Source organism: Tellurirhabdus rosea (assembly GCF_026278345.1).
Lineage (GTDB): Bacteria > Bacteroidota > Bacteroidia > Cytophagales > Spirosomataceae > Tellurirhabdus > Tellurirhabdus rosea.
This window is the reverse complement of record NZ_CP111085.1, coordinates 2672412-2729352: the sequence shown is the minus strand read 5'-3', so window position 1 is coordinate 2729352 and position 56941 is coordinate 2672412. Positions and strand designations below refer to the sequence as shown.

The window sequence follows — 56941 nt, the reverse complement described above, 5'->3', positions numbered from 1 at the left end:
TTCACGTCCCAGAAAGCCCGGTGAAGCCGCATTACGTTGTGCTGGGTCCCCTCGACGAAGACAAACGGGCTTACATCCGGGTGGCCGACAAATCGGTGCAGGCCAGCAAGGAGGTCCGCGAAATCCTGAAAGGCGAACGCATTTCCCGAAACATCCGGTTTACGTACGGCGATAAAGAACGGACGCTGATGCAGCACCTCGACCAGCACAGCAGCATTACGGTCGACCGGTTTGCCTCGCTGGCCAATATCCCGCGCCGCATGGCCTCCCGGACGCTGGTGCTGCTGGTGCTGGCCAACGTTCTGGAAATTCACCCGAACGAGATGGTCGACTACTTCACCGCCCGCGTCGGGGTCTGAACCGGCTTTTTTTCGGACAGAGCCCATCCGGGCAAGGACCATTCGAGCCGGTTCGGTAGAACCGGAGCCGTCTGCTCTTTACGGAAAACAAACCCTATCCTTTCCTGATGATGCGCAAACTGCTCTGCCTCCTCGCTTTATTCATGGTCCTCGGCGTCAATCCGGTGGGAGCCCAGGCCCGTAAAGGACTTTATACTTTTCCCATCGGTGTTCAGGCGTACACGTACCGGAACTGGTTTCCCAAAAACGTGGTCGCGACGCTCGATACCATCCAGAAACTGGGCATCACCGAAATGGAAGGAGGCGTGCCCAAAGGCATGGCGGCGGACGAATTCAAAAAACTGCTGAAAGAGCGGAATATCCGCATTCCGGCGACCGGCGCGGGGTACGAGGAAATCACCAAAGACCCGATGGCCGTGGTGCAGAAGGCCAAAGACCTGGGCGCTTCCTACGTCATGGTCGCCTGGATTCCGCACCAGAAGGGAAATTTCGATCTGAAAACGGCGCAGAAGGCGGTCGAGGATTTTAACCGGGTCGGAAAAGTGCTGAAAGACAACGGAATCACGTTCTGCTACCACAACCACGGCTACGAATTTCAGCCCCACGAAAACGGGACGCTTTTTGACTACATGGTCAAAAATACGAATCCTGAATACGTTTCCTTCGAACTGGACATCTTCTGGGCCCAGCATGGCGGAGCCGACCCGGTTGCCCTCCTCAACAAATACGGCAGCCGCTGGAAGCTGATGCACCTGAAGGACATGAAAAAAGGCATCAAAGGCGACCTGACCGGCGGCACGGCCCCGGAAAACGACGTCGTCCTCGGCGAAGGCCAGATTGACATTCCGGCGATTCTGAAAGCCGCCAAAAAAGCGGGTATTCAGCACTACTTCATTGAAGATGAAAGCAACAAGGAAGGAACGCAGGTGCCGATGAGCATTGCCTATCTGAAAAATCTGAAAGGCTAAACCGTTGTTTCCGATACAAAGCCGACGTAAATTGTCCTGAGGTACTGTTGGTATTTCAGGACATTTGGTTTCTACCGTATCTTTGTAGAGACCGCTTCGGATAGCCAAACAATAGTCCCACCGGGCTGACGTTTGAATAAGAGTAACCGCGCTGGCGGATTTCCATTATCAGAAACAGAGGACGTATGACGACCCCGGTGGCATACCGAATGAGTGGCAGGCTGCTGGCGGCAGCTTTTGGGCTGGCGTGCTGCCTGGCCCTGCCTGCGGACGCGCAACGGCGAAAAGCGCAGACCGAAAAAGATACTGCTGTGCATGGCGTGGAAGAATCGATCTTCACCGACGGCATGAAATACATGATGATGGACGAGCCCGCCAAAGCTGTTCCGCAGTTTGAAAAGGTAATCCAGCTGTATCCCCAGAATCCGGCGGCCTACTTTGCGCTGGCAACGGCCTTTCTGAAGCAGGGAAAAACCGCCGAGGCCCTCCCCCACGCCGTCAAGGCCGTGCAGATGAGCGGCGGAGCCAATAAATTTTATGTCCTCCAGCTGGCCGAACTCTACGTCAAACAGAAACGCTATGCCGATGCCGAAAAACTCTACGAAGAATTGATCCAGCGCAGTCCGGACAACATGGAATACGGCGTCGAACTGGCGGCGATTTACCTCTTCGATGACAAGCCGGACAAAGCCCTGGCCATGTACGACCGGGTCGAGAAGGCCCTCGGCATGAACGAAGAGATCAGCCGGCAGAAGCAGCGCATCTACCTCAAGCAGAACCGCCTCGACAAAGCCATTGAAGAAGCCGAGAAACTGGTGGCCTCCGAGCCGGGCGAAACGGACTACCTGCTCGAAGGCGCCGAACTGCTCATCTCCAACGCCCGGAACGAACAGGCCATCGGCTGGCTCGAAAAAGCCCTGAAAATCAACCCCGAACTGCCCCAGGCGCACGTGATGCTGGCCGAACTGTACCGGCGCAAGGGCGACCTTCAGCGGACAAGCCAGGAGCTGAATTACGTCTTCAGCAATCCGAACCTCGAAGCAGAATCCAAAGCCCGTATTCTGTCGAGCTACGTCAACATGGCGGGCAAGGACGAGAATGCGAAGCAAAACGCCATGAAACTGGCGGGCGAATTAGCCAAAGCCCATCCGGCCGATCCCCGTTCCCAGATCATCTATGCCGACCTGCTGATGCAGCAGAACAAAAAAGCGGAGGCTCGGGACTACTACATGCGGGCCGCCCGGCAGGATAAATCCATTTTTGAAGTGTGGGGCGCCATTATTCAGCTCGATAGCGAACTCAACCAGATGGACAGTCTGCTGGCCCATTCGGAGCAGGCACTGGAGATTTTCCCGAATCAGGGACTTTTCTGGTACTCCAGCGGCAATGCCCATTTGGCCAAACGAAATTACCAGGAGGCCGTCTCGGCGCTGGAAGAAGCCCGACGGCTGCTCGGTGCTGCGGCCAGCGAACAGACCGCCTCGCTGCTGCTGGCCGTCAATGCCCAGCTGGGAGATGCATTCAATGGCCTGGGCGACCATGCCCGTTCGGACGAAGCCTACGAACTGGTGCTGAAGTCGGACCCGAATTACGAGCATGTGCTCAACAATTACAGCTATTTCCTTTCTTTGCGGAAACAAAAGCTGCCGCTGGCCCTGCAATTGTCCGAACGATTGGTGGAACGGCACCAGACAAACGCTACGTATCTGGACACCCATGCCTGGGTGCTGTACGTCATGAAGGACTATACCAAAGCCCGGACGTTTCTGGAAAAAGCCCTGCAGGACCCCAAAGGCGTGAGCGGAACCATTCTGGAACATTACGGCGATGTCCTCTTCCAGCTGGGCGAACGCGAGAAGGCAGTGGAACAGTGGAAAAAAGCAAAACAAAAAGGCGAAACCAGCGACCGGCTGGACAAAAAAATCGCTACAGGACGAATTTATGAATAGATTTTGGGCCGGGCTGCTGTGCATTATCGTATTACTCAACTCGGAAGGTTGTCGAAGACGCAAAATCATGCGCAACGCTCCTCCCTCGCCCAGCGTGGCCGATACGATGGCGGTGGCACCGCCGGTTAGCAAACCCGACACCGTAGCGGCCGCCCCGGTACCTCCGTCGGTTGACCCCCGGCAGAATGTGGATCAGATTGATTTCAGGTACCTGACGGCCAAATCCAAGGTTTCGTTTAAAAGCAAGGAACAGGATATCAACAATGCCAACGTCAACCTGCGCATCCGGAACGATAGCCTGATGTGGCTGTCCATGACGGTGGCCGGTATTGAAGGCGCCCGTGCGCTCATTACGCCGGATTCGATTGTGATTGTGGACCGGATTCACCGGGAGTACTCCGTCTTCGACTACCCAACCCTGAGCCGCCGGTTCAACTTCAACCTGACCTACGACCTGCTTCAGTCCCTGATTGTCGGAAATCTCCCGCTGCCCAGAGAACCGGCGCAGAAGATCAAGAATGAAAAAGATCTGTTGCTGCTTCGGCAGGATGAGGGCAAGGTACGGGTCGAAAACTACATTGGAGAAGCAAACCGTAAGCTCAAAAAACTGCTGGTCGTCGAGCAGCCGACAAAGAACACGCTTACGCTTGATTATGAGGATTTTACGGTATTGAATAACTTCCTCTTTCCGTATACCAGTCTGGTGAAAGTCGATTACAAATCGGGGGCGGATGGCCAATTTTACCAGACCGTACTGGAAATACGGCATAATAAAGTCGAACTTACCGACAAAAATCCGGGCTTCCCGTTCAGTATCCCGGCAAAGTACGAACGCCGTTGACAGCGACAGGCGTGGAAAATGGTTTGTGGTTAGTGCTAAAGCGTAGGATTCAGGTGCAGGTAACTTGTCAACAGTCAAAGCGATATCGTGTCTTCTGGAAAGGCTTTCTCCTGCTGCTCTGCTGCCTTGGCCTGACGGCTCTTTCGACCGTGCTGGCCCAGACGCGCAGCCGTCAGCAGCTTGAAAAGGAAAAAAAGCAGAACCTCGAAAAAATGTCGCAGATCCGGACCATCCTGCGGCAGACGACCTCCCAGAAACGGGCCACCCTCGGCCAGTTGAAAGCCCTTGACCAGGAAATAAAAACGCAGGGCAAACGCATCAACCTGCTCAAGGAAGACGTCACCCTGATGAACTCCGAAATCCGGGAATTGCGTCAGACCAGCGAAAAACTCCAGGGCGATCTTCAGGACATGAAGAAAGAATACGCGGACATGATCTACCAGGCCGACAAACGGCGTCAGCAGGTCAATCCGCTGGGCTTTCTGTTTTCGGCCAATAGCTTCAACCAGCTGGTGGCCCGGTACCGGTATTTGCAGCAGTACTCCGAAGCCCGCGAGAGCCAGGTTCGGCAGATCGAAAAAGTGCAGGGCGAACTGCTGAGCAAGCGCGAAGCCACCGAGCGCAAAAAGAAACAGCAGCAATCGACCCTGACGGCCAGTCTGGAAGAAACCAAACGGCTCGAAACGCTGAAAGGCGAGAAGAACCGGGTCGCCCAGGAACTAAGCCAGAAAGAAATTGACCTCCGGACAGAACTGGCCGCCAGCCGCCAGGCCATCAACCAACTCGAATCGGCCATTACCGACATGATTCGCCGCGAAATCCGGGAGCGGGCCGAGCGCGAACGGCTGGCCCGTCTGGCCCGCGAACGCGCCGAACGGGAACGAATCGCCCGCGAGAAAGCGCTGGCCGCCGCTGCCCGCGAAAAAGCGGCCGAAAAAGCGTCGGATGCCGCTCCAGCCGCCAAACCGGCCGAATCCGAAGCCCGACCGGCAGAACCGGCCGTGGCAGAGACCCGCAAGACGGAAGCGCCCCGTTCGGCCTCGGGGATGAACGAAGCCGAAGTAGCCCTGGCGTCGTCTTTTGCCGCTTCGCGCAACCGTCTGCCGTGGCCTGTTTCACGTGGATTTGTCTCGGACCACTATGGCCGCAAGCCCCACCCCGTGCTGAGGGGCGTTTACGTGGAGAACCAGGGCATCGACATTCAGACGGGTTCCGGCGAGACGGTGCGGTCGGTTTATGATGGCGTGGTCCAGTACACAACCTATGTGACGGGCATGAACAACATTGTAGCCATTCAGCACGGCGATTATTACACGGTCTATGCCAAATTGAGAAACGTGTCGGTACAGGTCGGGCAGAAAGTAAAAGCCCGGGAGCCGATCGGCACCGTTGCCACGGACAAGGACGGCGTTTCCGAAGTGCAGTTTCAGATTTGGAAAAACACCAGTCGCCTCAACCCGGAGCCCTGGCTCATTCCCCGCTAAGAATTTTACCGTAACTTTGTCAGACTCATTCGTTACAATCCGTAGCGAACGGGTTTTTTATTACCCATTACCGTCAACTACTCCAAGGCATGTCCGTTCATAATCCCGATATCAAGCGCGTTACTACCCACGTTATTCAGGAACTGAAAAATAAAGGCGAAAAAATTTCGGCCCTCACCGCCTACGATTTTTCTATGGCCCGGATCGTGGATGCCGCGGGTGTGGAAATCATTCTGGTGGGCGATTCGGCCTCCAACGTCATGGCCGGACACGAAACTACCCTGCCCATCACGCTGGACCAGATGATCTACCACGCCCAGTCGGTGGTGCGGGCGGTCAAACGGGCGCTGGTGGTGGTGGATTTGCCGTTTGGCTCGTACCAGGGCAACTCGTCTGAGGCGCTGCGGTCGGCGATCCGGATTATGAAAGAGTCGGGAGCCCATGCCGTAAAAATGGAAGGCGGACTCGAAATCCGGGAGTCGATCATCCGGGTGCTGAGCGCCGGTGTTCCGGTGATGGGGCATCTGGGTCTGACGCCGCAGTCGATTTATAAATTTGGGACCTATACCGTGCGGGCCAAAGAAGAAGCCGAAGCCCAGAAGCTCATTGATGATGCCCGGATGCTGGAAGAAATAGGCTGTTTCAGCGTCGTGCTGGAAAAAATCCCCGCCACCCTCACCCGGCAGGTGTCGCAGAGCCTGACCATTCCGACCATCGGCATTGGTGCCGGACCGGACGCAGATGGCCAGATTCTTGTACTGCATGATCTGCTGGGGATTACCAAAGATTTTAAACCCCGTTTCCTGCGCCGTTACGCCGATCTGCATTCGGTCATGACGGACGCCATCGGAAATTACGTGGACGATGTAAAAGGACGCTCTTTCCCGAACGAAAACGAGGCGTATTGAGGTTAAACTACTGACAATTACAGGTTTCGTTTGTTCTTAAGGGGGCGGAAGCGTGAAGAATAGTTATGATGAAGAAGAAGAATAGTAAAGGGTACGTGGTGGTGTATGAAGACAACCACCTCATTGTGGTCAATAAAGAACCCGGCGTGCTGGTCCAGGGCGACCGGACGGGCGACGTGACGCTTTCGGATTTGGTCAAGGATTATATCCGGGAGAAATACAACAAACCCGGCGACGTGTTCCTCGGCACGGTTCACCGCCTCGACCGTCCCGTAAGCGGTCTGGTGGTTTTTGCCCGGACCTCGAAGGCGCTGGAGCGGATGAACGAAATTTTCCGGAAGCGGCAGGTGCAGAAAACGTATTGGGCCGTTTCACACCGGAAACCCGAGAAGGAGCGCGGCAAGCTGGTTCATTACCTGGTGAAGGACGAGAACAGCAATACCGTCAAGGCGCACGAGTATGAAGTGCCCGGTTCGCAGAAAGCTGAGCTGAACTACCGCCTCCTGGGTAGAATCAACGACCACTACCTCATCGAGGTGGAACCCATTACGGGGCGGCCGCACCAGATCCGGGTGCAGCTGGCGAGCATGGGCTGCCCCATCCGCGGCGACGTGAAGTACGGCCACCCGCGCGCCAACCAGAACGGCAGCATCAACCTTCACGCCCGGCGGTTGTATTTTGTCCACCCGGTGAAAAAAGAACCGCTGATCTGTAAGGCAGGAGTGCCCAACGATCCGTTCTGGGAAGAGTTTCTGGAACTTGATGATGAAGAGTACAAAGACAAGAACCTGGATTTCATCTACTGAAACCAGTCCGGACATACAAAAGGAGAGGATGGCTGCATAAGCTGTCCTCTTTTCCGTTAGCGGCAGCCGCTCAGAGGAGCGACTCTTCCTGCTGGTAGGTAAATGAAGAAGGCTTGGAAGCCGAAACGTCGGTCAGGAACTGATTGATAATCCGCTCCGTCATCTGAATAGCCCCTTGAATGGCTCCGAAAATGAGACAAACCGGCAAAATCAGCGGCAGAAAAAACAGCCACTGCAGGACCATGTAAAGTTTAGCATTTCTCATCTGCGTCATTGGGTTAGAGAGCTGATACAAGGACGTGGCGCCCCCCGATTCCGTTGCTTCTGGATTACCTTTTCCTTGTATGAGTTAATTCAAATTTAAAATTAGATTTATACTAAAACAAGTAAATGAACGAAATGATTTGAAAGGTTACAAAATATAGCCCAAAAGTGGGACCTGTTCTTCTAAAAAAATGTTACTTTGTTAAGCTAATTTGAGACCCGGTTTATCGGATAAATCCAACTATGTTAAATATAATTCAACTGCTCCCGGACTCGATCGCCAACCAGATTGCGGCCGGGGAGGTTGTGCAGCGGCCGGCTTCTGTGGTTAAGGAATTGCTCGAAAACTCGGTGGATGCGCAGGCCCGGTCGGTTCAGGTGATTATCCGGGAAGCGGGTAAAACGCTGATTCAGGTCATCGACGATGGCACCGGCATGTCGGAGACCGACGCCCGCATGTGCTTCGAACGCCACGCCACTTCGAAAATCCGGACGTCGGACGACCTGTTCCGCATCCGGACGATGGGTTTCCGGGGCGAGGCGATGGCTTCGATCGGGGCCGTGGCGCAGGTGGAGATGCGGACCCGCCGTTCGACGGAGGAACTCGGGACGCTCATCCGGCTGGAAGGCTCCGAACTCAAAACACAGGAGTCGATTTCGTGCCTGCCCGGAACAAACATCCTGGTCAAGAACCTGTTTTTTAACGTACCGGCCCGGCGGAACTTTCTTAAGTCCAATTCGGTGGAAATGCGGCACATCCTCGACGAGTTTCAGCGGGTCGCGCTGGCGAATCCGGAGGTGGCCTTTTCGCTTTATCATAACGATTCGGAGGTGTACAATCTGGCCAGCGGCAAACTCAGCCGGCGGATTGTGGACCTGTTTGGGAAGCCTTACCGCGAACAACTTGCCTTCTGTGAGGAAGAAACGCCCTACGTGAAAGTCCGCGGGTATATCGGGAAGCCGGAATTTGCCCGCAAGACGAGAGGCGAGCAGTTTTTCTTCGTCAATTCGCGGTTCATCAAGCACAACTACCTGCATCACGCGGTGGTAGGGGCTTATGAAGGAACGATCGCCGACGGAACGCACCCGTTTTATGTGCTTTTCATCGACATCGATCCCTCGCATATTGACATCAACATTCACCCGACCAAAACCGAAATCAAATTTGATGACGAGCGGTCGGTGTACGCCATCGTGATGGCTGCCGTGCGGAAGGCCGTAGGAATCTACAACCTGAGTCCGTCACTCGACTTCGACTCGAACGTCAATTTCCTGCCCGTTGGCTCACCGGGGAAACGTTCGGCAGAACCCGACGAAGGCATTTCCCGCTCCGGCCCGGCTGGCGGACCGCGTCCGGTCGAGCCGTCCTGGTCGATGCCGGAGCCGACCCGCACGGAGCGTTCGGGCGCCAATCGCCCGGTGCCGGATGCGCCCCTGCCGCGGCGGCAGTCGACCCAGAACTGGCAGGCTTTGTTTACGGGCTTTGAGAGTCCAGAACCGGCGCCGGTCAAACCGGAACTCCCCGTTTTTGACGAAACCGGAACGGCACCCGCTTCCGTGACGATGGGCAGCCGGGCCAACAACCTGGCCGCCCATCCCGTATCGGGAGAGGCCATTCAGTCGATGTTGCAGGTGCACAACCGGTACATTCTCTCTACGGTGAAGTCCGGTCTGATGGTCATCGACCAGCGGGGCGCCTACGAGCGGATTCTGTACGACCAGCTGCACGCGTCGCTGACCCGCCGCGACGGAGCTTCGCAGCAGCTGCTGTTTCCGAAAACGGTGACGGTATCGCCCGCTGATTTCGGGATGGCGCTGGAACTGCAGCACGAACTGACGAGCCTCGGGTTTGTTTTTGAAGAGTTCGGGCCGAATGTGTTCATCATCCGGGGCGTTCCGGCGCTATCGGTCGAGGAGAATGAGGAAGAGCTTTTTGCCGGTCTGCTGGCGCAGTTGCGGGAAGACACCGGCCGGCTGAAACTGGAGCGGGCGGAAGTGCTGGCCCGTTCGCTGGCCCGGCGGACGGCCAGCCGTCATCTGACCCGTTTGACGACGGCCGAAATGAAGGCGCTGGTGGATCAGTTGTTTGCCTCCAGCAATCCCGGTTACACGCCGGGAGGCGAGCCGATTACCACGGTTCTGGCGTTGGATAAGATTGCAGGCTTGTTTGGTGCTTAAATTTGTTTTTTTGGGATAAAACGATAGAAATTTATGATGCTTACGCCGGTCGTCAGGACGATTCTGCTGTTGAATATCGGCCTGTTTTTTGTTTCAGCTGCGGGAATCAGCCTGATCGACACCTTTGGCCTGCACTCTTTTCTGTCTCCGCTGTTCAAGCCCCATCAGTTAGTGACGCACATGTTTCTGCATGCTGGGTTTGGGCACATATTCAGTAATATGCTCGGGCTGTTTTTCTTCGGTCCAAGGCTGGAGGAGGTTTGGGGAAGCAAGCGGTTTACGATTTTTTACTTTTTTACGGGAATCGGAGCCGGGTTACTTTTTTCGCTGGTTAACTACTACGAAATGAGTCAGGTACGCGATGCGCTGGCCATTGTGCAGGAAAATCTGGCGCCCGATGTGGTCATTAATTACCTCGACCGCTTCGCGCCGGACCTGTTTGTTCGGTACGAATCGCTGCTCACTGCCTATGAGCAAAACCCCGGTAGCGGGGAGTTGGGAAGAAATGTTTTAAATCTTGTAAACAGCAGCTATCAAGAGCAAGTTAATGTACCAATGGTAGGAGCCTCGGGGGCAATTTTCGGGATACTCATGGCGTTTGGATTATTATTTCCAAATACCGAACTTTTCCTGTTGTTTCCGCCGATTCCCATCAAGGCTAAATACCTGGTTGCGTTCTATGGTGCATATGAGATTTACTCAGGCGTATACAAAGCACACGACTCCAATGTGGCCCACTTCGCCCATATCGGAGGAATGCTCTTTGCCTACCTGCTTGTCCGGTATTGGGGTACACAACGAAATAAATTTTATTAGTGATGAGCGGCCTGTTCGATGATTTCCGGAGCGAATTCAATAAGCCCAACAACACGTTGGTGCAGCTGATATTAATCAATACGATCATTTTCCTGCTGCTCCTGGTATTGCAGGTGGTCACTACGCTGTCGCAAACATCGGGAGTTTATAACCTGGTGTTGAACCAGTTTCAACTGTCGGCTTATCTGCCGGAGTTCGTTCAGAAGCCCTGGACCCTGATTACGTACTACTTCACGCATGTGGACGTGTTTCATATCCTGTTCAACATGCTGTTTCTGTACTGGTTTGGCCGGCTGGTAGACGAATACCTCGGCAGTCGGCGGCTGGTAGCGCTGTACATGCTGGGCGGTCTGATCGGCGGGCTGGCTTACATGGGCATCTACAACCTGATGCCGTACTTCCAGGCCAAGGTGGCGGGGTCCGGTATGATCGGTGCTTCGGCCGCAACCTTCGCCGTGGCCGTCGGCGCTTCCACTCTTCTGCCCAACTACACGTTCCACCTGCTTTTCTTCGGACCGGTCCGGATCAAATACATCACGTTTTTCTACATCGTTCTGTCGCTCGCCCGGTCGATCGGGCCGAATGCCGGGGGTGAGCTTTCCCACCTGGGAGGCGCCCTGCTCGGATTCGTATTCATCAAGCTGCTGCAGAACGGAACCGATATCGGCCAGCCGCTGTACTGGATCATGGATACCTGGCAGGGACTTTTCCGGAAAAAGCCGCCCGTCCGGGTGACACAACGGCAGCGCAGCGGGGCCAGCGCCCACGCCGCCACGTATACTTCGGCAGCCGCATCGACCACTGCTTCCGTTCCGGATCAGGACGAAATTGATGCAATCTTGGACAAAATCTCGCGTTCGGGATACGAAAGCCTGACCCGTGAAGAAAAGCAGAAACTTTTCCGGGCGAGCCAGCGAAACTGATATTTCCCTTTTCTCGCAAACGAAGGCAGATTTCCACGCCGGATGGACGCAGAATAGCATTTCTGCAAGAGACTGCTGCGTAAATCTGCTCTCGTCTGCGGGATTTTTTATGCCATAAACCCCTAACTTTGTGCTTTAAAACTTCCTGAAACCGACCACATAAAACATTAATGAAGAAAGTTTGTTTTAGGAAGTACCTCATCCAAATCAACCGACTATGTTGATCACCCCTGGCAAGTTACTCGCCACGATTAACTCACCGGACGACCTGCGAAAAATTAATCGTACGGACCTGCCGCAAGTTTGCAACGAACTACGACAGTTTATCATTGACAATGTATCGGTCTACGGCGGTCATTTCGGAGCCAGTCTTGGCGTGGTGGAACTGACCGTTGCCCTGCATTATATCTTCAATACGCCCGATGACCAGCTGGTTTGGGACGTAGGCCACCAGGCTTACGGACACAAAATACTGACGGGCCGTCGCGATACTTTTCACACCAACCGGTTTTACCACGGGTTGTCCGGGTTTCCCAAACGCAAGGAAAGTCCGTATGACTCGTTCGGCGTGGGCCACTCCTCCACCTCCATTTCGGCCGCCCTTGGCATGGCCGTGGCTGCGCAGCTGGATGGTCACGAGAACCGCCACCACATCGCCGTGATCGGCGACGGAGCCATGACCGCCGGTCTGGCTTTTGAAGGCATGAACCATGCCGGAGCGACGGACACCAACCTGCTCATTGTCCTCAACGACAACTGCATGTCCATCGACCCGAACGTGGGGGCGCTGCGCGAATACCTGACCGATATTACCACGTCGCATACCTACAACAAGGTGAAGGATGAGGTCTGGAACCTGCTCGGCAAAATGAGCTCCTTCGGGAAGTCGGCGCAGGAGATCGTTTCCAAGATCGAATCCGGGCTGAAAGCGTCGCTGCTGAAGCAGAGCAACCTCTTCGAGTCGCTGCACCTGCGGTATTTTGGTCCGATCGACGGTCACGACATCGACCACCTGACCAGCGTTCTGGAAGACCTCAAACATATTCCCGGCCCGAAACTGCTCCATTGCGTGACGGTAAAAGGCAAAGGGTACGGCCCCGCCGAAAAAGACCAGACCAAATGGCACGCGCCGGGTCTGTTCGACAAAGTGACGGGCGAAATCAAAAAGAAAGTCTACGAAAAGCCGCAGCCGCCCAAATATCAGGACGTGTTTGGCCATACGCTGGTGGAACTGGCCGAGCAGAACCCGAAGATTGTCGGGGTGACGCCCGCCATGCCGTCCGGCTCGTCCATGAACATCATGATGAAAGCCATGCCGGACCGGGCTTTCGACGTAGGCATCGCCGAACAGCATGCCGTGACGTTTTCGGCGGGTATGGCAACGCAGAAGCAGGTCGTTTTCTGCAACATCTACTCAACGTTCATGCAGCGGGCTTACGACCAGGTGATTCACGACGTCTGCATTCAGGAACTGCCGGTGGTGTTCTGCCTGGACCGGGCCGGTTTTGCCGGCGCCGATGGCCCGACGCACCACGGAGCCTACGACATCGCCTTCATGCGCTGCATTCCGAACATGATTGTGGCCTCGCCCATGAACGAGCAGGAACTGCGCAACATGATGTTTACGGCCCAGTCGGAGGAGGTGCAGGCGGGTAAGCAGGCCTTTACCATTCGGTATCCCCGCGGTGAGGGGGTCATGCCGAACTGGCGCACACCGCTCGAAAAAATTGAAATTGGCAAAGGCCGCAAGGTGCGGGATGGCCGGGAGGTCGCCATTCTGACCATCGGGCCAATCGGCAACTACGCCGTTAAAGCCTGCGAACTGCTCGAAAAGGAGGGGCTTGGCCCGGCGCATTACGACATGCGGTTTGTCAAGCCGCTGGACGAAGCCATGCTGCACGAAATCTTCAGCCGGTACTCCAGCGTGGTGACGGTGGAAGATGGCTGTCTGGTGGGCGGTTTCGGCAGTGCCGTGGTGGAGTTTATGGCCGATCAGGGGTACAGCGCCCGCATGAAGCGCCTGGGTATTCCCGACGCCATCGTGGAACATGGCGAACAGATCGAACTGCACCGCGAGTGCGGTTTTGACCCCGAAGGCATCGCCCGGGCGGTCCGCGAACTGGCGTATGCCGGCGGCTCGGCCGTTATGGCATAAAATCGATTGATTGGAACGCGGTTAACGCGGATTAACCGGATTTTCGCAGATTCTTTTCGCGAATGTCCGCTTGATCCGCGTCATCCGCGTTTTTATTTTTCTCATAACAGGAATGCAGGTATTCAAATTCGGCGGTGCTTCGGTAAAAGATGCCGCCAGTGTTCGTAACGTATCGACTATCATTCGCCGGGAGCCAGCCAGAAAACTTGTCGTGGTGGTATCGGCTATGGGCAAAACAACCAATGCGCTGGAAGAACTTACCTGGGCGTACCTCCGCCGGGACGAAGAAGCGCAGCAGCGGTTCTGGCAGCAGGTCAGGAATTACCACGAAAGCATCATGCAGGAGCTGGCCGCGGGCGAGCAGGGACTGGATTTCGGCTCGGTTTACGACTCGTTTGCGGCGGTCGAGGCCATTCTGGAAGACGAACCGGACGCAAACCCCGACCTGGTGTATGACCAGCTGGTGTCGTTTGGCGAGGTAATTTCGACCCAGATTGTCAATGCCTACCTGAATGCCACCGGACTGGACTCGATCTGGGTAGACGCCCGGCGGCTGATCCGGACGGACAATTCGTTCCGGGAAGGCAATGTGCGGTGGGACCGGACCTGCACTTTCATCGAGCAGACGCTGCTCGATCTGCTGCACGGCAGTGTCGTCATCACGCAGGGCTTTGTCGGCGGCACCACCCACGGCGAAACGACCACGCTGGGCCGGGAAGGCTCTGATTACTCGGCCGCCATCTTCGCCCACTGCCTCAATGCTAAAGGCGTGACCATCTGGAAGGACGTTCCGGGCGTACTGAACGCCGATCCCAAGTGGTTTGATGAAACGGTGCTGATCGAGCAGTTAAGCTACCAGGACGCCATCGAACTGGCGTATTACGGGGCAACGGTCATTCACCCCAAAACCATCAAGCCGCTTCAGAACAAAAATATTCCGCTCTGGGTCCGTTCGTTTGTCAATCCGGACGCCAGAGGAACGGTGATCGGCCCTTTCACGGACCACCTGCGCGTGCCGTCGTTCATTTTCAAAATGGACCAGATGCTGATTTCGCTGCACCCCCGCGACTTCTCGTTTATCGCCGAAGATAACCTGAGCCGGATTTTTGGCGTTTTCGCGGACATGGGCGTACGCATCAACCTGATGCAGAACACGGCTATCAGCTTCTCGGTGTCAATCGACAATAAGCCGGATAAGGTGCCTGCCCTGCTTGAGCGTCTGAAGGAAGACTTCCGGGTGACCTACAACGAAGGTCTTGAACTGATTACGATCCGCTACTACGACGAGGCGACCATCGACCGGGTGCTGACCGGGAAACGGATGCTGCTGGAGCAGAAAAGCCGGTATACGGTGCAGTTGGTGGTGAAGAATCTGTAAACGTGAAAGAGGCTGAAGCCATTTAGACTTCAGCCTCTTTCACATTTTAGTTCTATTACGGGCTAAAGCCGCAGCGGTGGCCCGTCCGTGGATACGTTAAAATTTCGGGCAGGAGAGCGCGCGTTTGTTCTTGGGTCGGCTGGCGCGGCGGGGCGGCCAGTTCTCGAAAGTATACGAAAGCGAAATCTCGTGTGACCCGCCGCTTCCCAGCCCCAGGGACGAAATGGTAGCGTCGTAGCTGTAGCCAATCGAAAAATTATCCTGCCGGTAGCCGACCAGCACCACGGCCGCGTCGTGGTTGTTGATGTCCGGCGCGTACTTCTTCAGCGGGATTCCCCGGTACCACATTCCCAGCACCATCGGCGAATAGGTCAGGTAAGCGCCCAGGTCCAGCTGGTCGTATTTTCCCTGAAAACGGTAGTTGATGGCCGGAGAAAACGATTTTTCGCGGTCCAGCTCGTCGGCCAGACCCGTAAAGCCCAGAATCGGAATGCGTAGGCCCATGTGCAGACTGCCTTTCATGGCCAGACGGGTATTGTCGCCGGCCGTGAACGATTGGCTGGGCCGGTTGATGTGGTGCGCCGCGAAGCCAACCCAGTACCAGTCGGAGAAGAGCAGACCGCCCGTCGCAAAGTCCATGTACTGAACTTTGGGAAGCCCGTTGACCACGACGGGGTCGGTGGTAGGGCTGCCGGTAAAGCCGCCGTTGTTGTATTGATCGCCGAAGGTAAGCCCAAAGTAATTGACGGTCCGGTTGACGTACGACCCCTGAACGCCCAGCCGGAGGTACGACGCTTCGCCAACCTGAAGCTGGTAGGAGTACTGAGCGGCGATCTCCGTCGAGCGCAGCCGACCCTGTCCCTGGTTGTCGTTCATCAGCATCAGGCCGACGCCGCTGTTGTATTTTTCGAAATGGTGGTCAACGCCAACCATCGACGTTACGTAATTGGTGACGGCGGGCCACTGGTTCCGGTAATTAAGGGTAACGCGCGGAGCCAGCGCCGAACCGGCAAAAGCGGGGTTCAGATAAAGTGGGGCTGCATAAAACTGCGAGAATTGAGGGTCCTGAGCCTGAGCAACTCCCAGCATCAGCCATCCCATCAAGATCAGACCGTAACGTTTTAACATATTTATAGCTATTTTCAGTATCAGTACCGATTTTATTACCGAAACAAATTCCTCGAAAGATGCGTATCGGTAAGTAATCAGAACCCAATTAAAGGTAACAGGAGGGAAGTGTTTTGCAATCGTAATCGATAAAATTTTACGGTAACGATTTCGTTCTAAATAACGTAGCGCTCACCTTTTCTGTTATGCATGCTTGAAAATAAGATAGGTGAAGCATAACCGGTTCTTCTCAACAGCGAATGACGACCAATACTAGATTTGTGAAGTGGTTTAGGTGGGCAATGTTGCTTTGCGCGGCGCTTGTATTTGGTCGCGTTCAGGCACAGGTAGGTACAGGAATACTCGTTTCCGGTCGTCTCTGTTCTCCAGACCCAACGTGCAAGACGGATTCCACCGTATTTCGTGACACCCGCCCCGCCGACAGCCGTCAGTGGACCTTCGGAGCAGGCGGCGCCCCCGTGACAACCCAGGAAGCGGTTGTAAAAAACCTGTTTACGCAGCCCGGCCAGTATCTGGTGAGCCTGGTCCGGACCGTGAACGGCGTGGCCCAGGCGCCCGTCGATACGACTATTCAGATTGACATGCCTCCCCCGGCTTTTCAGAACTGGCGGAACGATACGATGATCTGTCAGCAGCAGAGCATTGTCCTCGATCCGTATCCGCAGGGCAAACCGGCCGGAGCCAAGTTTCTTTGGTATCCCAAAGGCGACACCACCCAAACGCTTACCGTAGACAGTTCCGGCTGTTATTCCGTGCAGGTGATTATGCCCAACGGGTGTACGTACGAAGACAAGATCAACGTAAAAGTCTGCGGTGAACAGCCGCAGTCGCAGGGCGCCAAGTGGTATTTCGGGAACAATGCCGGGCTGGATTTCTCCGGCGGTGGCTCGCCCCGTCCCATCGACGATTCGAAAATCAACACGCCGGAAGGGACCTCCTCGATCTCCAACAGCAAGGGAAAACTGCAGTTCTACACCGACGGGATCGTGATTTACGACCGGGACGGCAACCGCATGCGCTTCCTGAATCCGGCGGATTCGGGCAGTCTGGGCGGTAGTCCCAACTCGTCTCAATCGGCCCTGATTGTTCCCCAGCCCGTTTGTAAAGGTTGCGAATATCTATACCACGTCTATACCACCTCGGACATTCAGGGAACCAAGACGCTGACGTACTCCGTCGTGGACATGCGCCGAAACGGGGGCAAAGGGATGGTCGTTCAGCGGAATGTTCCGCTGGCTCCGGTCAGCTCCGAACGTCTGGCTTCCGTGCGCAACGACCGTGACACGACCTACTGGGTGCTGACGCGGGATTTTGGAAACAACACTTTCCGGGTCTACCACATGACGCCCGCTGGCCTGTCGGACCCCCGAACCTATCAGTTAGGACCCGAACAAACCGATCCGGCGCAGGGCGAAGGGTATCTGAAAATCGGCCCGGCCGACACGTCGGGCAACGGGAACCGTCCGGTAGCGATGGTTGTGCCGGGGCCGCCCAACAATTACGTTGAATTATATACGTTCAACGATTCGACGGGTACGCTCACGGCCGGTCCCCGGGTCGATCTCGGGCCGGTCCCGCCCTATGCCTACGGCGTTGAATTCTCGCCGAACGGGCAGAAGATGTACATCTCTTACCGCAAAGGAGACGGGCCGGGCGCCGATACAACGGCTTCCATGATTATCAGTTACGACATAAGTCGAAATGATGCCCAGGCCATCACCGATTCGCGCTCCGTGCTCGACAGCACCCGAACCCGGGAATACGGGGCGCTGCAAATCGGTTCGGACGGGCGAATTTACGTTGCTATTAAGGACGGCAGTTCGCTGGGCGTAATCGATAATCCAAACGATGAAGTGCTGGCCGGGGCGACCTTTACGCCCAACGGCGTCAGTCTGGGCGGGAAGACCAGCCAGTTGGGACTACCCAGTTTTGTGGCAAACTTCAATGAACCGTCCAACAGTCCGGCTTTCAGTTATGCCGATACCTGCGCCGGGGAGCCAACGACCTTCTCGACTTCTCCCCGTTGCGACCCTCTGAAAGACCAGTACGTCTGGAATTACGGCGACAACACCGCTCCCGTATCAACCACGGCCAATCAGGTGCAGCATACTTACCAGCAGCCGGGCCGCTATACGGTTAGCCTCAAAATTACCACCCTGCGTTCGGACGGCAGCGTTTGTAAAGACACGCTCATCAGCCAGCAAATCCAGATCGTGCGCAAACCGGACGAGATTGATCTTGGGGCGGATTTCGACAGTTGCCGGACCAGCGTTACGCTGGATGCAGGGGTAGACGCCACAGAATATTACTGGTACCGAAATCGAAGGTTGTTGAGGGGACAAACCGGGCGCACCCTGACCGTGTTTACTCCGGGGGCGGCAGGGTCCAACGGAGTAACTCCAGGGCAGTTTATCGTTATCGCGGCTAATGGCGGCTGTTATCAGACAGATACGATCAATGTCATTCTGCGTCGCCCGCCCGCCTTCAGTCTCGGTCCGGATACCACTTTTTGTGCCAAAAGCTCGGTAGTCCTGTCCGCTCGTGGTGCTTCCTGGGAAAGCTACCAGTGGAGTAACGGACAGACCACGCGCGACATTACGGTCAACCAGGTGGGTACCTATTCCGTATTGGTGAAAAATGCACAGGGCTGCGAAAACCGGGACACCATCCGGGTCGCTTCCCGCCCGTCGCCCGTCGTAACGGGCTTGCAGAGGACTCCGCCAAGCAGTTGCACCGTAGCCGACGGCACCATTAGCCTGACCGTAACCGGAGCCCGCCGCTTCGACTGGACAACCAGCACCGGAGCGCCCGCCGGAGCACCGTCGGATACGACGAACACCATCCGGAATCTCGCCAACGGACTTTACCGCGTCCGGATTACGGGCCAGAACAGTTGTGTGACCGATACCAGCTTCCAGTTGCAGTCCGACACCACGGGTTTTGTTAACCTCGGGCCGGATCGCGGGAGATGCATCGGGGATACCGCGCTTTTGCAATCCCTCACCCGACGACAGCAGGGCGACGTGTTCCTGTGGAGTACCGGCGCCACCACGCCTACGCTGGAGGTCCGACAGCCGGGTACGTACCGACTTACCATCGTCAACCAGATTTCGGGTTGCCGCGGCTCCGACGAAGTGACGATCTCGTTTATCTCAAGGCCGGAAGTGGAAGTAGGGCCGCCGATCGACGTCTGTACCAACCAGCGCACGTTCCGCCTCACCGGGCAGACGCCCGTCGGAGGGGTCTGGAGTGGCCGCGGCGTCGACAGTACGGGCCGATTCACGCCCGCCGACAGCCTGATCGGGACCACGCCGCTGGTACTGACGTACACGGTTAATCAGGCCGGTTGTGTCAATACCGACCGGAAGGTGATCTTCCTCCAGCGGCCGCCGACCATCAGCCTCGGCCCGGACACGACGCTCTGCCCGACGCCGGATCTGCAACTGCGGGTCAATGCCGGTAATACGGCTACCTACCAGTGGTCGAATGGCTCGACGACGGCCTCCATCCGTCCGCAGGCCTCCGGACCGTATTCCGTAACGGCGCTGGTGGGAGCCTGTTCGGTGAGCGATACCGTACAGATTACGTTCAAGCCGCTGCCGCTGTATACGCTGACAACCCCCGTTCCGCTTTGTGTGGGCGACAACCAGATTGCTACCGTCCGGGTCACGCCGACGACCAACAGCCAGCGTCTGACGTATCTGTGGCGTAATGCAAACGAAACGACGCCTTCCATCACGGTGAGCCGCATTGGTGACTATGCGGTGGCTATTACCAACGACGTCGGCTGTACGGCCCAGGATACGGCGCAGGTGCTGGACCTCTGCGAACCCCGGGTGGTGGTTCCGGATGCCTTTACACCCAACGGCGACGGCAGCAACGACTTCCTGGATATCTTCCACGCATACGTGGTCGAATTTGAGCTCAAAATCTATAATCGCTGGGGCGAAGTCATCTTTGTCTCCCGCGATCCGGAGCAGAAATGGGACGGCATGTACCGGGGCGAAAAGTACCCTCCGATGGTGTATGCCTACACGGTTTCGTACAAAAGTTTTTATTATCCGGAACGCCCGCCGGTGCTGCGCCGGGGCTCAGTTTTGCTGATTCGGTAATAGTATTTTTGCGGTTTTTTTCTTAAATTTGGGTAAATAGCCCGGCAGTGGCAGAGCCGCAAAGTGACGAAGAAAAATACAATCGGACGGACGTCGCTTTGCAGCCCTGCCACTTCGCCACGCTGCTACTCAGATAAAACCATGCGCAAAGACTATTTGAAAGGTTCGGCCGAAAGCCTGACGCCGACGGAAAAAGAAATCGAACGGGCGCTTCGGCCGCTATCGTTTGAGGACTTTACGGGCCAGGCGAAGGTGCTGGAAAATCTCCGGATTTTCGTCATGGCCGCCACCCAGCGGGGCGAAGCCCTCGACCATGTTCTGCTGCACGGCCCTCCGGGTTTGGGAAAAACGACACTCTCGCACATCATCGCCAACGAACTGAACGCCAGCATCAAGATGACCTCCGGGCCAGTGCTTGATAAGCCCAGCGATCTGGCCGGCCTGCTGACCAACCTTGGCGAAAACGACGTCCTGTTTATTGACGAAATCCACCGGTTGAATCCCGTCGTGGAAGAGTACCTGTATTCGGCGATGGAGGACTATAAAATCGACATCATGCTCGATTCGGGTCCGAATGCCCGGACGGTACAGATCAAACTGAATCCGTTCACACTCATTGGCGCTACGACGCGGGCCGGTCTGCTCACGTCGCCGCTGCGGGCCCGCTTCGGGATTAACGCCCGCCTGGAATACTACGATGCGGCCCTGCTGACGTCCATCGTCAAACGGTCGGCGGCCATTTTGAATACGCCAATTGACGAAGACGGAGCCTTCGAAATCGCCCGCCGGAGCCGGGGCACCCCGCGTATTGCCAATAACCTGCTCCGCCGGACGCGTGACTTCGCCCAGGTGAAGGGAACCGGCGTGATTACGGTCGCTATTGCTGAAATGGCGCTGAAAGCCCTGGACGTCGATCAGAACGGTCTGGATGAAATGGACAACCGCATTCTGCAGACGATCATCGGGAAGTTTAAAGGCGGCCCGGTCGGTATATCGACCATTGCGACGGCCTGCGGAGACGAAGCGGAAACGATCGAGGAAGTGTACGAGCCCTTCCTCATTCAGGAAGGGTATCTGAAGCGAACCTCCCGGGGGCGGGAGGCAACCGAAAAAGCTTACCGGCACCTGGGAATCGTACCCGCTTACCGGGACGGCGAATTGTTCTCATAAAAAAAGGAAGCCGGTCCGGCTTCCTTTTTTTTCTACGTTAGTACCTTGCTGCGATAGATGCACTCGATTATCTCAGCGATGGCCCCATCGACCAAAAAGTAGTATATGTTCTTTCCACTGCGGCGGATCTCCAGAATTCCCTTGTCCCTCATGTTGATCAGGTGATGCGAAATCAGGGACTGTTCTGCGTTCAGATTCTTGTAAATGGTTGAAACATTGAGTTCTTTGTGCTCATTGAGCATTTGAATGATTTTGATGCGCAGCGGGTGCGCCACAGCCTTCAGCACGTATGCCGCTCGTTCGATTTTTTTCTCGTCTTCGAATACCGTCTCCTGACTCATATTACCGGTAGATTTAGAGGTGTGATATGGAAAGGTATAACAAAATACCTTTTAAGGAAATTGTAATAGATTGAATGTGAGTATTTATTTATTAAAAGGACACGCTTCAATCCTATATATAAATGACAACGTATTAGCCTATCTAATTCGTATACAAATAGCTTAATAGATGAATATCATCCTAGTTGTTTGCGGAATTATTTTTAACAAAGAAGGGAAACTACTGGCCACGCAGCGAAGCGAACAAATGCCGCTGCCGCTCAAATGGGAGTTCCCGGGCGGTAAAGTCATTGAAGGTGAGGAGCCAAGCGCGGCCATCGAAAGGGAATTGAACGAAGAACTGAGCGTGTCGGTCAGGGTCGTCCGGGAGCTGCCCACCTTTGATCACCAGGAGGAAACCCGGGTTATCCGGCTGCTTCCCTTTGTCTGTTTATTGTCCGACTCCGCGACCGTTGTCCTGACCGAACATGCGCAGGACCGTTGGATAGGAAACGGGGAGCTGGAGCACCTGGATTGGGCAAAAGCGGATATACCCGTCACGCAGTACCTGAAAACGCACTGGCAGAACCTACTTGCGGCCCTTCCAGCCGATCAGGAAAACGCCCAGTAAAACCAGCGCCGTTCCGACAAACTGATGTCCGGAAATGACCTCGTCAAGCAGCGAAGTCGAAAGCACAATGGTGAAGATAGGACCGATGCTGGCGATGATGGAGGCGTTGCCCGACCCGACCCGTTTGATGCCTTCCGAAATCATAAAGGTCGGAATCACCGTGACCAGAATGGCCATCAGCAGCGACAGCCCGTAAACGGGGGCCGGAAAATGGAACAGATCCAGCCCGTTGGCGAGGGCGCAGTGAAGCACCACGGGGACGGTAGCGGCTACCATCGCGTAACAGGTGTACCGCTGGGCGCCGGTTTTGGCAATCATCGTGTCGCTGCCAACCAGATAAACGGCGTAGACCAGCCCGCTCAGAATCACCCAGAAGGCACCCAGGAACAGATCGCGCTGGTTCTCGTCGTGGAGGTGCGGCAGAAAGGCAAGCAGGATACCGGAATAGGTCAGGAGCAGGGCTATTCCCTGAAGAGCAGTGACCCGGCGTTTGTAGAGCACAACTCCCAGCAGAAGCACAAAGGTCGGGTACACAAACAGCATAATCCGTTCGAGACTGGCGGTGATGTACACCAGCCCCAGGAAGTTGAGGAAGCTGGCGATGTAATACCCGGTTATTCCCAGAACGGCCAGCCACGCCCAGTCCCGGCCGCGCAGGGCCAGCGGAGGCTGTGTCCGGGCGAGCCGAAAGGCAATCACAACGTAAAACGGCAGCGCAAAGACCATCCGCAACGTCAGCAGCGAGACCGAATCGATTCCGTACCGATAAGCCAGCTTGATGAGCACACCTTTCAGCGCAAAACAAAACGCCGCCAGAAACACCAGCAGCGCGCCGATCCAGTAATGAGTGCGGGAGGGCATAGGCAACCGTCATCCGGCCGCTGCCGTTGTCCGTCTTCCTGCGGCGGACAGACGGACGACAGCAGCGGATGGACCTTATTTTTTCCTGAAAAACAACGTCAGCGGAACACCATCAAAGTCGAAGTGGGCCCGAAGTTTGTTTTCCAGATACCGTTCATACGACTCTTTGATGTACTGCGGCAGGTTGCAGAAAAACACGAACGTCGGCGACGGCGTGGGCAGCTGCAGCATGTATTTGATCTTGATGTGCTTTCCTTTGGTGGCCGGGGGCGGGTACGCTTCGATTTCCGGCTGCATGGCATCGTTCAGTTTGGAAGTCGGAACCTTCTTGTGCTTGTTCTCGTAGACTTCCATCGCTTTTTCCATGACCTGAAAAATGCGCTGCTTCTCGGTGACGGAGGCAAAAATGATCGGCAGGTAATCGATCGGAGCCAGCCGCTGGTTGATTTCCTTTTTCCAGCGATCCGCCGTTTTGGAATCCTTCTCGACCAGGTCCCACTTGTTGACCATCAGCACCACGCCTTTCTTCGCCTTGATCGCCTGACCGATGATGCTCAGGTCCTGGCCTTCCAGCCCGCGCGAGGCGTCAAGCATCATCACGCACACGTCCGATTCCTCGATGGCCTTCAGCGAACGCATGACCGAGTAAAATTCGACATTGTCGTGCACCTTTGCCTTCCGGCGGATTCCGGCGGTGTCGGTCAGGATGTAATCCTTGCCAAACGCCTTGTAGCGCGTATCGATCGAATCGCGGGTGGTGCCGGCAATGTCGGTCACGATGCTTCGCTCTTTCCCGGTCAGCACGTTGAGGAACGACGATTTTCCGGCATTGGGCCGTCCGATGATGGCGATGCGGGGAACCCCGGCGTCGGGGTCTTCGATGCCTTCCGCCGAGAAGTGTTTCACCACCTCGTCGAGGAGGTCGCCGGTGCCGCTGCCCGTCATGGACGAAATCGGATAAATTTCGCCCATACCGAGGCTGTAAAACTCCGCCATGGCTGTCTGGCGCTTAATCTGTGACTCGACTTTGTTGGCGACCAGAAAAACCGGCTTTTTCGACCGGCGGAGGACATTGGCAAAATCCTTGTCCAGATCCGTCAGGCCCGTATCCGCATCGACCATAAATAGCAGCACGGAGGCTTCTTCGATGGCGATTTCCACCTGTTCCCGAATGGATTCCTCAAAAATGTCATCCGACCCCACGACGTATCCGCCCGTATCGATGACCGTAAAATACTTGTCCGTCCATTCGGCATGGCCGTAGTGGCGGTCGCGGGTCACACCCGGCTGGTTATCCATAATGGCCTTGCGCTCTTCAACCAGGCGGTTAAACAGCGTTGATTTGCCCACGTTCGGGCGGCCGACAATTGCAACGATATTTGCCATAATACATTCGTAAGTCGTAAGCGGCGGACCGCTTGCGACTTTATTAACTAATCTTCATACCCAAACCGGCGCAGGCTTTGTTCCTTGCTGCGCCAGTCGGGCTCAACTTTAACAAAAGTTTCCAGAAATACTTTCTTGCCGAAGAACCGTTCGAGTTCTTCGCGAGCCATGATGCCCGTTTTTTTAATCATTTTGCCGCCGTCACCGATCACGATGGCCCGCTGGGTTGCGCGTTCCACCAGAATTTCGGCCGCGACGACGATCATGTCTTCCTTTTCCTTGAAAGACGTAATCACAACTTCGCAGCTGTAGGGTACTTCTTTTTTATAGTTTAGAAAAATTTTCTCGCGGATCATCTCGGCCGCAAAAAAGCGTTCGGGCTTGTCGGTCAGTTCGTCCTTGGGGAAAAAGGGCGGGTGCTGGGGCAAGCGCGAAATAATGGCTTCAAACAGCCGGTCGATGTGCTGGCCGTGCAGGGCCGAAATGGGAAGCGTTTCGGCCGCCTGCGGAAACTGCTCCTGCCAGTAGGCAATTTTCTCCGCCACCTGCTCCTCGGTTGCCTGATCGATCTTGTTGATCAGCAGGACAACCGGGATGTGCGTCGTCCGCTGCAGCCGTTGAATAACGTCGTCTTCGTCGTGTTTTTCGAAGATGTCCGTCACAAAAAGAATCACGTCGGCATCTTCGATTGAACCGCGCACGAAGCTCATCATGGATTCGTGCAGTTTGTACTGCGGCTTGATAATGCCCGGCGTATCGGAATACACCAGCTGAAATTCCTGCCCGTTGTGTACGCCGTTCAGGATGCCCATAATGCGGTGGCGCGTCGTCTGGGCTTTCGAGGTGATGATCGACAGCCGTTCGCCGACCAGTTGGTTCATCAGCGTCGATTTTCCGACGTTCGGCTTGCCGACGATGGAAATAAATCCCGCTTTGTGGTTGTCGTTATATGTTTCCGGAGAGATTTCCATTGAATTGATAACCAGTCACTACAGAAAAAAACTCCCCTCCGGACAAAACTTTTTGTGCAGAGGGGTGTTTATTTTTTACAAAGGTAGTTTGTATTTTCGAAAAAGACTACTACTTTTGCACTCACAATATCGCGGGATGGAGCAGTTGGTAGCTCGTTGGGCTCATAACCCAAAGGTCGCTGGTTCGAGTCCAGCTCCCGCTACTCGAAAAAAGCCACTGAACTTCAGTGGCTTTTTATTTTTTTATGCATTTCGGTTCAACGTCTTTCACGGACTGTTATTCCCCCGTCTTCACCACCAAATCATACTTTTCCAACAACCCCGGCAGGCTGTGGATCGAGAATTTGGCTTTCCTGAGCCGGTTGTCGTCCGGGTCCATCCGAAGATTGTAGGAAGTGGAAAAGTCGGCCTGCGACAGGTTGTTCTCTCCAAAACGGGCCAGTTCAAGGTTGCAGTTATTGAACACCACACCGACCATATCACATTTCAGGAAATGAGCCTCCCGCAGAGAACAATCGTCGAAGCGCGTTTTTTTTAGGTTCCGGTTCAGGAAAACGGTGTAGTCGAGTTTGCATTCCCGGAAGCTCACCCGAAATCCGAAAGCGTTGACCACGCCGAAATCAACGTGGCTCAGGTTGCAGCCCGTAAAGACGGCATCGTCCAGTTTGGTGTTTTTTAGCTGGATTCGGGTCAGGTTGCATTCTTCAAAATGGCAATCGGTAAAGTTGGCCCCCGACAGACTGACTCCAGTCAATTCAAGTTTCCGGAACGTGCATTGCTCAAAATCCTGCTGCGCCCATTGGCCCGGCAGGTCGGTTCCCGGGCCGAACACCTGGTTATAGTATTCCATATCTGTGGTCTTGTTTGCTGTATTTACCCGCATGCCAGTCCCCGGTCACAAACTCATCTCCATGCGCGTGTATTCCCGTCCTGCCCGGACAAACCGGTTCGGCTCCTGCGGCTCGGCCAGCCCGAATTTTTCGTAAAATTCTTTTTTGTCCCGTCGGGCATGACACCAGAGCTGCGCAACGCCGTTCTGCCGGGCCTTGTCGATCACATAAGTCAGAAGATGAGTGCCGAAGCCCCGCCCCTGGTACTCCTGAAGGGTAGCAAATTTCCGAAACTGCATTTGCCTGCCGGACTGAAAACAGGAGACGACAGACACCAGTTTTTCGTCCAGAAAAAGCCCGTAGTGTGTGCCCGCCTCGTCATCGGCAATCCGGACAAAGGCGGGCGGCTGGTCGGGCCACATCACCTTGTGCCGAATGACCCAGGTATCCGCCGGATTGATTTCGGTGATTCGCATGCCGCAAAACTACGGGTCTGCCGGGACATTCCCTGTCTGAGTGGCCAGCAGATCATCCGCTTACTTCAGTTCCTCAATCACCAGTGCCTGCCCGCCTTTGGCTTTTAGCGCCACCGGCAGCGAATCGCCCGCCTTCAGTTCGGCCACCGTTTTGGCAATACTGCCTTTTCCATCGTCGTCGTACGCGGTGACCTGATAGCGTTTTCCCCGCTGGAGAAAAGTCGTAGGCAGGCTTCCGGTCCAGTCGGTCAGGCCCGCGGCGGTGCCCACGTACCAGGTGGAGCCGTTCCGGCGGGCGACGCTGATGACCTTACCGATTTCGCCCACCAGATAATGGCTTTCGTTCCAGACGGTCGGCACCCGCGCGAAAAACTCGATTTCCTGCTCGTTTTTGTAATCGGTCGGGTTGCCATACCACAGGACGGCCTGTAGCGGACTGAAGTAAACCACCGACAGCGCCAGTTGCTGCGCTTTGCTCACCTGAAGCTTGGTTTTGAACAGGTTTTCGGAGAAAGCTTCGTTGGCGTTCGGGTAACAGAACGTATAATCCGCCGCCCCGGCCAGGAAGCGGGTAAAGGGCAGCACGGTATTGTGAAAAGCGTCCGGGTTGTTCTCGTTGCCGCGGATGCCTTCCTGCGTCAGCAGGTTGGGGTACGTCCGCGAAAGGCCGGTCGGCTTGTAGTTGTCGTGGATGTTGAGGATAAAGCCGTGGTCGTACACCTTTTTCATGGCTCCGCGCAGCCAGGTAAGGCCCTCCTGCGTCAGCCCGTCCACAAAGCCAAATTTCAGCCCGGCCACGCCCCAGCTTTTGTAAAGCGGCAGAATCTCGTCCAGCTTGGCCCGCAGCCCGACGCGGTTGACGTACAGAATGACCCCGACGCCTTTTTCCTTTCCATATTGAATAACTTTAGGCAAATCCAGCGCCGGAATGACCTGCGTCGGGTCCGAACTGCTGCGGAACTCGGCTCCGTACCAGCCCGCGTCGAACATGATGTACTGGAGATGGTGGCTGGCGGCAAAATCAATGCAGTTGAGGCCGCCCTGCGTCGTCAGCAGCGTCGAACGGAGGAGCTTGCCGGGTTTGATCCAGTCCGGAACGGGCCCGGTCGGCGGCGGACTGAGCCGGAGCGGCAGGTCGCTGAACGGGTGCAGGCCGATGGCCGAAGTGGCTACGCTGATGGTCCGCCAGGGCGACTGAAAAGCGCAGTGGGTTCTTACCGAATCTTTGTGAAAAGCGACCGCCAGCGAGGACGGAGCCGTGCCTCGGGTCAGCACCGGTTTAGTGTACGACGAATTATCGGCTTCGCCAAGCGAGATAAACAGCCGTCCGTTGGTCAGCGTGGCCGGAAAGTCGCAGGTTTTTTTGAGGTCGGAAAGAGCGGTGGGGGTGAAGACCGATTCTTCGTTGTACTGATAAACGGTATACGGATCGGTAAACGCAAAGGTGGTAAGCTCTTCCTGGATAAGGCCGTTGTCGGCTTTAGGAATAACGTACCGGAACGCCGCGCTTCCATCGAACACCCGGGCTACCAGCCGAAACGCGACCGGGCCGGACTGGCAATCCAGCGTCAGCTCCCGGTAATGATTCCGAATCCGCTCGTTTTCGCCCAGCGGCCAGGCAAACTGCTCCCGGTGCGAACGCTGCCGCTGCTTTCTGATGAGGCAGTTTTGGCCAACGGTCACTCCGTTGAGCCGCAGGCCCAGCTTCGACCCGTCGAGAACCGGCTCTCCGTTGAAAAGCAGGCGGTAGACCAGTTCCTGCCGCTCGTTTACGGACACTTCCAGCCGGGTTTTCCCGTCCGGCGAATCGGCATAGTACGTTTTCGGTTTTGGAGCGGCCTGCAAAGCCGAAGCCAGAGCGAACAGGAAGGTCAGGCTCAGAAAAAGCCGGGTAAGCAGACCAGTTTTAGCAATCATCAGGGGAATCCGGAATGAACGGGCGTAAAAGGACACTACTTTTTTCTATAAAGTCGAAAAGTGCGCCGGAATAACCTTTCATTTGCGGATAGGAATTGTCTGCCGTCGGTTTTCAACTTTTTTCCCATGATTTTACGGTTACTTGGTCTGTTTCTGCTCTTTTCCATGGCTGTTTCCGCCCAATCTTCCAAACGCGCCCGCGACTACGCAATCCGCTTCGGCGTCATGGCGCCCGGTCCGCTCAACGCCATCACCGACGTGCCGGGCGTCCGGGTCGGCCAGGTGACGCTCATTCAGGGCCCGAACGTCCGAACGGGCGTAACGGCCATTCTGCCGCATGCGGGCAATCTGTTTCAGGAAAAATGCCCGGCGGCCATTTACATCGGCAACGGCTTCGGCAAGCTGACGGGCTACAGCCAGGTGGAAGAACTCGGAACGCTGGAAACGCCAATTGTGCTGACCAACACGCTGAGCGTCCCGACGGCCGCCGATGCCGTCATCGATTATACGCTGGCGCAGCCCGGCAACGAGCAGGTGCGGTCCCTGAACCCGGTCATCGGCGAAACCAACGACGGCTTTCTCAACGACATCCGCGGACGGCACGTCACCCGGCAGCACGTGCTGGAAGCCCTGCGGAAAGCCAGTACCGGGCCGGTCGCCGAAGGGGCCGTCGGTGCCGGGACCGGAACGGTCTGTTTCGGGTTCAAAGGCGGCATCGGTACGGCTTCGCGGAAACTGCCCGGTTCGCTGGGCGGCTACACGGTCGGCGTACTGGTGCAGACCAATTTCGGCGGGGTGCTGCAGGTCGGAAACCTGCCCGTCGGCGTGGCGCTGGGCAAATATTCTTACAGGGAAAAACTGGACGGCTCCTGCATGATGGTGGTGCTGACGGACGCGCCACTCGACGCCCGTAACCTGAAGCGGCTCGCCAAACGGGCGTTTATGGGACTGGCCCAGACCGGCGGCATCGCCTCCAACGGCAGCGGCGACTACGTCATTGCGGTTTCGACGGCCAATCGCATTCCCCACGAAACCAGCCGGACGCTCGACGAGGTAAAGCTCCTTCGCAACGACAATGTCTCGCCCCTGTTCATGGCCGCCATCGAAGCGACGGAGGAAGCCATCATCAATTCGCTGTTCGCCGCCGAAACGATGAAGGGCGATCAGGGGCACCAGGTGGAGAAACTGCCGGTGGACAAAGTGGTGGAACTGTTGAAAAAATAACGGAATCTACTGCTCCTCAACGTTTCCGGCACCCAGTTCGCCAAACAGCGTCTGCCAGTACTGCGTGACCGCCGGATTGTTTTCGCGGACGGACGCGTTGGGCTCAAACGGTAGAATAAGCGTAATGTCGGGACTGCCGATGCTGTTTTTCTTCAACTGTTCGGCGTCGGTTTTGGCCCACTCTTCGGCCTGGGCGTTGTCTTTGGGCGGCGTCTGGTGGAAGTCCCGGCGACCGGGGCCTTTGGTGCTTTCCACCATGTCGCTGAGGTAATACACTTTCAGGTTGGCTCCGCTGTCGGCGGCTTTGGCGATGACGGGCAGACTGGCCCAGATGTCGGTCTGCTGGTTCGACCGGCCGCCGTTCTGCTGCGCCAGCTGCTGAAGCACGCGCTGGCGGATGACGGCTTTTTCGCGGCCCAGCGCCAGATCGAAGGTCGTCTGGGCGGCTTCGCGGTCGGTGGCGTTGGCGTTGTCCTCCACTTCCAGCTCCGAGCGGGTCGTGACGGTCAGGGCCCGGGCTTTGGACGTGTTTTCGTGAATGAAGTACACCTCCAGCTTGTCGCCTTTTTTCTGAATATTCTGATCAATGATTTCGTTGAGCGCCTGCTGGTATTTTTGCGCGACAAAGGCCCGGTTGACGTTCACACTCACCGATTTATCCATAAAAATCAGCGTATGCGTCGGAGTCGTGTCGGTGGGCTTTTCGGCTTCTTTGGCGGAATCGGAGCAGCCGGATAGAGCAATCAGCAAAAAAGCAAGGAAGCGTTTCATGGTGCTGTAACCCGGAACCTCATTCCGGGAATGGTTTACGAATGATTAGGCATGTTGACACTTTACCTGAACTACAGGCGCAGAACCGTGTCAGCCGGAGCATTCCGGTTCCAGTAATCCGTTTGAACTGTTTTCTGTAAAACGGCGCGGGAGGTAAGTTGTTTGTCTTTGCTTTTGTACGTTTCTTCCCAGCCCAGAATCCGGTGAGGAAACTGATTTTCAAAGACGATCAGCAGCGTCCGGCCGTCGGTCTTATACTCCAGCCGGTACGCTTTCGGGCTATTTCCGGAAAAAGCCGTTCCGGTATAATCGGTCAGCGAAACATCGGCGGTGAGGGGTTCCAGCTTCCTGTGCCGCAGCCGCGCCGACTGCGTGCCCGGAACGACCGAAACAGAGCCGGTCGGCAACCGGTCGGGTGCCAGCCGGATGCGGTTCCAGATTTCGTCTTCCAGCAGGGCTTTCCCAATTTCGTAATCCTCGGCCACCTCCTGCTCAAAATACGACCGGCCGCTCACCCCATAACCGCCGCTGCGGTAATTCATCTGCAGATAACTGTGCCCGCACCATTCCTGCCCCGAGGTGCTTACTTTAAGCGTGGCGGGAAACTCGGCGTGCTGAATGGGCGTAAAAACGGACGTGTACAGCGAATAATCGTAAATGCCCGTGACAAATTTCCTGACAAAGTTCAGCTTCAGAACGGGCGTTGACCGGCTGCGGCTGGCTTCGGTCTCGGACTTCACCTGCGTATCGGTGCGAAAATCTTCGGTGACAAAGATAAGAACGGCTTCTCCGGGGTTCAGGGCACCGTACTGCGCCTGCTCCAGACGGTACCGGTTCAGTTCGGCCTTGCCCGCAAACCAGTAGCCGGCAAACGCTTTAGGCGGCTCCCCGGAGGAAGGAACGGCGGCAGCCGGCTCCTTCTGAAAAACCGTCGCTTTCATGGCAACCGCAAAAACGACGGCGAGCAGAACAACGCCGGGCAGAAAGTATCGGGTGATGGCTTCTTTCATTGAACAGAAAAGTAACCACGAAGAAAAAAGAAATAAATGAATAATTAAGAATGAACCGCGGCGGACCGCGTTGCAAAATGAATAATTAAGAATGAATAATGAAGGCTCCGCTGATTCAGGATTCTAACCTGGCGGAGCCTTCATTATTCATTCATTTCTGCCTTACGGCTTATTGCTGTCCACAACCGGACGGTTCTCCCGATTGGCTACTTCCCAGGCGGTGAAGAACACCAGTCGGGCGGATTTCTCGGCGAGGTTGAAGTTGATCTTGTCCACGTCGTCCGTCGGGCGGTGGTAGTCGGGGTGCAGACCGTTGAAATAGAAAATGATGGGGATTTTGTGCTTGGCGAAGTTGTAGTGGTCCGAGCGGTAGTAGATGCGCTCGGGATCACCCGGATCGTTGTATTTGTAATCCAGTTCCATCATCGTGTTGGCGCGGTTGGCGTTTTCGCTGATCTGGTGCAGTTCCGACGAAAGTTTATCGGAGCCAATTACGTAGATGTAGTTCTCGGATTTGCCCAGGTGCAGGTCGTCTACGCGGCCCACCATGTCGATGTTCAGGTCGGCTACCGTGTTGGCCAGCGGAATGATCGGCTGCATGTCGGCATAATACTGGGAACCAAGCAGGCCTTTTTCTTCGCCCGTCACGCAGAGAAACAGCACCGAGCGCCGGGGACCTTTGCCCTCAGCCTTGGCTTTGGCAAACGCCTGGGCCATTTCCAGGACAGACACCGTACCCGAACCGTCGTCGTTGGCCCCGTTGTTCACCTGCCCGTCCGGGCTGACACCGATATGGTCGTAGTGCGACGAAACGATCAGCACTTCGTCCTTTTTGTCCGTCCCTTCCAGAAAGCCCATGACGTTTTCGGTCTGCACGGCTTCTTCTTTCCGTTCGGCTTTCAGGCTAACTTTTCCTTTCAGCGAGCCTGCGGTTGTTTTGCCGCTGTCGGTGATTTTCTGAACGGCCTTGTTGAACTTGTCGGTTTTGGTATTCAAAAGGTTGGCGGCCAGATCGGAGGAAATCAGGAACGTTCCCACCGGGCTGAGCTGCTCGGCGCCCGGTTTCAGCGTCAGGCGGTTGAAGCGGCCCATCAGGGCGCTGCGCTCGGCCACCAGCCGTTTGTAATCGTCGCCCGACTGAGCCGATACGATGAAAATCTGGGCCGCGCCTTTGTCCTTGGCCAGCGTCACTTTTTTCCGCCAGCTATCCGGACTGTTGAAGTCGGCGGTTCCTTCCAGCGGCTCCCCTTTTTTGTTCTTCGGAGCGCCTTCCAGCACCACGACGGCTTTGCCTTTTATGTCCAGTTTGGCGTAATCGTCGTAGGCCCCGGCGCTGATGCCGTAGCCCGCAAAAACGGTTTCAAACGCCGTTTCGGTGGGAACGCTCAGCAGGCCGTTGACGATGAAGTCTTTCGGGTATGAATAAGTGGCCCCGCCCGCTTTTACGTAAAAATCGCCCCAGGTTTTCCGGTAAAGGTTAAACGGCTGGAGGTAGGACGTTTTGCCGTCGGCCGTCGGAACGATGGCTTTCAAACCAAACTCCTGAAACTGTTTGGCGAGGTATTCCGCCGCTTTTTTCTGGCCCGGCGTGCCGGTTTCGCGGCCCTGCATGTCGTCGGCGGCGATAACGCGGAGGTGCTTTTCAAGGTCGCCCGCCTGAATGGTCCGGGCGTAGTCGGTCACCGTCTGGCTGAAGGCGACCTGACCCGACAGCAGCAGGCAAAGAGCAGCAATTTGAGAACGCATAGATGAAATTTGGAAAATAATTAAAGTACAAAATAATCGATTTGCCCGAAGTATACAAACGTGCGGGGAATAAGCCCGATTTGTGACACAACCTCATAGTCGTACTACGGGCGTTCAGGAGTAACATCAGTCATTCAGGCATCCGTAACCGAAATGTGGCTGGCCTTGTGCCGCAGCGCCAGCACCGGTGCCAGCAGGAAGCCGCCCAGGCTGAAAAGCAGGGCCGTCCCGACGATAATGGCGTGCAGAAACGTGGCCGCCGTGACGCTGTCGGTCAGCGAAAACCCGTAGAAACGCAGACCAACGGACGCCAGCGCGTGGTAGGTGCCGACGCCTCCCTGTGTGGGGACGGCCAGCCCGCCCAGAGAAGTCAGCGCCAGAACGGTCAGGGCGGCCAGTGGAGTCAGGGAACGGAGCAGCGGGCTGGTCAGAAAGGCGGCGTAGGTGGTCAGAAAAGCCAGTCCGTAACCCAGCGCGCTCAGGCCCCAGAAAAGACCCGGTTGCCGGAGCTGCCGGACCGTCCGCAGGCCCTCGTTCAAGCCCCGAACGGCGTTTTGCACCCGCGACGGCTGCGCTGCCGGAGGAGGTGATGGGCGAAGAAGCCGGCGGAGCAGCTGCCATCCGCCCGCCAGCAGGAGAGCCGTCAGCGGCAGAACGTACCAGAACCGGAGCAGCCGTTCGCCGACCGTATCGGCGAAGTACGTCCAGAGGCGCGCGAATTCGAGCAGCAGCGTCAGCCCGACCAGCGCCCCCAGCATCAGCAGATCGACCACCCGCTCGGCCACCACCGACCCGAGGCTAAGCGCCAGCGGGACGCGGTCCGTGCGCCGGAGCGTTTCACAGCGGGTCAGCTCACCGGCGCCGGGAAAGGCCAGTCCGGCCAGCGTTCCGGCCAGAATGGCAACGGTCGCCCGGAAAACCGGCGGATGGTGGCCCGCACTTTGCAGCAGGAGCCGCCAGCGCAACGCCCGCAGCCCGTAGGTGAGCAGCATCGAGAGTCCGACCAGAAGCAGCCAGCCATACCGGGCCCGTCGGAATTGCTGGGACAGTTCCGCAAAGGCCACGTCTTTGAGCACGTACCAAAGCAGCCCTGCACTCAGCAGACCAATGATTATTTTTCTTGCGTAACCGGCCATTCCTGGCTAAAGTAACGAAATCGGGTAGCGGAATTGGCGGTGCACCGATTTAATTTGTGTAATTTATCTGAGGCAAGAGGCTGGACGTTACTATTCCGACGAATTTGCATCTTTAGTAGCAGCACCTTTCACCTTCCAGTTATTGATTCGTTTACCAAGGAATTCATGTCAAAAAAGAAACGAGTGGTTCCGGGGCCTTCCGCCGGAAAACCGACGGTTAAACCGGAGCCGGTCATGCAGGCGGCCACGGTCGCACCGGCCGAACGGACGGTTGCGTTGTCCGCCGGGCGGTCTTTTGAATTAATTCGCTTTGATACCCGGCTGAAATGGTTTCTGGCGGTCTGTGTGGGGTTGTTTGTGCTGTTTACGCTCGCCAAAATTCACTCGGTTTCCATTCCGGCCTGGAACCAGATCATCCCCGATGGCTCCGACCCGAAACGCGGCCTGCTTTCGGGAACGCCGCGCTCGATCCGCATGGACGATTATGCCGTGGGCACGCCCTGGATTCTTTCGCAGGTGAATAAGGGCCTGCCGCTGGAAAACGAAACACTCGGGGGCGAGAAGGCCCCGATTCTGGTGGCTCCGACCAAACACTTCAGTGTGGCATTCCGGCCCGAATACTGGGGCTTTCTTTTTCTTCCGACCGAACAGGGCTATGCCTGGGTCTATAACTTCCGGGCCTGCCTGTCCATCATCGGGGCGCTGCTGGCCCTGCTTCTGCTCACCCGGAACAACTTCTGGCTATCGGCAACGGGCAGTCTGTGGCTCTTCCTCTCGTCGGGCACCCAGTCCTGGACGTACATTCCCACCAGCCTGATCGCCAGTACCAGCCTGATCTTCGTAGCCACCGTTTACGTGCTGTTCAGCACCCGGACGAGGCCGCTGCTGATAAGTGCATTGTTGCTGATCTGGTCGCTGGGGTATTTTGCCCTTATTCTGTATCCACCCTACCAGGTGCCGCTGGCGTATGTGCTGGCGGCTCTGCTGCTGGGCTATCTGCTCAACAATATCCGGCAGCCGGAGCTGAAAACGAGTCTTCCGCTGAAAGCCGGGGCGCTGGTGCTGGCCGTGGGCGCCGTGGCGGTGGTGTTTCTCAGCTATTACGCGGACGTAAAGACAACCATCGAAGCCACGATGAATACCGTGTACCCCGGCAAACGCAACGAACTGGGTGGCACGGGCTTTATCGCCAACTGGTTTTCGGAATATTTCAGCTGGCAGTGGAGCGACAGCCGTTTTCCGAAAAACTGGCTGAACTCCTGCGAATTGGCGCATTATCTGACCTTCGCCCCCATCATCCTGCCCGGTCTGGCCGTTGCTTTTGTCCGGTCCCGGTCGGTGGACTGGGTGCTGTTGCTACTCGGCCTGTTCATTCTGGTCGGTTACGTCTGGATCGAGGTTGGTTTTCCGGGCTGGCTGGCGAAGGCGACCCTCTGGAACATGAGCCCGACGCGCCGGACCCAGATTCCCTTCGGCATCGCTAACGTTCTGCTGACGGTACTTTACCTGCATTATCTCCAGACGAAAAGCCTCAAATCGGGCACGGCAGTCACGGCGCTGAGCATCGCGGGCGTGGTGGCCTACTTCATCTACGCGGCGCAGGTCAACATCGGCGATTCCGACGGTTTTTTTCGCTGGCATCAGCTGGTGGTGCCGGTGCTATTCTTTGCGGCGCTGGGGTCGCTTCTGCTCATCAGCTGGCGACCGGCTTACCGGCAGGCCCTTTTCTGCGGCGGCATTATTCTTTTCCTGCTGCCTAATCTGAAGATGAATCCGGTCGCCAAGGGCCTGGCTCCCATTACCGACCACCAGTTGTACAAATCGATCCAGAGCCTTCACCAGCAGGAGCCGAAAGCCCGCTGGGTGGTTTTTGGCAGTCAGTACATTTCGTATCTGGCCACAGCCACGGGCGTAGACCTGCTGAGCGGCGTGAAGTTCATCCCGGCCCGGACTATTCTGAAAGTGCTCGACCCGCAGATGAAACGCGATTCGGCCTACAACCGCTACGCGCATACGGTCTACAACACCTACATCGACGGGCAGAAAGACACGGTCATCATTCAGAATACCTTTGAAGACGGCTATCAGGTGCTCATGGACCCGTGTTCGCCCCGGTTCAGGCAGCTCAACGTCAAATACATCATCTTCGACCGGCAGCCGCAGCCCATCGAGACGCGGTGCATGAAGCTGGTGAATTCGCTCGGAACCATTCAGATTTACCGGATAAACGATTAGTGTATGCTCACAAATCCGCGCATTCTGGTCATTGTGCCCTGTTTCAACGAGGAGGCCGCCATTGCGGGGGTGGTGGAGGAGATTAACCGACAGCGGACACAGCTTCCTCTGGATGTGCTGGTGGTCAACGACTGCTCGACGGACCGGTCGCCGGACGTCATCCGGCGGCTAAACTGCCTCTGGCTCGACCTGCCGGTCAATCTGGGCATCGGCGGAGCTATGCATGCGGGCTACAAATACGCCTGCCGGAACGGGTACGACATCGCTGTCCAGATGGATGGCGACGGGCAGCACCCGGCCGACGAACTGCCGCGCCTGCTTCGGCCCATTCTGGACGAAAAAGCGGATGTGGTGATCGGGTCGCGGTTTCTTGCCAAAGGAGGGTTTCGGTCTACCTGGCTGCGCCGGACCGGCATCCGTTATTTCCGCTGGCTCAACCGGAGCCTGATCGGGCAGTTGATTCACGACAGTACGTCCGGCTTCCGGGCCTTCAACCGGCGGACGATCGAGATTGTGAGCGCGTATTACCCCGACGAATACCCGGAACCGGAGTCCATCGTTCAGTTTGGGCTGCACAACCTGCGGATGGTGGAAGTGCCCGTACAGATGCGCGAACGGCAGGGCGGCACCTCGTCCATTACTTCGCTGAAGGCGGTGTATTACATGTTCAAAGTGACGCTCGCCACGGTGTTCATTTATTTACGTCTGCGAAACCAGTCTCATTATGGAAACGCTGCCTGTTAAAATTCAGATAATCAGTGTTATCGGGGCGCTGGGTTTTCTGGCGATGATCGCCCGGCTGATCGTCCGGGGCAAGTTGCGGGAGGAATACGCCATTGTCTGGATCATCTGCACCGCTATCCTGACCGTGTTTTCCATCTGGCGAAAGGGGCTGGAAGAGATTTCGTTGCTGCTGGGCGTTTTTTACCCGCCTTCGCTCATTTTTCTGGCGGCGATTTTTGCCATCATCGTCTTTCTGGTTCATCTTTCGGTCGTCAATTCCCGGATGCAGTCGGAGATTAAAGTGCTGACGCACGAAGTGGCCTTTCTGAAACAACAACTACAGAAGCGGGCGGGCGAAACGGCGGTCAGTTCCGGGGACGAACCTGTTTCGGCGGCCGTATAACCTGCGTATGCTGCCTTCCATCTCCCTCATTACGCCTTCCTACAACCAGGGGCCTTACATCCGAAAAACGGTGGAATCCGTTCTGAATCAGGCTTATCCGGCTCTGGAGTACCTGGTGGTGGACGGGCAGTCGTCGGACGGGACGTTACCGATTCTTCGCGAATACAGCCACCGGCTCCGGCTGATTTCCGAACCGGACCGGGGGCAGACCGACGCGCTCAACAAAGGGCTGCGGGCCGCTACGGGCGACATCGTGGGCTGGCTCAATTCGGACGATTACCTGTTACCGGGCGCCCTGCACGAAGTGGGCCGTTTCTTCGAACAGCACCCGGACGTGTCATGGCTGACGGGCGACTGCCTCATTGTGGACAAAGACGGTCGTTTGATCCAGCAACCTATCCGGGAATACAAGCGGATTCTCCGGAAGCTTTCTCCTTCCTTTTATCTGGGTATTACCAACGCCATTTGCCAGCCGGCCACGTTCTGGCGGCGTTCCCTGCACGACCGGCTGGGCTACTTGAACGAAAACCTGCGTTATACGATGGATTACGACTGGTGGCTCCGGCTGGCGCAGCTTCAGCCGCCAGCCGTTCTGGCCAAACCGCTGGCGGCGTTTCGCATCCACGGGGCGTCCAAAGGCGGAAGCCAGTTTACGGAGCAGTTTGACGAAGACTACCGCACGCTGATTCGGCACCGGCCTGCCGATTGGGTGCGCTTGCTTCACCGGGCGCACAACGAGGCCATTGTCGGCATTTATAAGCTTATCAAATGAATCTGAAAGCACTCATCCGCCTGCTGAAAACCTCCCCGCTGCTTGTGCCGGTGCTGGCCGGGATCGACGCGGTGCTGTGGCTGGTGGACCGGCTGGCCATCCTGACCGCGGGCCGCCCGGCCGGAAAGGCGCCGTCGCTGCTGGTCATCCGGCTCGATGTGCTGGGCGATTACCTGCTGTTCCGTCCGTATCTGCGGATGCTGAAAACACGGGCGCCTTTTGAGGGCCACCGGCTTATTCTGCTGGGTAATGAAGCGTTCCGGCCGCTGGCCGAAGCGTTCGACGCGGACGTTCTCGACGGGGCGATCTGGGTGGATATTTACAAACTGACAACCCGGCCGCTTTACCGGTTTCGTGTAGTCCGCCAACTGCGGCGACAGGGTTTTTCGGCGGTTTTTTGCCCGACGGTGAGCCGGGTGCTGGTGCTGGACGATTTTCTGGCGGCGGCCACCGGAGCGCCCGTGCGGATTGGCTGCCGGACGGACTTTGTCAACAGCAAACGCTGGGAAGCCCGGTTAGGCGACCGGCTGTACACGCGGCTGCTGCCCCGCCCGGAAGGCATTCTGTTCGAAATGGAGCGGAACCGTCGACTGATGGAAATGCTGTCGGGCCAGTCGCTGGCGCTTCCTAAGCCCGACCTTCCCGAGCGACTGGCCCGACCGCTTGCCCTGCCCGACCGCTTCGTCATCCTGTCGCTCGGCGCCGGACAGGACTTTCGGATCTGGCCCACCGAACGCTTTGCCGCCGTGGTCCGGCAGCTGCGGCGGGAGTTTCCGGGCTATCGGATTGTGCTGACGGGTACGGCGTCGGAACAGGCGTATGCCCGCCGGTTGCAGCAGGAAGTACCCGAAGAACACGACCGGATAACCGATTTGACGGGCCGGTTGAGCATCCCGGAACTCGTTTACGCGCTGAGAAAGGCCGCTTTACTCCTGACCAACGAAACCGGAATTGTCCATCTGGCCGCCGCCTGTGGAACCCCGGCGCTGGTGATATCGCAGGGAAAGTCGCTGGTGCGCTGGCATCCTTATCCTGCCGGGCTGGCCGACCGGATTACGTACCTTTACCCGACTTATATCGAGCAGAACCGCCACCGTCTTGCCGAAATTGCGCCCGAGTTCAACCCGGAATCCCGCTTCGGCATGGACGAGATTTCGGTGGAAAGGGTCTGGCAGGCCGTGTCCGGAAAGCTGCTTCAGGCGGTATAGTGGAACATCAGGTTGGTGTAGCGGTTGATGGGCCGTGCACTCAGTTCCAGCAGTTCCTCATACGTGCGGGGCACCACCGCTTTTTTCTTCTCGTCAATCTCCCGGACCTCGTAGCCCAGTTCCTGCATCATGCGCAGGTAGTCGGCGGGCGAAGCGCCGCTGTTGTAGAGCCCTCTCGGCCAGAATTCACTGATAACCAACGGGTGATCTCTTTTCAGTAGGTCGTATCCGCCTTTCAGGACAAAATATTCAAAGCCCTGCACGTCGATTTTCACCAGGTCGATTTTGTCGCTGATGGTATCATCGAGGCGAAGCGTCGGTACGTCCACGAATTCCGTAAAATCCCCGTCGTTGTAAAGCCGGTAATCGCCAACGTTGAACGGGTGCTTGTACAGCCGCATCGTGCCCGGTTTGTCCGACAAGGCGGCGTTGAACGCCTTCACGTTGGTCAGGTTGTTGAGCGCCAGGTTTTTCTGGAGAAGGGCAAAATTGCCGGGATCGGGCTCGAAGGCGTAGACCGATCCGGCGGTGGCTTTCTGGGCGACCCGGATGGAGTAATAGCCCATGTTGGCCCCAATATCGAGCATGACCGTGTCCGGCCGCACACAGGCAAGCAGCGTTTCCGTTTCGGTGGGTTCAAACCGGATGGTGCCGTCGGCGACCTGAAGCGTGTCATGCGCGTCGAGGTACATCGAAAAAGTGCCGAAACGGTAGGGTCGGCTGGTGTCAATTTTCCCTTTGAGGCCGAGACGATGGGCCAGAATGGCGAGTTTGAACATCACCCGGTCGCCGTCAACGCCGAGTTTATCCAGGAAAGACGAGACCGAAGAAACGACCAGATTCTTAAGCATGTGCGCGCGAAAACCGCTTAAAGCAAGGTTGAATCCAAAGATAACGATTAAGGTTTGAATTAGTACATACAAATATTGATAATGCCGACGTTGATTTGTGTCAAGTTTCTGAGAAAAATGCACTTTTTGCTGTAATTTCGGGTTTTAAAATCAGCTAAATGACTGGCAAAGCCTTATGAAGATAGTCCTCCATCAACAGGAGTCCTTTGAACAGCGTCATCACGGAAAAGACCAGGCTGAACTGGCCGGTTTGCTCGACAGTGTCGGCGTATCCTCCATCAACGAACTGATTGACCAGACCGTACCGGCCGCCATCCGGCTGGCCCAGCCGCTGAACCTGCCTGCTCCCCGCTCCGAAAATCAGTTTCTGGCCGATTTCCGGAAGCTGGCCCAGCAGAACAAGGTGTACAAATCGTACATTGGCACGGGGTACTACGACACCCTGACGCCGAACGTCATTCTCCGGAACATTCTGGAAAACCCGGCCTGGTACACGGCTTATACGCCGTATCAGGCCGAAATCGCCCAGGGACGACTGGAGGCTTTGCTGAACTTCCAGACGGTTGTTTCGGACCTGACGGGCATGGAGATTGCCAACGCCTCGCTGCTGGATGAAGCTACGGCGGCGGCCGAAGCCATGACCATGCTCCACTCGCTACGTCCGGCCGCCAAAAAAGGCGCAAACACGTTCTTCGTTTCCGAGCGCTGCCATCCGCAGACGATCGACGTGGTCCGGACCCGGGCTACGCCGCTGAACATCGACGTTCGGGTGGGCGACCACCGGACGCTGGATGTTACCGATTCGGCGGTTTACGGTGTTCTATTGCAATATCCAGCCTCCGACGGCGACGTGTTCGACTACACGGACCTGATTGCGGCGGCGCACGAAAACAATATTTTTACGGCTGTAGCGGCCGATCTTCTGGCCTTAACGCTGTTAACGCCTCCGGGCGAAATGGGCGCCGATGTCGTGGTGGGCTCAGCCCAGCGTTTTGGCGTTCCGATGGGCTACGGCGGTCCGCACGCGGCCTTTTTTGCTACCAAAGACGCTTACAAGCGGCAGATTCCGGGCCGGATCATCGGCGTTTCGGTCGATGCCCAGGGCAAACCGGCGCTGCGCATGGCCCTGCAAACCCGCGAGCAGCACATCCGCCGCGAGAAAGCCACATCGAACATCTGTACGGCTCAGGTACTGCTGGCCGTGATGGCGAGCGCCTACGCCGTTTACCACGGTCCCGAGCGCCTGCGGGCGATTGCCGAGCGCGTGCATGGACTGACAAAAATGTTCGCTACGGCGCTGCGCTGGAATGGGTACGAACTCGCCACGGAGAATTATTTTGATACCGTCACCGTCCGCGTGGACGATGTCGAATCGCTGCAGAAAACGGCCCGCAAAGCCGGCGTGAACCTGCGCTATTTTGCGGATGATGCCACGGTGGGCGTTTCCTTCGACGAAGCAAAAACATACGAGGACGTGGTGCAGCTGCTGGACGTATTCGGCGTCTGCGCCGACATGCAGGCCGTGACAGAATCACTGGAGTTTACCTGGCCGGAGCGGCTGGTCCGTCAGTCCGAGTACCTGACGCATCCGGTTTTCAATACGCACCATACGGAGCACGAAATGCTGCGCTACCTGCGCTCGCTGGAGGAAAAAGACCTTTCGCTGGTGCATTCGATGATTTCGCTGGGAAGCTGCACCATGAAGTTGAACGCTACGGCGGAGATGATTCCCGTCACGTGGCCGGAGTTTGGCAAGATGCACCCGTTTGCTCCGAAAGACCAGACGGCCGGTTACCAGCAGCTTTTCAAAGACCTGAACAACTGGCTCTGCGAAATCACCGGCTTTGCGGCCATGTCGATGCAGCCGAACTCCGGTGCTCAGGGCGAATACGCCGGTCTGATGGTCATCCGGGCCTACCACGAAAGCCGGGGCGATAGCCACCGCAACGTGGCCCTCATTCCGTCGTCGGCACACGGGACGAATCCCGCCAGCGCGGTTATGGCCGGGATGAAGGTGGTCATCACTAAGTGCGACGAGCGCGGAAACATTGACCTGGCCGACCTGCGGGCCAAAGCCGAGCAGTACAGCAGCGAACTGTCGTGCCTGATGGTAACCTACCCGTCGACGCATGGCGTGTTTGAAGAAAGCATCAAGGAAATCTGCGAGCTGATCCACGAACATGGTGGACAGGTATACATGGATGGTGCCAACATGAACGCCCAGGTCGGTCTGACTTCTCCGGCGAATATCGGTGCGGACGTTTGCCACCTGAACCTGCACAAAACCTTCTGTATTCCGCACGGCGGCGGCGGTCCGGGCATGGGGCCCATCGGGGTAGCGGCGCATCTGGTGCCGTTCCTGCCGGGTCACGTAACGGAAGAGGCCCAGCAGCAGGGTGCAGTATCGGCAGCGCCCTACGGTTCGGCCAGCATTCTGACCATTTCGTACGCTTACATCGCCATGATGGGTGGCGAAGGGCTGACGCATGCCACCGAAATGGCCATTCTGAACGCCAACTACATTAAATCGCGTCTGGAAGGACACTACCCGATTCTTTACACGGGCACTAACGGCCGCTGCGCTCACGAGATGATCGTGGATTGCCGCCCGTTCAAAGCGTCTGGAGTGGAAGTGGAAGACATTGCCAAGCGGCTGATGGACTACGGTTTCCACGCGCCGACGATGTCCTTCCCGGTACCGGGGACGATGATGATCGAGCCGACCGAGTCGGAGTCGAAAGCCGAAATCGACCGTTTCTGCGACGCCCTCATCAGCATTCGTGAAGAAATCCGCGAGGTGGAGGAAGGCCGCGCCGACAAAGCGAACAACGTGCTGAAGCACGCTCCGCACACGGCCGCCGTCATTATCGCCGATAACTGGGACCGTCCGTACAGCCGCGAGAAAGCCGCTTTCCCGCTGCCGTACGTAAAAGCCCGCAAGTTCTGGCCGAGCGTCAGCCGGGTGGACAACGCCTACGGTGACCGGAACCTCGTTTGTTCGTGCGTGCCGACGGACGCCTACGCCGAGGAAGTGGCCGAAGCCGTGCAGTAAGCCAGCACATGTTATAAAAAGCGCGGGCTATCAGTCCGCGCTACCATAAAAAAAGCCCCGGATCGGGGCTTTTTTGTTTATCTGATGGTAGAATCAGGAGGGCAGTTCTGCCAGAACCGTGACGCCGCCCTTCGTTTTTTCGCCGATTTTCACTTTGATCTCGGCGTCGAGCGGCAGGTAAATGTCGACGCGGGAGCCGAACTTGATAAAGCCGAATTCGGACCCCTGGCGCACTTCCTGGCCTTCCTTGACGTACCACACAATGCGCCGGGCCATGGCACCCGCGATCTGGCGGAAAAGAACTTCCACGCCATTTTTAGCCTGCACGACAACGGATGTCCGTTCGTTTTCGGTGCTCGATTTGGGATGCCAGGCCACCAGGTATTTGCCGGGGTAATACCGGACATATTTGACCAGCCCCGATACCGGATGGAAGTTGATGTGCACGTTCAGCGGCGACATAAACACCGAAACCTGACGGCGGGGCCCTTTGAAATATTCGCTTTCAACCGTTTCTTCAATGACGACAACCGTGCCGTCGGCAGGGCAGATCACATGCCTGTCGTTTTCATCCGTCACGCGCCGGGGCTTCCGAAAGAACTGCAGCACGAGCAGAAACAGCACGATACTCGTAACCATCACCAGCCAGAATGCGGTGTCATTGCCCGAAAAGAGGTAAGTCGTGACCAGGTTCAAGCCCACCAGCACCAGCACCGTTACCAGAAGAATCGTGTATCCTTCCTTGTGAATTGTCATAGAAAAAAGATCGGTTACAAAAAAAGGCCGGAAAACCGGCCCGCGAAATTACGAAAAACAGTCATGAGTTATGAATTATGAGTTATGAATTAGTTAGCTAAAGCAAGTTAACTCATCATGCATAACTCATAACTCTTAACTAAATCAATATCCTCCGCGGAACTTGTACGTGCTCGCTACTTTGTCGATGGCGACGATGTAGGCGGCCAGGCGCATCGAAACGCTGTATTTGATCGAAGTGTCATACACCCGGTCAAAGGCGTCTTTCATGATGCGGTCGGAACGGCGGTTGACGCGGTCGAGCGTCCATTTGTAGCCGATGCGGTTCTGTACCCATTCGAAGTAGGAGACCGTTACGCCGCCTGCGTTTGCCAGAATGTCGGGTACCACCAGAACGCCTTTGCTGTTGATGATGTCGTCGGCAGAAGCGGAAGTGGGGCCGTTGGCACCTTCGATGATCATCTTCGCCTGGATGGTGTGGGCGTTTTCGGCCGTGATCACGTCTTCTTTTGCGGCGGGAACGAGCACATCGACGGGCAGCGAAAGCAGTTGCTCGTTCGAAATCTTCTCCGCGCCCGCAAAACCGTCCAGGGTGCCGTTGTGGGCATTGCGATAGGCAATCGCTGCCTCAATGTCGATGCCGCGGTCGTTGTAGTAACCGCCACTGATGTCGCTGATGGCGTTGACCGTGACGCCCCGTTCGTGCAGGAGCGAAGCCGCGTAGGAACCCACGTTTCCAAAGCCCTGGATGGCGGCCGAAGCCCGGTAAGGATTCATCCGGAGCTTGTCCATCGCCGCCAGCGCCGAAATCGTCACGCCGCGGCCCGTGGCTTCCGTGCGGCCCAGCGAACCACCCAGTACGAGCGGCTTGCCGGTAACCACGGCATTGACCGTCATGCCTTTGGCTTTCGAATATTCGTCCATCAGCCAGGCCATTTCGCGCGGGCCCGTGCCCATGTCGGGAGCCGGAATGTCTTTGTCGGGGCCGAACACGTCGAGCATCGCTACGGTATAGGCCCGCATCAGCCGTTCGATTTCGCCGGCCGACATTTCGCGCGGGTTGCAGGCGATTCCACCCTTGGCACCCCCGTACGGAATATCCACCACGGCGCACTTCCAGGTCATCCAGGCGGCCAGCGCCCGGACTTCGTCGAGGTGAACGCCCGGATCGAAGCGGATACCGCCTTTGGCCGGTCCGAGGATGTTGGAGTGAATAACGCGGTGTCCTTCAAAAACCCTGATTTCGCCGTTGTCCATCGTGATGGGCAGGCCGACCGTCACCTGTTTGGCGGGTACTTTCAGGATGTAATACATTTCTTCCGTAATGCCCAGGAGCCGGGCCGCCGCGTCGAAACGCGACATCATGGATTCGAGGGGATTCTCTTTATCTTTTATCGGTGCAGGTTCGATATAAGCCATAAACTAATTAGTTAGTTGACAAAAAACGCAGAAGTATGTCCTCGCAAACATACCAAAAAATAAATACTACTAATAAATAACTATTTTTTCATGGTATAGTCTAAAAAAAGAGGACAAAACGTCTTGCGGCCAATCCGAAAAATGTGGCAATGATGTAACGAAAGAGAAGGGGTAACAAGTCTGAAAATTTGGTGTTTTTCACGTTTTACCAATTCGTAAGATTTTGACTTTTTTTTGAACGGCGGCCAAATAAGATGGAAATGAATCAATTGAGTTGTAATTTTGTTCTCATAAAAGCACCGTTTAGTAACCAAAAATTTACAAACATTACTCCTTATGGTTCAGGAAGAAAAGAAGCGTTATTCAGAAGAAGACCTGAAAGAGTTTGAGATTCTGATTAACCAGAAGCTCGAAGCCTCCCGTAGCGAGCTTAACTACATTAAGGAGACGCTCAGTAAACGGAACGACAGCGGTACCGACAACACCTCGGGTACGTCGAAACTGCTGGAAGATGGGGCCGACACGAGTGAGCGTGAAAACCTGAGCCAGTTGGCGGCCCGTCTGCAGAAGTTTATCCAGCAACTGGATGCGGCTCTGGTCCGGATCAAGAACGGTACGTACGGCATCTGCGTCGATACGGGCAAGCTCATTCCCAAAGAGCGTCTGCGGGCCGTTCCGCATACCCAGCAAACCATCGAAGCAAAACTGAAGCGCGCCAGTTAAGCGTCTTTCCAGCGATAACAAAAGCATCGGACCCGAGCTGTATTCGGCCGTCCGGTGCTTTTTTGTTTTGGTATTACAGACAACGGGCGCGTCCGGGGCACCTGCCCACATAATACCTTTTGGCAAACAAAATCCTATCTATTTTGTAATACCCTTACAGTCAAATCAGGGACAGCCATGTTGGAAAAAATTGATGAAATTCGGGACAGTATCTTTAAATACCTTGAAGCCCGTATTGAACTGTTCAAGCTGGAAACGCGGAATAAGGTAGAAGAGGGGGCGGTACAGGCAGTACACGGAATTGTGCTGGGTTTTCTGGCGACGATCACAACGATATTTCTTTTTAGTCTGCTGGCGGCCTGGATCAACCACCTGACCGACAGCCGGTACCTGGGTTTTCTGATCGTGGCCGGATTCTTTCTGGTGCTGACGATCATCTGGGTTGCGGCCAAGAATTTCTTCCTGGCCCGCATCCGGACGATGGCCTATGGCGTGCTGAAAAGCCAGCAGGAAAAGAAGGAACACGAAAAAACGGACGCGATCAACGAACTCCGCCAGCAGACGGAAGAGTCGATCCGGCAGTCTTATTCCGAACGGGCAACGGGCGGCGCGGGGCCGTCTTATCAGAACCCCAATGTTTAAACAGTCATACCAACCAATTTTTTACTAATTTTAGAACGCTCAAATTATGGACCCGAACGTACCTTTTTCGGATACCTCAGCTCGCCGGGCGGAATTAATGGAGGCAACGGAGCAGTACAAAAGCCGCATTGAAACGAATGTAAGCTCGCTGAAGGGTGACGCTTCGGAAGTTGGCAAGACTGTTGCTATTGTTGCTGGTGTTTCCCTGGCGGTTTACCTCATCGCAAGCCTGATTCTGCCCAAAGACAGAGACCAGGACGAGGAGGAAGCTTACTACGATGAAGATGCCGATGAATATTATCCGCAGCACAGTCAGAAAGCAATGACGCACCGTGCGACCAAAGCGGCTGAATCGGCGCCTAAGAAATCGGCGATCAGTGGAGCTATAATGGGTATCGTGACCTCGATCGCTACGGCTTACGCCAAGGATCAGGCCTTGAAGTATGTTTCCCGATTTACTCAAAATAATGCATCAAAGCAGCCATACGCTTCCGGTCGGCAAACCCAGCCATCTCCTTACCAGTCTGTATACCCGTAAAGAAGCGGGCCAAAAATCGTTCGCTGTCTTGCTCGATCCGGATAAGGTCGGGCAAGACGCGTTTAAGGACCTCCTGATACGAAGCGTTGAAAATCGGGTCGATTTCTTTTTTGTCGGCGGCAGCCTGATCACCAGTTACGTAACGCGCGAAATTATCGGTATGATCCGGGATTATACGCCGATTCCGGTCGTTCTTTTTCCCGGCAACAGTCTCCACATCGAGCCGAGTGCGGATGCCATCCTGCTCCTTTCGCTCATTTCGGGCCGCAATCCGGACTTTCTGATCGGACAGCATGTCGTGGCGGCTCCCATCCTTCGGCAAAGTGGTCTCGAAATCCTCTCGACCGGGTATATGCTGGTCGATAGCGGCACCCAGACGACGGTTTCCTACATCAGCAATACGACGCCGCTGCCCCACGACAAACCCGGCGTGGCGGCCTGTACGGCAATGGCGGGCGAAATGCTCGGCCTGAAACTGATGTACCTGGATGCGGGCAGCGGCGCGCGTCGGCCAGTTTCTCCCGAAATGATCGCGGCCGTCCGCGCGGCGGTCGATACGCCCATTGTGGTCGGCGGCGGCATCAACTCACCCGAGAAAGCGATGGCGGCCCTGCAGGCGGGGGCGGATGTGATTGTGGTCGGCAACGGAATCGAGAAAAATCCCGAGCTGCTGCCCGAAATCGCCGATGTCGTTCAGAAAGCGAACAAAGGGGTAATTAGTCAATAAAATGAAGTCGTAAGTGGCTCCGCCGTCTCCCAGCGAGGCGGAGCCACTTACGACTTACGACTTCGTTTTACACATTCATCAGCGACTCCCGGCGGCGCATCTTTCCGGCGGGAATACCGAACATCATCTTGAAGCGGCGGCAGAAATAGGCCGTATCCTTGTAGCCCACTTCGGCCCCGATCGCCCGGATGCTTTTCTTGCTCGTCCGCAGCAGGCCGACGGCGGCTTCCATCCGCTGGTATTCGATGTAATCCTGCGGGTTGATGCCCGTCAGCATCTTGAAGTACTGCCCGACATAATCTTCCGACACGTTGGCCACGTTGGCGAGCACCTTGTTGGAAAGGTCGCCGCCGAGGTTGTTTTTGATGTAGGCGAAAATATCGATCAGGCGCGGGTCCTTGAAATACGTGCTGTTGGTCACGAGCTGCTCGACGAACAGGCGGTTCTTCAGGATGTAGCGGATGACCTCGATGACGATCTCTTCCGTTTTGATCTTGATAATCCGGCCTTTTCCGGCGGTCTCCAGCATGTCTTCCGCCAGAATATCGTTGATGGTAAGCGCCAGCTGGCTTTCGCCCTTGATGATGAAGGGCGGAATGTCCAGCGAGTTGAAGAAGTTTACCGAGTCGAAGACCTTGGCCTCAAAGGAGACGTAGCCGAACGAGTTGGGCATGTTGCCGATCTTCTGCGTATCCCGGTTGGCTTCGAAATACAGTTCGCGGTGGGTCATGAACTCTTCGTTCGTCACGGTCTTCGGAGAGGTCGGATCGCCGTAGGTGACGGTCACGTGTTTGCCGCCCGGAATAAAGAGCATATCCCCCGGTTCAACCTGCTGCAGCTCCTCCCCAAACGATACTTCGCCGTTGTAAAGAATCATCAACGAGTTCTCCACATCGTAGTAATTCTTGATCGTAATCGGCTGAAGAATCCGGATGTTACGCGCTTTAATGAATTTGACGCCCAGCGATTCGATGATTTTGTTATAATCTTCCATGACGGTAAACGCTAAGTCCTATCTATAGCTTTAGGTGGTGTATCGTGTTTATTGCACAAATCTAATAAATTGGACAAAACTAATACAAGTGTTTATCCCGTGAAAATATAAAAAAAGATGCACGTGCCCGCCAAGGATACATGCATCTTTTGAAAAAAAATTGTGTAAACGGTATAAGGAAGTGCTATTTGACCAGTTCGCGGGCAATAACTAATTTTTGTATTTCTGAAGTCCCTTCATAAATCTGGGTAATTTTGGCGTCCCGCATCAGGCGCTCCACATGAAATTCCTTCACGTATCCGTAGCCTCCGTGCACCTGAACGGCCTCCGTAGTGGCCCACATGGCCACGTCTGAAGCGTACAGTTTCGCCATGGCGGCGGCCTGCACGTAATCCTTGCCTTCGTCCTTCAGCCGGGCCGCTTTGTAGACCAGCAGCCGGGCGGCTTCAATGCGGGTCGCCATTTCGGCAAGCTTGAACTGGATGGCCTGGTGGTCGAAAATCCGGCGGCCAAACGATTTGCGCTCCTGACTGTATTTCAGCGCGAGTTCGTAAGCGCCGGCCGCAATGCCGAGGGCCTGGGCCGCAATCCCGATCCGGCCGCCGTTGAGGGTGGACATGGCAAACTTGAAACCGAAGCCTTCGGGACCGATGCGGTTTTCCTTCGGCACCTTCACGTCCGTGAACATGAGCGAGTGCGTATCCGAAGCCCGGATGCCCATTTTGTCCTCCTTTTTCCCAACCACAAAGCCCGGCTGGCCCTTCTCCACAATCAGGCAGTTGATGCCTTTGTGCTTCTTTTCGACGTCCGTCTGGGCCATCACGAGGCAAACGCCTGACGAGTTGCCGTTGGTAATCCAGTTTTTGGTGCCGTTAAGCAGGTAATGGTCGCCCTGGTCGAAAGCCGTCGTGGTTTGCGAGGTGGCGTCCGAACCCGCTTCCGGCTCGGACAGACAGAAGGCCCCGATGATTTCGCCCGAAGCAAGCCGGGTCAGGTACTTCTGCTTTTGCTCTTCGCTGCCGTAGGTCTCCAGACCCCAGCAGACCAGCGAGTTGTTGACGGACATAATGACCGAGCATGACGCATCGACCTTGGAAATCTCTTCCATGGCGATGACGTAGGAAACGGTATCCATGCCGCCGCCGCCGTATTCCGGGGCGACCATCATGCCCAGAAAACCCAGTTCGCCCATTTTTTTGACCTGCTCGGCGGGAAATTTCGCTTCGGAGTCGCGCTCGATGACGCCCGGCAGAAGATCGTTCTGGGCGAAGTCCCGCGCCGCTTCCTGAACTGCCAGGTGCTCTTCCGTCAGGTTAAAGTTTAAGCCGGTCAATTCCAGCGTTGAAGATGCCATGTGTTGTTGATTTAGTGAATCTGTCCACGAATATCCAAAAATAAGGCAACTTTGTATAGTATGCAAGCATACTACCTTATCCTTCGGCCTACTTTGTATACTGATAGGCCCACCAGATCAGGACCAGTTGCAGCGGTAATCGTAAAACCAGCGCCCAAGTCGGAAGGTTGGTAAACCTACCCGAAGTGAGCATGTACACATTGGCCGGAAAAACCGCGATCAGCAGCAGAATAATGCCCCAGGCCGCCAGCGACCGAACGGCCGGAAACAGCAGGCCGAGACCTAGCACGATTTCGGCAACGCCGCTCACATAAACCAGCAACTGATGCGCCGGGAGGTAGGGCGGCATGCTCCGGACATAAAACCGGGTGGCGGTAAAGTGCAGGATACCGGCGACGACATACAGCGCCGCCATGAGGTATAAACCCATCGTCTGATTCGGTTAAGAAGACTGGCCACCGTTGACGCCCAGCACCTGCCCGTTGACGAAGGAGGCTTCGTCTGAGGCCAGATATAGATACGCATAGGCAATATCCTCCGGTTCGCCCATCCGTCTGGCCGGAATCGTCTGGATCGTCGCCTGGCGGACTTCTTCGGGCATGGCGTCGGTCATGTCGGTCGCGATGAAACCGGGTGCGACGGCGTTGGCGGTTATGCCTTTCGACCCTAGTTCTTTGGCCCAGGTCCGGCACATGGCGATCACGCCCGCTTTGGTCGCCGAATAATTCGTCTGCCCGAAATTGCCGTGCACGCCCACCACGGACGAGGTGCAGATAATCCGGCCGTACTTCTGTTCGACCATGTACGGCACGACGGCTTTGGTGCAGTTGAACACGCCCGTCAGGTTCACGTCGAGCACCTGCTGCCATTCGTCGTGCGACATTTTCAGCAAAGTGCGGTCGCGGGTGATTCCGGCGTTGTTGATGAGGATGTCGATGCGGCCGTATTGTTCGGCGACGGTTCGGGCGGCGGCTTCCACGCCGGGCACGTCCGTGACGCTGACTTTCATGAATTCGGCCCGGCCGCCTGCCTCGCGGATGGCCTGGGCGGTCGGCTCGCCGTCGAGCATGTCCCAGATAAGAACGGTAGCTCCCTCGCGGGCAAAAATTTCGGCGGCGGCCCGGCCGATGCCGCGGGCCGCTCCGGTGATGATTGCAATTTTGTTTTGAAGACGCATTGTTGACTGGCTATTACACGGATTAGTAAATTGACGGTGACGACACCATCAGAACTTCATAGTAAATCAATTAATCCGTGTAATCCAAGTTCAGAAGCGCGACAATAATTCTTCGACCATTCCTTTCGCCCCGATGTAGAGCGGCGTCCGCTGGTGCAGGTGCGTGGGTTCGATGTCCAGAATCGAGCGGTAGCCGTCGCAGGCGCTGCCCCCGGCCTGTTCGGCGATGAACGCCAGCGGGTAGCACTCGTACAGAAGCCGCAGCTTGCCCGACGGAGCCTTGGGAATGGGCGGGTAGAGGTACATACCGCCTTTGATGAGGTTCCGGTGAAAATCGGCCACCAGCGAACCGATGTACCGGCCCGTGTATCCCCGTTCGCGGCAGGTCGCCAGATAGTCCCGGACGGTTTCGGGATACTGGTTGAAATTGCCGTCGTTGCAGGAATAGATGGTGCCGTTGTCCGGACTCGTCAGTTCGGCATGCGACAGAAAGAATTCGCCGAGGGAGTGGTCGTACGTGAAGCCGCTGACACCGTGACCGGTCGTGTAGACGAGCATCGTGGACGAGCCGTACAGAATATAGCCCGCCGCCACCTGTTTCCGGCCGCCCTGCATGAAATCGTCGAGCGTGGCCCGGGTTCCGGTGGGAGTGATGCGCCGGTAGATGGAGAAAATGGTCCCGATGGATACGTTGACGTCGATGTTCGACGAGCCGTCGAGGGGGTCCATCGCCACGACGTATTTGCCGTGGTCGTTGCCGGTGAAAATGATCTCTTCGTCTTCTTCAGAAATAAGGGCGCAGACTTCCCCGCCGTTTTTCAGCGCCCGGATAAAGCGAATGTTGGCAATGACGTCCAGTTTCTGCTGGTTTTCGCCCTGAACGTTCTGCGCCCCGAACCCGCCGACCACGTCGATCAGACCCGCCCGGTTGATTTCCCGGTTAATGATTTTTCCGGCCAGTGCAATATCCCGCAGCAGTTGCGATAGTTCCCCGGTGGCAAACGGGAAGGCGCTTTGTTTCCGAATAATGTACCGGTCGAGCGTCACGCCGACGGGCAGGGCAAGGTTTTGTGGCGGGGTGGTCTGGTTCATAGGACTTCTCTGTTAAAATTTTCTTCGGTCGGCGAAGAGGGGAAAAGTTACGAAAGATTTCCGTCCGCAAGGGCGAAAAATGAGTATCCGGAACCAGTAAATCTGCGCAATCGATTGCGTAAATGTTACTAACCGAATGCTTTCAGGATTCGCTCAACGCCACTGACATAACCCGTCCCAAACAGGTTGACATGAACCAGCAACGGGTAGAGGTTGTAGATCGGAATCCGCTCCCGAAAACCGTCTTCCAGCGGAAATGCCTCGTGGTAGGCAGCGTAGAACCGCTCGTCGAAGCCGCCGAAAAGGGTGGTGAAGGCCAGTTCGGCCTCCCGGAAGCCGTAATAGACCGCCGGGTCGATCAGCGTGGGCTGGCCGTCTTCGTTCACCATCACATTGCCCGACCAAAGATCGCCGTGCAGCAGGGCCGGGCGTTCGGCGGGCAGAAGTTCGGGCAGCCGCTGGTAAAGCCGCGCAAAGCGGTCGTAGAGTTTTTTGTCAATCAGGCCTTTGTACAGCGCCAGTCCGGCCTGCGGATGCAGCCGCTGTTCGATGAAGAAGCGGATGCCATTGTCGGTTAAGGTATTCTGCTGGGGCAGCAGACCGATGAAGTTATCGAACTCCAGGCCAAACCGCGGCTGGGTATGCGAATGCAGTTCGGCCAGCGACTGGCCCAGTTTTTCCCAGTAATCCGGACCCGCCGGCGCCGAATCGATGTATTCCAGGATCAGGTAGGCTTTGTCCTGCTGCTGCCCGTGCCCGACGACGGCCGGAATCTGCAGCGTGTCGGTCTTCCGCAGCAGCTCAAGACCCCGGGCTTCGGCTTCAAACATCCCTTCCTGCCCGGCGGTATTCCATTTGATGAAAAAAAGCTGTTCGGAGGTGAAAACCTGCGCGGCCGTGTTGATGTCTCCGCCCGACAGGAACCGGGCTTCCAGGACGTCGACCGGGCGGCCCAGGGCCTGAAACAGAATACTTTCGAAAAAATCAGTTTGCTCGTCTCCTAACCACATCATGCCGGGGGCGGGTATCTTGTTTTCGTCAAAAATATTGGGTTCGCCGCCGAATCCTGCCAATAACTTATTTAGCATCTGCTAATTTTACCGCCGAAGTGATTTGTGCTGTATGAACCGAAACCTCCAACGCCTCACGGAACTGGCTTCCCGCTCCGAACGCCGCATCATCGGCCTTATGTCCGGCACCTCGCTCGACGGCCTCGACGTGGCGCTCTGTCGCATCAGCGGCAGCGGCGAGGATACCAACGTGACGCTGACGCATTTTGCTACCGTACCGTATACCGACGACCTTAAAGCCGAAATCCGGAAGGTTTTTGCCAAAAAAGACATTGATTTCCAGCACCTGTGCCTGCTGAACCCGTACATCGGGCAGATCCACGGCCGGATGATTCTGGATTGCCTGAACCGCTGGAACCTTACGCCCGACGACGTGGACCTCGTGGCCAGCCACGGCCAGACGGTCTTCCACGCGCCCAAAAGCCAGCACGGGCTCGCCAAATTTCCCAATGCCACGCTCCAGATCGGCGACGGCGACCACGTGGCCGTCACGTCGGGCATTATCACCCTCAGCGATTTTCGGCAGAAACATCTGGCGAAAGGCGGGGAAGGCGCGCCGCTGGCGGTGTACGGGGACTATTTCATTTTTTCGAAACGCGGCGAAAACCGGCTGATGCTGAACATGGGCGGCATTGCCAACTTCACGTATCTGCCGGGCAGCCTCAACGCGGCGGAGGTGTTCACGACCGATACCGGGCCGGGCAATACGCTCATCGACGCCTTTGCCCGCCGCTTTTTCGACCAGCCCTTCGACGAAGGCGGACGCATTGCCGCCCGGGGCCGGGTGAACGAAGACCTGCTGCGGATTCTGAAAAAAGACCCGTTTTTCACGACGGCCTTCCCCAAAACGACGGGCCCGGAGTTGTTCAGCCTCGACTACGTCCGGCAGGCGCAGCAACGCAGCCAGACCACCTCGCTGACGGCCGAAGATCTGATGGCAACCCTGACCCGTTTCAGCGCCGACACCATCGCCGACGCATTGAAATCCGCCATCCAGCCCGGCGAAACCTACCATATCTACATGAGCGGAGGCGGGATGCACAACCCCGTGCTGACCGGTGCCATTCGGGAGCAACTGCCGGAAGCCCGGTTTTCTTCCACGGACGAACTGGGCATTTCGGGCGACGCCAAAGAAGCCGTTCTGTTTGCCGTCCTTGCCAACGAAGCCGTAGCGGGCGGAACCACCTCGTTTGGTGACCGACAGGGCGTTCCGACAGTCAGCATGGGAAAGATTAGTTTTCCGTTTTGAGTTTTCTGTTTTGCGTTTTCTGTCTTCTGTTTCTCGTTTGATACTTTACTTTTACATACAATAGAAAACGGAAGACAGAAAACAGAAAACAACTTATGCCTACCGTAAACACATTTGAGGAATTGAAGTCATGGCAGAAAGCCCGACTCCTTGCCAAAGAGATACATGAGGTTACCCGGAGGTTTGAAGATGATTTCGATTTGAAACGGCAGATCAGAAAATCTTCCGGCTCTGCCATGGATAATATCGCAGAAGGTTTCGGAAGAGGAAGTCGGGGTGAGTTCGTTCAGTTTCTTGGTATCGCAAAAGGCTCAGCCGAAGAGGTGAAATCCCAACTTTACCGGGCACTTGATAATATCTATATCACTAAAGAAGAGTTCGATCACTTATATCAACAAGCTGACGACGTCGGAAAGCTAATAGCCGGACTTTTGAAATACCTCAACACATCAGATATAAAAGGAAAAAGATACAACCAGTAACCGTTTTCAGTTTTCTGTTGTCCGTTTTCAGTTTTCTGTTGCTCCGCAAAGCGTGGATTTGGAAACCGAAAACAGAAAACGGACAACCGAAAACTGAAAACGGAAAACAGAAAACGGAATATGACCGACATCATCATCATCGGCGGGGGCATTGTCGGACTGGCAACGGCTCTGCAAATCAAGCGGCAGCGCCCCGGCCTCACCGTAACGGTAATCGAAAAAGAAACCGGAGTAGCCCGGCACCAGACCGGCCACAACAGCGGCGTGATTCACTCCGGGCTGTATTACAAACCCGGCAGCCTGAAGGCGCTGAACTGCATCCGGGGCTACGACATGCTGGTGCAGTTCTGCCGCGAAGAAGGCATTCCGTTCGACCTCTGCGGCAAGCTCGTCGTGGCAACCAACCCGCAGGAGGTGCCGCTTCTGAACAACCTGTACGAACGCGGCCTGCAAAACGGTCTGAAAGATATTCAGAAAGTGTCGGCGGCGGAAATGCGCGAAATCGAGCCGCACGTGGCCGGCGTGGAAGGCATCCGGGTGCCGTACACGGGCATTGTGGACTATGCCGCCGTGACGGAGAAATACGCGCAGAAGTTCCGCGAACTGGGCGGCGAACTGCGGCTGGGCGAAAAAGTCGTGCAGGTGACCACGGGCAACACGCTTTCGGTGGTCGTCACCGAACGGGGAACCTACGAAACCCGGCTGGTGGTCAACTGCGCCGGGCTGTATTCGGATAAAGTGGCCCAGATGACGCAG

The 56941-nt window shown here is 56.2% G+C and carries 51 protein-coding genes and 1 tRNA gene (2 of these 52 only partly in view); 30 read left to right on the top strand and 22 right to left on the bottom strand.

What is annotated here, in order from left to right; all coding sequences use genetic code 11:
• The 7 genes from ORG26_RS11435 to ORG26_RS11405 all read left to right on the top strand — a co-directional run.
• Positions 1 to 359, top strand: the 3' portion of a protein-coding gene (locus tag ORG26_RS11435) for an AlbA family DNA-binding domain-containing protein (RefSeq protein ID WP_266369227.1). It extends 292 nt beyond the left edge of the window; the window shows 359 of its 651 coding nt (coding positions 293-651); its start codon lies off the left edge, out of view; the stop codon is at positions 357 to 359.
• A 110-nt stretch (positions 360 to 469) separates the two neighbouring features.
• A complete protein-coding gene (locus ORG26_RS11430; protein ID WP_266369382.1) occupies positions 470 to 1327 on the top strand; it encodes a sugar phosphate isomerase/epimerase family protein in 858 nt (285 codons plus the stop codon).
• A 209-nt stretch (positions 1328 to 1536) separates the two neighbouring features.
• Positions 1537 to 3276, top strand: coding sequence for a tetratricopeptide repeat protein (locus ORG26_RS11425; protein ID WP_266369226.1), 1740 nt, complete (start codon positions 1537 to 1539; stop codon positions 3274 to 3276).
• A gap of 67 nt (positions 3277 to 3343) precedes the next feature.
• The gene (locus ORG26_RS11420) at positions 3344 to 4117 is read left to right on the top strand and encodes a lipoprotein insertase outer membrane protein LolB1 (protein WP_323134422.1); all 774 of its coding nucleotides are present in this window, start codon (positions 3344 to 3346) and stop codon (positions 4115 to 4117) included.
• Positions 4118 to 4149: 32 nt separating this feature from the next.
• Positions 4150 to 5601, top strand: coding sequence for a murein hydrolase activator EnvC family protein (locus ORG26_RS11415; RefSeq protein ID WP_323134421.1), 1452 nt, complete (start codon positions 4150 to 4152; stop codon positions 5599 to 5601).
• Between the two features lie 89 nt (positions 5602 to 5690).
• On the top strand, positions 5691 to 6509 hold the full coding sequence (gene panB, locus ORG26_RS11410; protein ID WP_266369224.1) for a 3-methyl-2-oxobutanoate hydroxymethyltransferase: 819 nt from the start codon (positions 5691 to 5693) through the stop codon (positions 6507 to 6509).
• A gap of 65 nt (positions 6510 to 6574) precedes the next feature.
• On the top strand, positions 6575 to 7315 hold the full coding sequence (locus tag ORG26_RS11405) for an RluA family pseudouridine synthase (protein ID WP_323134420.1): 741 nt from the start codon (positions 6575 to 6577) through the stop codon (positions 7313 to 7315).
• A 70-nt stretch (positions 7316 to 7385) separates the two neighbouring features.
• On the opposite strand, the gene ORG26_RS11400 is transcribed toward ORG26_RS11405, so the two are convergent.
• Positions 7386 to 7580: a hypothetical protein gene (locus tag ORG26_RS11400; RefSeq protein ID WP_266369222.1), complete on the bottom strand. Its 195-nt coding sequence runs from the start codon at positions 7578 to 7580 to the stop codon at positions 7386 to 7388.
• A 242-nt stretch (positions 7581 to 7822) separates the two neighbouring features.
• Here ORG26_RS11400 and mutL point away from each other — a divergent pair, with 242 nt between their 5' ends.
• The 5 genes from mutL to ORG26_RS11375 all read left to right on the top strand — a co-directional run bounded on the left by mutL (position 7823) and on the right by ORG26_RS11375 (position 15029).
• On the top strand, positions 7823 to 9757 hold the full coding sequence (mutL, locus tag ORG26_RS11395) for a DNA mismatch repair endonuclease MutL (RefSeq protein WP_266369221.1): 1935 nt from the start codon (positions 7823 to 7825) through the stop codon (positions 9755 to 9757).
• A gap of 36 nt (positions 9758 to 9793) precedes the next feature.
• Entirely contained in the window at positions 9794 to 10573 is a 780-nt protein-coding gene (locus ORG26_RS11390) for a rhomboid family intramembrane serine protease (RefSeq protein WP_266369377.1), read from the top strand.
• 2 nt (positions 10574 to 10575) lie between these two features.
• Complete coding sequence (locus ORG26_RS11385) at positions 10576 to 11496, top strand: rhomboid family intramembrane serine protease (protein WP_266369219.1); 921 nt, start codon at positions 10576 to 10578, stop codon at positions 11494 to 11496.
• A gap of 217 nt (positions 11497 to 11713) precedes the next feature.
• Entirely contained in the window at positions 11714 to 13651 is a 1938-nt protein-coding gene (gene dxs / locus ORG26_RS11380) for a 1-deoxy-D-xylulose-5-phosphate synthase (protein ID WP_266369217.1), read from the top strand.
• Positions 13652 to 13763: 112 nt separating this feature from the next.
• Positions 13764 to 15029, top strand: a complete 1266-nt coding sequence (locus ORG26_RS11375) for an aspartate kinase (protein ID WP_266369215.1) — start codon at positions 13764 to 13766, stop codon at positions 15027 to 15029.
• Positions 15030 to 15125: 96 nt separating this feature from the next.
• Here the strand turns inward: ORG26_RS11375 and ORG26_RS11370 are convergent, their stop codons facing one another.
• Positions 15126 to 16157, bottom strand: coding sequence for a PorP/SprF family type IX secretion system membrane protein (locus tag ORG26_RS11370; RefSeq protein WP_266369214.1), 1032 nt, complete (start codon positions 16155 to 16157; stop codon positions 15126 to 15128).
• Between the two features lie 458 nt (positions 16158 to 16615).
• Here ORG26_RS11370 and ORG26_RS11365 point away from each other — a divergent pair, with 458 nt between their 5' ends.
• Together ORG26_RS11365 and ruvB are read left to right on the top strand one after the other, a co-directional pair.
• Entirely contained in the window at positions 16616 to 20269 is a 3654-nt protein-coding gene (locus ORG26_RS11365; RefSeq protein WP_266369213.1) for a T9SS type B sorting domain-containing protein, read from the top strand.
• Between the two features lie 141 nt (positions 20270 to 20410).
• On the top strand, positions 20411 to 21439 hold the full coding sequence (ruvB, locus tag ORG26_RS11360) for a Holliday junction branch migration DNA helicase RuvB (protein WP_266369212.1): 1029 nt from the start codon (positions 20411 to 20413) through the stop codon (positions 21437 to 21439).
• A 32-nt stretch (positions 21440 to 21471) separates the two neighbouring features.
• Here ruvB and ORG26_RS11355 read toward each other — a convergent pair whose 3' ends face one another.
• Positions 21472 to 21780 (bottom strand): ArsR/SmtB family transcription factor, encoded by a 309-nt coding sequence (locus ORG26_RS11355; RefSeq protein WP_266369211.1) that lies wholly within the window; start codon positions 21778 to 21780, stop codon positions 21472 to 21474.
• A gap of 169 nt (positions 21781 to 21949) precedes the next feature.
• Between ORG26_RS11355 and ORG26_RS11350 the strand changes: the two genes are divergently transcribed.
• Positions 21950 to 22390, top strand: coding sequence for a (deoxy)nucleoside triphosphate pyrophosphohydrolase (locus tag ORG26_RS11350; RefSeq protein ID WP_266369210.1), 441 nt, complete (start codon positions 21950 to 21952; stop codon positions 22388 to 22390).
• On the opposite strand, the gene ORG26_RS11345 is transcribed toward ORG26_RS11350, so the two are convergent.
• The 3 genes from ORG26_RS11345 to era all read right to left on the bottom strand — a co-directional run bounded on the left by ORG26_RS11345 (position 22349) and on the right by era (position 25608).
• Positions 22349 to 23251, bottom strand: a complete 903-nt coding sequence (locus tag ORG26_RS11345) for a DMT family transporter (RefSeq protein ID WP_266369209.1) — start codon at positions 23249 to 23251, stop codon at positions 22349 to 22351. The two genes, ORG26_RS11350 and ORG26_RS11345, sit on opposite strands and share 42 nt — an antisense overlap.
• A gap of 75 nt (positions 23252 to 23326) precedes the next feature.
• The gene (der, locus tag ORG26_RS11340; protein WP_266369208.1) at positions 23327 to 24637 is read right to left on the bottom strand and encodes a ribosome biogenesis GTPase Der; all 1311 of its coding nucleotides are present in this window, start codon (positions 24635 to 24637) and stop codon (positions 23327 to 23329) included.
• Positions 24638 to 24684: 47 nt separating this feature from the next.
• Complete coding sequence (era, locus tag ORG26_RS11335) at positions 24685 to 25608, bottom strand: GTPase Era (protein WP_266369207.1); 924 nt, start codon at positions 25606 to 25608, stop codon at positions 24685 to 24687.
• A gap of 130 nt (positions 25609 to 25738) precedes the next feature.
• Here era and ORG26_RS11330 point away from each other — a divergent pair.
• Positions 25739 to 25811 (top strand) — tRNA-Met (locus tag ORG26_RS11330).
• Between the two features lie 74 nt (positions 25812 to 25885).
• On the opposite strand, the gene ORG26_RS11325 is transcribed toward ORG26_RS11330, so the two are convergent.
• From ORG26_RS11325 to ORG26_RS11315, 3 genes are read right to left on the bottom strand one after another with little or no spacing between them, the layout of a single operon-like run.
• On the bottom strand, positions 25886 to 26458 hold the full coding sequence (locus ORG26_RS11325; RefSeq protein WP_266369206.1) for a pentapeptide repeat-containing protein: 573 nt from the start codon (positions 26456 to 26458) through the stop codon (positions 25886 to 25888).
• Between the two features lie 45 nt (positions 26459 to 26503).
• Positions 26504 to 26914, bottom strand: a complete 411-nt coding sequence (locus ORG26_RS11320) for a GNAT family N-acetyltransferase (RefSeq protein ID WP_266369205.1) — start codon at positions 26912 to 26914, stop codon at positions 26504 to 26506.
• A gap of 60 nt (positions 26915 to 26974) precedes the next feature.
• Positions 26975 to 28831 carry a glycoside hydrolase family 97 protein gene (locus tag ORG26_RS11315; protein WP_266369204.1) on the bottom strand — a complete coding sequence of 619 codons (1857 nt, stop codon included), beginning with the start codon at positions 28829 to 28831 and terminating at the stop codon, positions 26975 to 26977.
• A gap of 126 nt (positions 28832 to 28957) precedes the next feature.
• On the opposite strand from ORG26_RS11315, the gene ORG26_RS11310 reads away from it, so the two are divergent.
• The gene (locus tag ORG26_RS11310; protein WP_266369202.1) at positions 28958 to 30055 is read left to right on the top strand and encodes a DmpA family aminopeptidase; all 1098 of its coding nucleotides are present in this window, start codon (positions 28958 to 28960) and stop codon (positions 30053 to 30055) included.
• 6 nt (positions 30056 to 30061) lie between these two features.
• Here the strand turns inward: ORG26_RS11310 and ORG26_RS11305 are convergent, their stop codons facing one another.
• The 4 genes from ORG26_RS11305 to ORG26_RS11290 all read right to left on the bottom strand — a co-directional run bounded on the left by ORG26_RS11305 (position 30062) and on the right by ORG26_RS11290 (position 34718).
• Positions 30062 to 30826, bottom strand: coding sequence for a hypothetical protein (locus ORG26_RS11305; protein ID WP_266369200.1), 765 nt, complete (start codon positions 30824 to 30826; stop codon positions 30062 to 30064).
• 71 nt (positions 30827 to 30897) lie between these two features.
• Entirely contained in the window at positions 30898 to 31836 is a 939-nt protein-coding gene (locus tag ORG26_RS11300) for a hypothetical protein (protein ID WP_266369199.1), read from the bottom strand.
• 162 nt (positions 31837 to 31998) lie between these two features.
• On the bottom strand, positions 31999 to 33582 hold the full coding sequence (locus ORG26_RS11295; protein WP_266369198.1) for a M28 family peptidase: 1584 nt from the start codon (positions 33580 to 33582) through the stop codon (positions 31999 to 32001).
• Between the two features lie 134 nt (positions 33583 to 33716).
• On the bottom strand, positions 33717 to 34718 hold the full coding sequence (locus ORG26_RS11290) for a lysylphosphatidylglycerol synthase transmembrane domain-containing protein (RefSeq protein WP_266369196.1): 1002 nt from the start codon (positions 34716 to 34718) through the stop codon (positions 33717 to 33719).
• 165 nt (positions 34719 to 34883) lie between these two features.
• Between ORG26_RS11290 and ORG26_RS11285 the strand changes: the two genes are divergently transcribed.
• The 5 genes from ORG26_RS11285 to ORG26_RS11265 are packed head-to-tail and all read left to right on the top strand — an operon-like array spanning position 34884 to position 40059.
• Positions 34884 to 36953 (top strand): DUF7657 domain-containing protein, encoded by a 2070-nt coding sequence (locus ORG26_RS11285; protein ID WP_266369194.1) that lies wholly within the window; start codon positions 34884 to 34886, stop codon positions 36951 to 36953.
• Between the two features lie 3 nt (positions 36954 to 36956).
• Entirely contained in the window at positions 36957 to 37697 is a 741-nt protein-coding gene (locus ORG26_RS11280) for a glycosyltransferase family 2 protein (protein ID WP_266369192.1), read from the top strand.
• Positions 37678 to 38079 carry a DUF2304 domain-containing protein gene (locus ORG26_RS11275; protein ID WP_266369191.1) on the top strand — a complete coding sequence of 134 codons (402 nt, stop codon included), beginning with the start codon at positions 37678 to 37680 and terminating at the stop codon, positions 38077 to 38079. The genes ORG26_RS11280 and ORG26_RS11275 overlap by 20 nt, the downstream gene beginning before the upstream one ends.
• Before the next feature lie 7 nt (positions 38080 to 38086).
• The gene (locus tag ORG26_RS11270) at positions 38087 to 38851 is read left to right on the top strand and encodes a glycosyltransferase family 2 protein (RefSeq protein WP_266369190.1); all 765 of its coding nucleotides are present in this window, start codon (positions 38087 to 38089) and stop codon (positions 38849 to 38851) included.
• Positions 38848 to 40059: a glycosyltransferase family 9 protein gene (locus ORG26_RS11265; RefSeq protein WP_266369188.1), complete on the top strand. Its 1212-nt coding sequence runs from the start codon at positions 38848 to 38850 to the stop codon at positions 40057 to 40059. Before ORG26_RS11270 ends, ORG26_RS11265 begins: the two co-directional genes overlap by 4 nt.
• Here the strand turns inward: ORG26_RS11265 and ORG26_RS11260 are convergent.
• Complete coding sequence (locus ORG26_RS11260) at positions 40047 to 40910, bottom strand: FkbM family methyltransferase (RefSeq protein WP_266369187.1); 864 nt, start codon at positions 40908 to 40910, stop codon at positions 40047 to 40049. The genes ORG26_RS11265 and ORG26_RS11260 overlap by 13 nt on opposite strands.
• Positions 40911 to 41085: 175 nt before the next feature.
• On the opposite strand from ORG26_RS11260, the gene gcvP reads away from it, so the two are divergent.
• Positions 41086 to 43962 carry an aminomethyl-transferring glycine dehydrogenase gene (gcvP, locus tag ORG26_RS11255; RefSeq protein ID WP_266369185.1) on the top strand — a complete coding sequence of 959 codons (2877 nt, stop codon included), beginning with the start codon at positions 41086 to 41088 and terminating at the stop codon, positions 43960 to 43962.
• A gap of 93 nt (positions 43963 to 44055) precedes the next feature.
• On the opposite strand, the gene ORG26_RS11250 is transcribed toward gcvP, so the two are convergent.
• A complete protein-coding gene (locus ORG26_RS11250; protein ID WP_266369184.1) occupies positions 44056 to 44718 on the bottom strand; it encodes a phosphatidylserine decarboxylase family protein in 663 nt (220 codons plus the stop codon).
• A gap of 144 nt (positions 44719 to 44862) precedes the next feature.
• Complete coding sequence (locus tag ORG26_RS11245) at positions 44863 to 46137, bottom strand: Glu/Leu/Phe/Val family dehydrogenase (RefSeq protein ID WP_266369183.1); 1275 nt, start codon at positions 46135 to 46137, stop codon at positions 44863 to 44865.
• Positions 46138 to 46473: 336 nt separating this feature from the next.
• Between ORG26_RS11245 and ORG26_RS11240 the strand changes: the two genes are divergently transcribed.
• From ORG26_RS11240 to ORG26_RS11225, 4 genes are all read left to right on the top strand, one after another.
• Positions 46474 to 46860: a TraR/DksA family transcriptional regulator gene (locus tag ORG26_RS11240; protein ID WP_266369182.1), complete on the top strand. Its 387-nt coding sequence runs from the start codon at positions 46474 to 46476 to the stop codon at positions 46858 to 46860.
• Between the two features lie 177 nt (positions 46861 to 47037).
• Positions 47038 to 47502 (top strand): phage holin family protein, encoded by a 465-nt coding sequence (locus ORG26_RS11235; RefSeq protein ID WP_266369181.1) that lies wholly within the window; start codon positions 47038 to 47040, stop codon positions 47500 to 47502.
• A gap of 46 nt (positions 47503 to 47548) precedes the next feature.
• Positions 47549 to 48040 carry a hypothetical protein gene (locus tag ORG26_RS11230; protein WP_266369179.1) on the top strand — a complete coding sequence of 164 codons (492 nt, stop codon included), beginning with the start codon at positions 47549 to 47551 and terminating at the stop codon, positions 48038 to 48040.
• Complete coding sequence (locus ORG26_RS11225) at positions 47970 to 48767, top strand: phosphoglycerol geranylgeranyltransferase (protein ID WP_266369178.1); 798 nt, start codon at positions 47970 to 47972, stop codon at positions 48765 to 48767. The genes ORG26_RS11230 and ORG26_RS11225 overlap by 71 nt, the downstream gene beginning before the upstream one ends.
• Before the next feature lie 67 nt (positions 48768 to 48834).
• Here the strand turns inward: ORG26_RS11225 and ORG26_RS11220 are convergent, their stop codons facing one another.
• The 6 genes from ORG26_RS11220 to ORG26_RS11195 form a co-directional block, all read right to left on the bottom strand.
• Complete coding sequence (locus ORG26_RS11220) at positions 48835 to 49761, bottom strand: helix-turn-helix domain-containing protein (RefSeq protein WP_266369176.1); 927 nt, start codon at positions 49759 to 49761, stop codon at positions 48835 to 48837.
• Positions 49762 to 49945: 184 nt separating this feature from the next.
• Positions 49946 to 51115 (bottom strand): acyl-CoA dehydrogenase, encoded by a 1170-nt coding sequence (locus ORG26_RS11215; RefSeq protein ID WP_266369175.1) that lies wholly within the window; start codon positions 51113 to 51115, stop codon positions 49946 to 49948.
• Between the two features lie 88 nt (positions 51116 to 51203).
• Positions 51204 to 51545 carry a DoxX family protein gene (locus tag ORG26_RS11210; RefSeq protein ID WP_266369174.1) on the bottom strand — a complete coding sequence of 114 codons (342 nt, stop codon included), beginning with the start codon at positions 51543 to 51545 and terminating at the stop codon, positions 51204 to 51206.
• 12 nt (positions 51546 to 51557) lie between these two features.
• Entirely contained in the window at positions 51558 to 52292 is a 735-nt protein-coding gene (gene fabG, locus ORG26_RS11205; protein ID WP_266369172.1) for a 3-oxoacyl-[acyl-carrier-protein] reductase, read from the bottom strand.
• Positions 52293 to 52382: 90 nt separating this feature from the next.
• The gene (fbp, locus tag ORG26_RS11200; protein WP_266369171.1) at positions 52383 to 53384 is read right to left on the bottom strand and encodes a class 1 fructose-bisphosphatase; all 1002 of its coding nucleotides are present in this window, start codon (positions 53382 to 53384) and stop codon (positions 52383 to 52385) included.
• Positions 53385 to 53512: 128 nt separating this feature from the next.
• Entirely contained in the window at positions 53513 to 54397 is an 885-nt protein-coding gene (locus ORG26_RS11195) for a fructosamine kinase family protein (protein WP_266369376.1), read from the bottom strand.
• Positions 54398 to 54506: 109 nt separating this feature from the next.
• Between ORG26_RS11195 and ORG26_RS11190 the strand changes: the two genes are divergently transcribed.
• The 3 genes from ORG26_RS11190 to lhgO all read left to right on the top strand — a co-directional run.
• Positions 54507 to 55703, top strand: a complete 1197-nt coding sequence (locus tag ORG26_RS11190) for an anhydro-N-acetylmuramic acid kinase (RefSeq protein ID WP_266369170.1) — start codon at positions 54507 to 54509, stop codon at positions 55701 to 55703.
• A gap of 95 nt (positions 55704 to 55798) precedes the next feature.
• A complete protein-coding gene (locus ORG26_RS11185) occupies positions 55799 to 56185 on the top strand; it encodes a four helix bundle protein (RefSeq protein ID WP_266369169.1) in 387 nt (128 codons plus the stop codon).
• 120 nt (positions 56186 to 56305) lie between these two features.
• Positions 56306 to 56941, top strand: partial view of an L-2-hydroxyglutarate oxidase gene (gene lhgO, locus ORG26_RS11180; RefSeq protein WP_266369168.1) — the 5' portion only. The gene runs 564 nt beyond the window's last position; 636 of the gene's 1200 nt are visible here — the first part of the coding sequence; it begins with the start codon at positions 56306 to 56308; its stop codon lies off the right edge, out of view.

What these genes read in the sequence shown, in the direction of transcription:
- ORG26_RS11430 (WP_266369382.1), top strand. Translation starts at nt 470, where the DNA reads ATGCGCAAACTGCTCTGCCTCCTCGCTTTATTCATGGTCCTCGGCGTC.
- ORG26_RS11425 (WP_266369226.1), top strand. Translation starts at nt 1,537, where the DNA reads ATGAGTGGCAGGCTGCTGGCGGCAGCTTTTGGGCTGGCGTGCTGCCTG.
- ORG26_RS11420 (WP_323134422.1), top strand. Translation starts at nt 3,344, where the DNA reads ATGCGCAACGCTCCTCCCTCGCCCAGCGTGGCCGATACGATGGCGGTG.
- panB (WP_266369224.1), top strand. Translation starts at nt 5,691, where the DNA reads ATGTCCGTTCATAATCCCGATATCAAGCGCGTTACTACCCACGTTATT.
- ORG26_RS11405 (WP_323134420.1), top strand. Translation starts at nt 6,575, where the DNA reads ATGATGAAGAAGAAGAATAGTAAAGGGTACGTGGTGGTGTATGAAGAC.
- ORG26_RS11400 (WP_266369222.1), bottom strand. Translation starts at nt 7,580, where the DNA reads ATGAGAAATGCTAAACTTTACATGGTCCTGCAGTGGCTGTTTTTTCTG.
- mutL (WP_266369221.1), top strand. Translation starts at nt 7,823, where the DNA reads ATGTTAAATATAATTCAACTGCTCCCGGACTCGATCGCCAACCAGATT.
- ORG26_RS11390 (WP_266369377.1), top strand. Translation starts at nt 9,794, where the DNA reads ATGCTTACGCCGGTCGTCAGGACGATTCTGCTGTTGAATATCGGCCTG.
- ORG26_RS11385 (WP_266369219.1), top strand. Translation starts at nt 10,576, where the DNA reads ATGAGCGGCCTGTTCGATGATTTCCGGAGCGAATTCAATAAGCCCAAC.
- dxs (WP_266369217.1), top strand. Translation starts at nt 11,714, where the DNA reads ATGTTGATCACCCCTGGCAAGTTACTCGCCACGATTAACTCACCGGAC.
- ORG26_RS11375 (WP_266369215.1), top strand. Translation starts at nt 13,764, where the DNA reads ATGCAGGTATTCAAATTCGGCGGTGCTTCGGTAAAAGATGCCGCCAGT.
- ORG26_RS11370 (WP_266369214.1), bottom strand. Translation starts at nt 16,157, where the DNA reads ATGTTAAAACGTTACGGTCTGATCTTGATGGGATGGCTGATGCTGGGA.
- ruvB (WP_266369212.1), top strand. Translation starts at nt 20,411, where the DNA reads ATGCGCAAAGACTATTTGAAAGGTTCGGCCGAAAGCCTGACGCCGACG.
- ORG26_RS11355 (WP_266369211.1), bottom strand. Translation starts at nt 21,780, where the DNA reads ATGAGTCAGGAGACGGTATTCGAAGACGAGAAAAAAATCGAACGAGCG.
- ORG26_RS11350 (WP_266369210.1), top strand. Translation starts at nt 21,950, where the DNA reads ATGAATATCATCCTAGTTGTTTGCGGAATTATTTTTAACAAAGAAGGG.
- ORG26_RS11345 (WP_266369209.1), bottom strand. Translation starts at nt 23,251, where the DNA reads ATGCCCTCCCGCACTCATTACTGGATCGGCGCGCTGCTGGTGTTTCTG.
- der (WP_266369208.1), bottom strand. Translation starts at nt 24,637, where the DNA reads ATGGCAAATATCGTTGCAATTGTCGGCCGCCCGAACGTGGGCAAATCA.
- era (WP_266369207.1), bottom strand. Translation starts at nt 25,608, where the DNA reads ATGGAAATCTCTCCGGAAACATATAACGACAACCACAAAGCGGGATTT.
- ORG26_RS11325 (WP_266369206.1), bottom strand. Translation starts at nt 26,458, where the DNA reads ATGGAATACTATAACCAGGTGTTCGGCCCGGGAACCGACCTGCCGGGC.
- ORG26_RS11320 (WP_266369205.1), bottom strand. Translation starts at nt 26,914, where the DNA reads ATGCGAATCACCGAAATCAATCCGGCGGATACCTGGGTCATTCGGCAC.
- ORG26_RS11315 (WP_266369204.1), bottom strand. Translation starts at nt 28,831, where the DNA reads ATGATTGCTAAAACTGGTCTGCTTACCCGGCTTTTTCTGAGCCTGACC.
- ORG26_RS11310 (WP_266369202.1), top strand. Translation starts at nt 28,958, where the DNA reads ATGATTTTACGGTTACTTGGTCTGTTTCTGCTCTTTTCCATGGCTGTT.
- ORG26_RS11305 (WP_266369200.1), bottom strand. Translation starts at nt 30,826, where the DNA reads ATGAAACGCTTCCTTGCTTTTTTGCTGATTGCTCTATCCGGCTGCTCC.
- ORG26_RS11300 (WP_266369199.1), bottom strand. Translation starts at nt 31,836, where the DNA reads ATGAAAGAAGCCATCACCCGATACTTTCTGCCCGGCGTTGTTCTGCTC.
- ORG26_RS11295 (WP_266369198.1), bottom strand. Translation starts at nt 33,582, where the DNA reads ATGCGTTCTCAAATTGCTGCTCTTTGCCTGCTGCTGTCGGGTCAGGTC.
- ORG26_RS11290 (WP_266369196.1), bottom strand. Translation starts at nt 34,718, where the DNA reads ATGGCCGGTTACGCAAGAAAAATAATCATTGGTCTGCTGAGTGCAGGG.
- ORG26_RS11285 (WP_266369194.1), top strand. Translation starts at nt 34,884, where the DNA reads ATGTCAAAAAAGAAACGAGTGGTTCCGGGGCCTTCCGCCGGAAAACCG.
- ORG26_RS11280 (WP_266369192.1), top strand. Translation starts at nt 36,957, where the DNA reads ATGCTCACAAATCCGCGCATTCTGGTCATTGTGCCCTGTTTCAACGAG.
- ORG26_RS11275 (WP_266369191.1), top strand. Translation starts at nt 37,678, where the DNA reads ATGGAAACGCTGCCTGTTAAAATTCAGATAATCAGTGTTATCGGGGCG.
- ORG26_RS11270 (WP_266369190.1), top strand. Translation starts at nt 38,087, where the DNA reads ATGCTGCCTTCCATCTCCCTCATTACGCCTTCCTACAACCAGGGGCCT.
- ORG26_RS11265 (WP_266369188.1), top strand. Translation starts at nt 38,848, where the DNA reads ATGAATCTGAAAGCACTCATCCGCCTGCTGAAAACCTCCCCGCTGCTT.
- ORG26_RS11260 (WP_266369187.1), bottom strand. Translation starts at nt 40,910, where the DNA reads ATGCTTAAGAATCTGGTCGTTTCTTCGGTCTCGTCTTTCCTGGATAAA.
- gcvP (WP_266369185.1), top strand. Translation starts at nt 41,086, where the DNA reads ATGAAGATAGTCCTCCATCAACAGGAGTCCTTTGAACAGCGTCATCAC.
- ORG26_RS11250 (WP_266369184.1), bottom strand. Translation starts at nt 44,718, where the DNA reads ATGACAATTCACAAGGAAGGATACACGATTCTTCTGGTAACGGTGCTG.
- ORG26_RS11245 (WP_266369183.1), bottom strand. Translation starts at nt 46,137, where the DNA reads ATGGCTTATATCGAACCTGCACCGATAAAAGATAAAGAGAATCCCCTC.
- ORG26_RS11240 (WP_266369182.1), top strand. Translation starts at nt 46,474, where the DNA reads ATGGTTCAGGAAGAAAAGAAGCGTTATTCAGAAGAAGACCTGAAAGAG.
- ORG26_RS11235 (WP_266369181.1), top strand. Translation starts at nt 47,038, where the DNA reads ATGTTGGAAAAAATTGATGAAATTCGGGACAGTATCTTTAAATACCTT.
- ORG26_RS11230 (WP_266369179.1), top strand. Translation starts at nt 47,549, where the DNA reads ATGGACCCGAACGTACCTTTTTCGGATACCTCAGCTCGCCGGGCGGAA.
- ORG26_RS11225 (WP_266369178.1), top strand. Translation starts at nt 47,970, where the DNA reads ATGCATCAAAGCAGCCATACGCTTCCGGTCGGCAAACCCAGCCATCTC.
- ORG26_RS11220 (WP_266369176.1), bottom strand. Translation starts at nt 49,761, where the DNA reads ATGGAAGATTATAACAAAATCATCGAATCGCTGGGCGTCAAATTCATT.
- ORG26_RS11215 (WP_266369175.1), bottom strand. Translation starts at nt 51,115, where the DNA reads ATGGCATCTTCAACGCTGGAATTGACCGGCTTAAACTTTAACCTGACG.
- ORG26_RS11210 (WP_266369174.1), bottom strand. Translation starts at nt 51,545, where the DNA reads ATGGGTTTATACCTCATGGCGGCGCTGTATGTCGTCGCCGGTATCCTG.
- fabG (WP_266369172.1), bottom strand. Translation starts at nt 52,292, where the DNA reads ATGCGTCTTCAAAACAAAATTGCAATCATCACCGGAGCGGCCCGCGGC.
- fbp (WP_266369171.1), bottom strand. Translation starts at nt 53,384, where the DNA reads ATGAACCAGACCACCCCGCCACAAAACCTTGCCCTGCCCGTCGGCGTG.
- ORG26_RS11195 (WP_266369376.1), bottom strand. Translation starts at nt 54,397, where the DNA reads ATGATGTGGTTAGGAGACGAGCAAACTGATTTTTTCGAAAGTATTCTG.
- ORG26_RS11190 (WP_266369170.1), top strand. Translation starts at nt 54,507, where the DNA reads ATGAACCGAAACCTCCAACGCCTCACGGAACTGGCTTCCCGCTCCGAA.
- ORG26_RS11185 (WP_266369169.1), top strand. Translation starts at nt 55,799, where the DNA reads ATGCCTACCGTAAACACATTTGAGGAATTGAAGTCATGGCAGAAAGCC.